Origin of the sequence: Veillonella sp. HPA0037, assembly GCF_000411535.1 — a bacterium.
In the GTDB taxonomy this organism is placed as follows: Bacteria; Bacillota; Negativicutes; order Veillonellales; family Veillonellaceae; genus Veillonella; species Veillonella atypica.
The window spans coordinates 1-57,671 of sequence record NZ_KE150483.1 but is presented as its reverse complement, the minus strand read 5'-3'; the positions used below and the strand labels follow the sequence as shown (position 1 = coordinate 57,671).

51 protein-coding genes and 1 tRNA gene (1 of these 52 running past the window's edge) are annotated in these 57,671 nt (G+C 38.2%); 8 read left to right on the top strand and 44 right to left on the bottom strand.

The window, feature by feature from the left end; translation table 11 throughout:
* The 21 genes from HMPREF1477_RS00255 to HMPREF1477_RS00160 all read right to left on the bottom strand — a co-directional run.
* Positions 1 to 906 carry the 5' portion of a thiolase family protein gene (locus HMPREF1477_RS00255; RefSeq protein WP_016475417.1) on the bottom strand. Its footprint begins 201 nt before the window's first position, so 906 of the gene's 1,107 nt are visible here — the first part of the coding sequence; its start codon is at positions 904 to 906; the stop codon falls past the left edge of the window.
* A gap of 58 nt (positions 907 to 964) precedes the next feature.
* Complete coding sequence (locus HMPREF1477_RS00250; RefSeq protein ID WP_005380793.1) at positions 965 to 1,477, bottom strand: biotin transporter BioY; 513 nt, start codon at positions 1,475 to 1,477, stop codon at positions 965 to 967.
* Between the two features lie 24 nt (positions 1,478 to 1,501).
* Positions 1,502 to 2,044 (bottom strand): hypothetical protein, encoded by a 543-nt coding sequence (locus HMPREF1477_RS00245; protein ID WP_016475416.1) that lies wholly within the window; start codon positions 2,042 to 2,044, stop codon positions 1,502 to 1,504.
* 178 nt (positions 2,045 to 2,222) lie between these two features.
* Positions 2,223 to 3,083, bottom strand: coding sequence for a UTP--glucose-1-phosphate uridylyltransferase GalU (gene galU / locus HMPREF1477_RS00240; protein ID WP_005380854.1), 861 nt, complete (start codon positions 3,081 to 3,083; stop codon positions 2,223 to 2,225).
* An 11-nt stretch (positions 3,084 to 3,094) separates the two neighbouring features.
* Complete coding sequence (locus tag HMPREF1477_RS00235; RefSeq protein WP_016475415.1) at positions 3,095 to 4,645, bottom strand: LptA/OstA family protein; 1,551 nt, start codon at positions 4,643 to 4,645, stop codon at positions 3,095 to 3,097.
* Positions 4,646 to 4,660: 15 nt separating this feature from the next.
* Entirely contained in the window at positions 4,661 to 5,791 is a 1,131-nt protein-coding gene (locus tag HMPREF1477_RS00230) for a hypothetical protein (protein WP_016475414.1), read from the bottom strand.
* A 114-nt stretch (positions 5,792 to 5,905) separates the two neighbouring features.
* A complete protein-coding gene (locus HMPREF1477_RS00225) occupies positions 5,906 to 6,352 on the bottom strand; it encodes a hypothetical protein (RefSeq protein ID WP_005376809.1) in 447 nt (148 codons plus the stop codon).
* A gap of 185 nt (positions 6,353 to 6,537) precedes the next feature.
* Complete coding sequence (hypE, locus tag HMPREF1477_RS00220) at positions 6,538 to 7,545, bottom strand: hydrogenase expression/formation protein HypE (protein WP_016475413.1); 1,008 nt, start codon at positions 7,543 to 7,545, stop codon at positions 6,538 to 6,540.
* The gene (gene hypD / locus HMPREF1477_RS00215) at positions 7,545 to 8,663 is read right to left on the bottom strand and encodes a hydrogenase formation protein HypD (RefSeq protein ID WP_016475412.1); all 1,119 of its coding nucleotides are present in this window, start codon (positions 8,661 to 8,663) and stop codon (positions 7,545 to 7,547) included. The genes hypE and hypD overlap by 1 nt, the downstream gene beginning before the upstream one ends.
* The gene (locus HMPREF1477_RS00210; protein WP_005376745.1) at positions 8,623 to 8,874 is read right to left on the bottom strand and encodes a HypC/HybG/HupF family hydrogenase formation chaperone; all 252 of its coding nucleotides are present in this window, start codon (positions 8,872 to 8,874) and stop codon (positions 8,623 to 8,625) included. The genes hypD and HMPREF1477_RS00210 overlap by 41 nt, the downstream gene beginning before the upstream one ends.
* A 114-nt stretch (positions 8,875 to 8,988) precedes the next feature.
* Positions 8,989 to 11,286 carry a carbamoyltransferase HypF gene (hypF, locus tag HMPREF1477_RS00205; RefSeq protein ID WP_016475411.1) on the bottom strand — a complete coding sequence of 766 codons (2,298 nt, stop codon included), beginning with the start codon at positions 11,284 to 11,286 and terminating at the stop codon, positions 8,989 to 8,991.
* A 38-nt stretch (positions 11,287 to 11,324) separates the two neighbouring features.
* A complete protein-coding gene (gene scfB / locus HMPREF1477_RS00200) occupies positions 11,325 to 12,734 on the bottom strand; it encodes a thioether cross-link-forming SCIFF peptide maturase (protein ID WP_016475410.1) in 1,410 nt (469 codons plus the stop codon).
* A gap of 167 nt (positions 12,735 to 12,901) precedes the next feature.
* Positions 12,902 to 13,045 carry a six-cysteine ranthipeptide SCIFF gene (gene scfA, locus HMPREF1477_RS09500; protein WP_004693318.1) on the bottom strand — a complete coding sequence of 48 codons (144 nt, stop codon included), beginning with the start codon at positions 13,043 to 13,045 and terminating at the stop codon, positions 12,902 to 12,904.
* 71 nt (positions 13,046 to 13,116) lie between these two features.
* Positions 13,117 to 13,794 carry an ECF transporter S component gene (locus HMPREF1477_RS00195; RefSeq protein WP_016475409.1) on the bottom strand — a complete coding sequence of 226 codons (678 nt, stop codon included), beginning with the start codon at positions 13,792 to 13,794 and terminating at the stop codon, positions 13,117 to 13,119.
* Between the two features lie 56 nt (positions 13,795 to 13,850).
* A complete protein-coding gene (locus tag HMPREF1477_RS00190) occupies positions 13,851 to 14,690 on the bottom strand; it encodes a hypothetical protein (RefSeq protein ID WP_016475408.1) in 840 nt (279 codons plus the stop codon).
* Positions 14,683 to 15,090 (bottom strand): hypothetical protein, encoded by a 408-nt coding sequence (locus tag HMPREF1477_RS00185; protein WP_005376838.1) that lies wholly within the window; start codon positions 15,088 to 15,090, stop codon positions 14,683 to 14,685. Before HMPREF1477_RS00185 ends, HMPREF1477_RS00190 begins: the two co-directional genes overlap by 8 nt.
* Positions 15,091 to 15,231: 141 nt before the next feature.
* Positions 15,232 to 17,367 (bottom strand): heavy metal translocating P-type ATPase, encoded by a 2,136-nt coding sequence (locus HMPREF1477_RS00180; protein ID WP_016475407.1) that lies wholly within the window; start codon positions 17,365 to 17,367, stop codon positions 15,232 to 15,234.
* A 15-nt stretch (positions 17,368 to 17,382) separates the two neighbouring features.
* Positions 17,383 to 17,643 (bottom strand): DUF6110 family protein, encoded by a 261-nt coding sequence (locus HMPREF1477_RS00175; protein WP_005376730.1) that lies wholly within the window; start codon positions 17,641 to 17,643, stop codon positions 17,383 to 17,385.
* Positions 17,644 to 17,745: 102 nt separating this feature from the next.
* The gene (locus HMPREF1477_RS00170) at positions 17,746 to 17,940 is read right to left on the bottom strand and encodes a FeoB-associated Cys-rich membrane protein (RefSeq protein WP_005380969.1); all 195 of its coding nucleotides are present in this window, start codon (positions 17,938 to 17,940) and stop codon (positions 17,746 to 17,748) included.
* Between the two features lie 232 nt (positions 17,941 to 18,172).
* Positions 18,173 to 20,542: a ferrous iron transport protein B gene (gene feoB, locus HMPREF1477_RS00165; protein ID WP_016475406.1), complete on the bottom strand. Its 2,370-nt coding sequence runs from the start codon at positions 20,540 to 20,542 to the stop codon at positions 18,173 to 18,175.
* Between the two features lie 9 nt (positions 20,543 to 20,551).
* A complete protein-coding gene (locus HMPREF1477_RS00160; protein ID WP_005376797.1) occupies positions 20,552 to 20,785 on the bottom strand; it encodes a FeoA family protein in 234 nt (77 codons plus the stop codon).
* A gap of 516 nt (positions 20,786 to 21,301) precedes the next feature.
* Here HMPREF1477_RS00160 and HMPREF1477_RS00155 point away from each other — a divergent pair.
* Positions 21,302 to 22,600, top strand: coding sequence for a DEAD/DEAH box helicase (locus HMPREF1477_RS00155; RefSeq protein WP_016475405.1), 1,299 nt, complete (start codon positions 21,302 to 21,304; stop codon positions 22,598 to 22,600).
* A 50-nt stretch (positions 22,601 to 22,650) separates the two neighbouring features.
* Here HMPREF1477_RS00155 and HMPREF1477_RS00150 read toward each other — a convergent pair whose 3' ends face one another.
* Positions 22,651 to 24,963 (bottom strand): DNA topoisomerase 3, encoded by a 2,313-nt coding sequence (locus HMPREF1477_RS00150; RefSeq protein WP_016475404.1) that lies wholly within the window; start codon positions 24,961 to 24,963, stop codon positions 22,651 to 22,653.
* 176 nt (positions 24,964 to 25,139) lie between these two features.
* Between HMPREF1477_RS00150 and HMPREF1477_RS00145 the strand changes: the two genes are divergently transcribed.
* Positions 25,140 to 26,735 carry a peptide chain release factor 3 gene (locus tag HMPREF1477_RS00145; RefSeq protein WP_016475403.1) on the top strand — a complete coding sequence of 532 codons (1,596 nt, stop codon included), beginning with the start codon at positions 25,140 to 25,142 and terminating at the stop codon, positions 26,733 to 26,735.
* A gap of 236 nt (positions 26,736 to 26,971) precedes the next feature.
* Positions 26,972 to 28,219 (top strand): sodium/glutamate symporter, encoded by a 1,248-nt coding sequence (locus HMPREF1477_RS00140; RefSeq protein WP_005378508.1) that lies wholly within the window; start codon positions 26,972 to 26,974, stop codon positions 28,217 to 28,219.
* A 74-nt stretch (positions 28,220 to 28,293) separates the two neighbouring features.
* Here HMPREF1477_RS00140 and rsmA read toward each other — a convergent pair whose 3' ends face one another.
* Together rsmA and rnmV are read right to left on the bottom strand one after the other, a co-directional pair.
* Positions 28,294 to 29,148, bottom strand: a complete 855-nt coding sequence (rsmA, locus tag HMPREF1477_RS00135; protein WP_009660889.1) for a 16S rRNA (adenine(1518)-N(6)/adenine(1519)-N(6))-dimethyltransferase RsmA — start codon at positions 29,146 to 29,148, stop codon at positions 28,294 to 28,296.
* A gap of 57 nt (positions 29,149 to 29,205) precedes the next feature.
* On the bottom strand, positions 29,206 to 29,736 hold the full coding sequence (gene rnmV / locus HMPREF1477_RS00130; RefSeq protein ID WP_005378514.1) for a ribonuclease M5: 531 nt from the start codon (positions 29,734 to 29,736) through the stop codon (positions 29,206 to 29,208).
* Positions 29,737 to 29,844: 108 nt separating this feature from the next.
* On the opposite strand from rnmV, the gene HMPREF1477_RS00125 reads away from it, so the two are divergent.
* The 3 genes from HMPREF1477_RS00125 to msrB all read left to right on the top strand — a co-directional run bounded on the left by HMPREF1477_RS00125 (position 29,845) and on the right by msrB (position 33,060).
* The gene (locus tag HMPREF1477_RS00125; RefSeq protein ID WP_005380952.1) at positions 29,845 to 30,780 is read left to right on the top strand and encodes a LysR family transcriptional regulator; all 936 of its coding nucleotides are present in this window, start codon (positions 29,845 to 29,847) and stop codon (positions 30,778 to 30,780) included.
* Positions 30,781 to 31,002: 222 nt separating this feature from the next.
* Positions 31,003 to 32,124, top strand: a complete 1,122-nt coding sequence (locus HMPREF1477_RS00120; protein WP_005378487.1) for a 5-methyltetrahydropteroyltriglutamate--homocysteine S-methyltransferase — start codon at positions 31,003 to 31,005, stop codon at positions 32,122 to 32,124.
* Positions 32,125 to 33,060 (top strand): peptide-methionine (R)-S-oxide reductase MsrB, encoded by a 936-nt coding sequence (msrB, locus tag HMPREF1477_RS00115; protein ID WP_016475402.1) that lies wholly within the window; start codon positions 32,125 to 32,127, stop codon positions 33,058 to 33,060.
* 119 nt (positions 33,061 to 33,179) lie between these two features.
* Here the strand turns inward: msrB and HMPREF1477_RS00110 are convergent, their stop codons facing one another.
* The 20 genes from HMPREF1477_RS00110 to HMPREF1477_RS00015 all read right to left on the bottom strand — a co-directional run bounded on the left by HMPREF1477_RS00110 (position 33,180) and on the right by HMPREF1477_RS00015 (position 56,938).
* Complete coding sequence (locus HMPREF1477_RS00110) at positions 33,180 to 34,151, bottom strand: 3D domain-containing protein (RefSeq protein WP_005378492.1); 972 nt, start codon at positions 34,149 to 34,151, stop codon at positions 33,180 to 33,182.
* 416 nt (positions 34,152 to 34,567) lie between these two features.
* The gene (gene ppk1 / locus HMPREF1477_RS00105; RefSeq protein WP_016475401.1) at positions 34,568 to 36,685 is read right to left on the bottom strand and encodes a polyphosphate kinase 1; all 2,118 of its coding nucleotides are present in this window, start codon (positions 36,683 to 36,685) and stop codon (positions 34,568 to 34,570) included.
* Between the two features lies 1 nt (position 36,686).
* The gene (locus HMPREF1477_RS00100) at positions 36,687 to 38,237 is read right to left on the bottom strand and encodes a Ppx/GppA phosphatase family protein (RefSeq protein WP_016475400.1); all 1,551 of its coding nucleotides are present in this window, start codon (positions 38,235 to 38,237) and stop codon (positions 36,687 to 36,689) included.
* Between the two features lie 9 nt (positions 38,238 to 38,246).
* Entirely contained in the window at positions 38,247 to 39,782 is a 1,536-nt protein-coding gene (locus HMPREF1477_RS00095; protein ID WP_016475399.1) for a Ppx/GppA phosphatase family protein, read from the bottom strand.
* Positions 39,783 to 39,933: 151 nt separating this feature from the next.
* Positions 39,934 to 40,704, bottom strand: a complete 771-nt coding sequence (locus tag HMPREF1477_RS00090) for a TatD family hydrolase (RefSeq protein ID WP_005380831.1) — start codon at positions 40,702 to 40,704, stop codon at positions 39,934 to 39,936.
* Positions 40,704 to 42,653 carry a methionine--tRNA ligase gene (metG, locus tag HMPREF1477_RS00085; RefSeq protein WP_005380905.1) on the bottom strand — a complete coding sequence of 650 codons (1,950 nt, stop codon included), beginning with the start codon at positions 42,651 to 42,653 and terminating at the stop codon, positions 40,704 to 40,706. The genes HMPREF1477_RS00090 and metG overlap by 1 nt, the downstream gene beginning before the upstream one ends.
* A gap of 34 nt (positions 42,654 to 42,687) precedes the next feature.
* Positions 42,688 to 43,533 (bottom strand): 16S rRNA (cytidine(1402)-2'-O)-methyltransferase, encoded by an 846-nt coding sequence (gene rsmI / locus HMPREF1477_RS00080; protein WP_005380853.1) that lies wholly within the window; start codon positions 43,531 to 43,533, stop codon positions 42,688 to 42,690.
* Complete coding sequence (locus HMPREF1477_RS00075) at positions 43,520 to 44,248, bottom strand: tRNA1(Val) (adenine(37)-N6)-methyltransferase (RefSeq protein WP_005382479.1); 729 nt, start codon at positions 44,246 to 44,248, stop codon at positions 43,520 to 43,522. Before HMPREF1477_RS00075 ends, rsmI begins: the two co-directional genes overlap by 14 nt.
* A complete protein-coding gene (locus HMPREF1477_RS00070) occupies positions 44,241 to 45,086 on the bottom strand; it encodes a stage 0 sporulation family protein (RefSeq protein ID WP_005378472.1) in 846 nt (281 codons plus the stop codon). The genes HMPREF1477_RS00075 and HMPREF1477_RS00070 overlap by 8 nt, the downstream gene beginning before the upstream one ends.
* Positions 45,087 to 46,127: a hypothetical protein gene (locus HMPREF1477_RS00065; protein WP_005382481.1), complete on the bottom strand. Its 1,041-nt coding sequence runs from the start codon at positions 46,125 to 46,127 to the stop codon at positions 45,087 to 45,089. It abuts the gene before it with no gap.
* An 89-nt stretch (positions 46,128 to 46,216) separates the two neighbouring features.
* Positions 46,217 to 46,903: a thymidylate kinase gene (locus tag HMPREF1477_RS00060; RefSeq protein ID WP_005380943.1), complete on the bottom strand. Its 687-nt coding sequence runs from the start codon at positions 46,901 to 46,903 to the stop codon at positions 46,217 to 46,219.
* Between the two features lie 2 nt (positions 46,904 to 46,905).
* Positions 46,906 to 48,387 (bottom strand): aminotransferase class I/II-fold pyridoxal phosphate-dependent enzyme, encoded by a 1,482-nt coding sequence (locus HMPREF1477_RS00055; RefSeq protein WP_005380983.1) that lies wholly within the window; start codon positions 48,385 to 48,387, stop codon positions 46,906 to 46,908.
* A gap of 58 nt (positions 48,388 to 48,445) precedes the next feature.
* Complete coding sequence (pth, locus tag HMPREF1477_RS00050) at positions 48,446 to 49,024, bottom strand: aminoacyl-tRNA hydrolase (RefSeq protein ID WP_005378490.1); 579 nt, start codon at positions 49,022 to 49,024, stop codon at positions 48,446 to 48,448.
* Between the two features lie 10 nt (positions 49,025 to 49,034).
* Entirely contained in the window at positions 49,035 to 49,988 is a 954-nt protein-coding gene (locus tag HMPREF1477_RS00045) for a ribose-phosphate pyrophosphokinase (RefSeq protein WP_005378517.1), read from the bottom strand.
* Positions 49,989 to 50,127: 139 nt separating this feature from the next.
* Entirely contained in the window at positions 50,128 to 51,501 is a 1,374-nt protein-coding gene (gene glmU / locus HMPREF1477_RS00040; RefSeq protein ID WP_005380926.1) for a bifunctional UDP-N-acetylglucosamine diphosphorylase/glucosamine-1-phosphate N-acetyltransferase GlmU, read from the bottom strand.
* Positions 51,502 to 51,510: 9 nt separating this feature from the next.
* Positions 51,511 to 52,335 carry a pur operon repressor gene (purR, locus tag HMPREF1477_RS00035; protein ID WP_005378496.1) on the bottom strand — a complete coding sequence of 275 codons (825 nt, stop codon included), beginning with the start codon at positions 52,333 to 52,335 and terminating at the stop codon, positions 51,511 to 51,513.
* 140 nt (positions 52,336 to 52,475) lie between these two features.
* Positions 52,476 to 53,081, bottom strand: coding sequence for a 3D domain-containing protein (locus tag HMPREF1477_RS00030; RefSeq protein ID WP_005378466.1), 606 nt, complete (start codon positions 53,079 to 53,081; stop codon positions 52,476 to 52,478).
* A gap of 24 nt (positions 53,082 to 53,105) precedes the next feature.
* The gene (gene nhaA, locus HMPREF1477_RS00025; protein ID WP_016475398.1) at positions 53,106 to 54,278 is read right to left on the bottom strand and encodes a Na+/H+ antiporter NhaA; all 1,173 of its coding nucleotides are present in this window, start codon (positions 54,276 to 54,278) and stop codon (positions 53,106 to 53,108) included.
* A 28-nt stretch (positions 54,279 to 54,306) separates the two neighbouring features.
* Complete coding sequence (nhaA, locus tag HMPREF1477_RS00020; RefSeq protein ID WP_005378504.1) at positions 54,307 to 55,461, bottom strand: Na+/H+ antiporter NhaA; 1,155 nt, start codon at positions 55,459 to 55,461, stop codon at positions 54,307 to 54,309.
* Between the two features lie 151 nt (positions 55,462 to 55,612).
* Positions 55,613 to 56,938, bottom strand: a complete 1,326-nt coding sequence (locus tag HMPREF1477_RS00015; RefSeq protein WP_016475397.1) for a PepSY domain-containing protein — start codon at positions 56,936 to 56,938, stop codon at positions 55,613 to 55,615.
* 136 nt (positions 56,939 to 57,074) lie between these two features.
* Here HMPREF1477_RS00015 and HMPREF1477_RS00010 point away from each other — a divergent pair.
* Both HMPREF1477_RS00010 and HMPREF1477_RS00005 read left to right on the top strand, forming a co-directional pair.
* Positions 57,075 to 57,148, top strand: a tRNA-Gly gene (locus HMPREF1477_RS00010).
* A gap of 100 nt (positions 57,149 to 57,248) precedes the next feature.
* Positions 57,249 to 57,458 carry a molybdopterin-binding protein gene (locus HMPREF1477_RS00005; protein WP_005378494.1) on the top strand — a complete coding sequence of 70 codons (210 nt, stop codon included), beginning with the start codon at positions 57,249 to 57,251 and terminating at the stop codon, positions 57,456 to 57,458.
* Positions 57,459 to 57,671: the final 213 nt, after the last annotated feature.

Here is a 57,671-nt window from a genome sequence, read left to right as displayed (position 1 = left end):
AAATAAAGCAGAAATGACAGCGAACGCTTCATTCCATTCAAATACATCAATTGCTGTTGGTGAAAGACCGGTAACATCTAATATTTTCTTTGTACTTAACAAAGCACCTTCTGGACTATATAGAGGCTCTCCCGCCCAAGGCATAGCATGCACAATCCTAAATGGTCCTTCTTGACTGCTCAATGTAACAAAGGCTGCACCATCATGAGTAAGGCATGCATTCCCAGCAGTTGTGATAGAATTAGGTCCTAATAAGGGCTTCATACGATTTAACAGTTTTTCATTCATAGATGGTCGTATCGATTCATCAATGCAGCGCTTTCCATCTATTTCAATGTCCAGTATATATGGTGAAAGTATTCCTTGTTCGCGAGCATGTTGTGCACATTGATGGCTCCTAATAATGAAAGGATTTAACTCCTCTACACCTACACAATGTTTTATCATGGTACGTTCAGCCCCTTCTAACATTGCTAAAGGCGATATTTCCTTTGGTGCAAATTGTGCCACCATATAATCACCACAGCGATCATCATGGTCTGCATATGTCCTTAGCGGTTGTAAAGATGAGCTTTCAATACCACCAGCAATGACTGTATCCATCATTCCTGATGCAATATGAGCATAGGCCATCTCAACGCTCATCATACCTGATGCGCATTGCATGTCTACTGTAACTGCTGGTATCGTATTAGGTAAATGACTATAAAGCCCCATCAATCTAGCAATATTCCCACCAGTACCAACTGCATTGCCACAAAAAATGGCATCCAACGAAGATTCTTTTTTTGAGTCAAATAGCTGATTTAATACCTTGGCGCCAAGTAATTCAGGGCGCATTGATTTATATTGTCCGTTAACGACACCAATGGGGGTGCGTAATCCATTATGAATGAAAACAGGCATAGCATTACTCCATATAAATAAGGAGGTGTACTAATAACACCTCCTACACATATCATCATTATATTTTAATTTTTGTAGCTAACCAAGAGGCAACTAAACATTTAACAATGTCACCAGGAATATATGGAAGCATCACAATAGGTAGAGATGCCCAGAATGGAGTACCTGTGACAATCATAAATCCAGCGACACCAAAAATATATACTACAGGGATTGTGATGGCTATAGAACGCCAGCTATAGGATAAGAAACTTCTAGATTTACCTTTACAGATACTTAACAATGTATACGCTACGGGCCAAGAGAAAATAAAACCGCCAGTAGGTCCGAGTAATTTACCCAATCCAGATGTACCGCCTACAAAGACTGGCAATCCTACGGTTCCAAGTAGTACATACACGATAAATACAATTAATGTATCTTTAGGGGATAGTAATAGACCCGTCAAAGTAGCAACTAATGTTAATGCTGTCACCATAGCAGGGCTAAATGGCAATGGAAATGAAATCCATGCTGATACACACAAAAGAGCTGTTAATAAAGCCATTTTTGTTAAACGTCTTGCTTCCATAATATACCTCATTCACATAAAATCTTAATTCGTTCTATGCTCATCATAGAGACGAGCCTTAAAAAGAATCATATCATCTAACGCGCCAACTAAGACATTACCTTCACGTTGGCTTTCAATAGAAACACAATCATTAGCAAGCATAGGAGATAAAAAACGAATAGACATGCCTACCTTTGTGTTACTATTTATCATATGCATCCAAAGATACTCAAGTATAAGTAACCCTGGCACAATATAAGGAACTTCACGATGAATACGATTGCGATCATTTACATCCTCTACAAATTGTATAATTTCATCCTTTGTAAATGTAATACGTTTAAGTGAATCATCAACTTTAGGAGTCTCACGAATTTGTAAAGGTCTTGTTAATTGTAATAAATTAACCCATAACGTACCACTTGTATTGGACATACAAACGGATATATGATTGCCTTTATACTCTACACCATGAAACACAATTTCATCTGTGCCTTGCGTATCAAAATAAGCCTTCGTAATAACGCAATTAGTAGGTAAATTTAACGTTTCTTCATCCGTTAAAAGAGCTAATAGATCTCGCATATTACTCCTTATAATTTAATCAGTATAATAATAGTTTTATACCATTACTATTAAATTATAATCAACGGAAACACTATAGTCAACCTAGTATGATATACGAGTTAACAACAAAAGCCACCATTGATAATCAATGGTGGCCTCAATTTTATATTTAAATACAAAGAATATATAAGCTATTTTATAACTTCAATCCTTTTAAATATTCCTTAAATGCTGCCCCTAATTCTTCATTCCGAAGCGCATATTCCACGGTAGCTTTCAAATAGCCTAATTTATCACCCGTATCATAGCGAACACCTTCATAGGCTAAAGCGTAAGTATCTGTTTTGGATGCAGCTAATGCATCTGTTAGTTGTACTTCATTACCAACACCTGGTTTTGTATTCTCTAAGATATCAAAAATATCAGGCGTTAAAATATATCGACCAAGAACAGCTAAATTGGACGGTGCCTTATCAACACTTGGTTTTTCTACTAAGCCATGAACGCGATACAAGTTATCAGCTAATGGTTCGCCTGACACAATACCATAGGAGCTTACCTTTTCATTCGGTACAAATTGAGCACCTAATATGATACCTGGATGTTGTTCATAACAATCCATCAACTGTTGTAAGCATGGTTTTTCTGGATTATAAACAATGTCATCACCTAATAATACAGCAAATGGCTCATCACCAATAAACGCTTTAGCACATAATACGGCATCACCTAAACCACGCGGTGATTTTTGACGAATAAAATGAATTTTAATATCCGCCAAATCTTTTACCATGGCTAATTGTTTATTTTTACCTTGCTTTTGTAATAGCTCTTCTAGCTCGACACTGCTATCAAAATGGTCTTCTATGGCGCGTTTGCTACGACCTGTTATGATAAGAATTTCTTCGATACCAGAATCGAGTGCTTCTTTTACAATATATTGAATCGCCGGTGTATCAACAATAGGCAACATTTCCTTTGGTTGTGCTTTCGTAGCTGGCAAAAAACGTGTACCGAAACCAGCTGCTGGAATGACAGCCTTACGAATAGACTTCATGTGTATGCTCCTTAGAAATCTTTACCAACGAATTTGATTTTCCATTGGTTATTGTTATTTTTATGAGAATCTTTATATGTTAAATACATATCAAAGGAGTGCAAATCACGATGGTATGTGTAATAGATAGAATCCACATCGCCACTCATCATATTTTGTTTAACACTCACCGAAATATCATCGAGACGTGTCAATTTAAAGGAACCACCATAGATGAGCTCCTTAGGAAGCTCTGTACTATCAAAGCGATATGGCGAGTTGTTATAGCTAATATTGCGTTGATTATACGATACCCACGCATTAACTCTAGGTCCTACAGCTGTACGGAATTGAGCGCCCCAGTACGGCATGCTACGTATCGACTTATCATAGCCATAATAATCGCGTTGATAACCGCCGAAGAATCGCAAAGTACCATCTTTCCAAAGGTTGATAGGATCATGAGATACTTCTACCTTATAGTCCTTATGGACCCCCTTTACAGATCCTTCCTTCCAATAACCAATGCTTGTTTCACCACGTGCAGTAAATGGAGATTTACCAATATGGTATGTATGTGTATCAAGACGTAATTCGCCGATTTTTTCTACCCATACAGTTTCATCATTATATTCATTGGATACTTTACTATACCCGATGGATGCAGTTCCCCAAGGTAAGAAATAGCGATATCCAATTTGAGGCTTAAATCCGGCTTTTGAATACCATTTGTAATCAAAATACGCTTCACCAGATTTACCCAATGGAATTTCTGCATTACCACGCAATCCAATGCCATCATCACTATTATAAATAGGACGAGGCATAATAGAAAATGCACTTACTTTACCTTGTTTATCTCCACGTATAGATTTTGTATAAGATTTCAAGCTAAAAAGTTTAAAATTCTTGATGTAAAAACTTGGATGTTGAATTACTACCTTATCGCCAGGATAGATTTTAATGTCTTCACCTTCAATACGGTAATCAGGTGTATGCTTAAATGCCATCGCATGCTTAGACGTAATCATACCCTTCTCTATGGAACCAGTTTGTCCATCATAAGATAAGTTTTGACCCTTCACATAATATGGATCAGACCAGCCTTGTGTATGACCTGCATCAAAATGTTGATCGCTAGTACGATAGGTCATAACATCACCAGTAAGGTCTTTTGTTTTACCACCATCTTCCAAATAGCGATATGGTCCATCTGCAGTCCTATACTCTGTAGTCTTAGTATTACCAGTAATGCGATTAGCTAATAATGTGCGATTACCTTGAGTAACCACTACATTACCAAAAGCATTTACATCGCCAGTACTACCGGAATATGTCATCTTATCTGCATCTACACGAGTTGGTAACTTTTCTGTCGGTGCAGTAATCGGTGAAGCACCACGACGAACAACACGAATATTGCTGCGTTCAGGTGTCGAAGGTTGTTGCAGTTCACCTGGATAGGATTCAGATATACTATCTAAACTATCTTGATATGTAATTGAGTATGAAGCAGCCCACGCTGGCTGGGCTAAACAAAGCAAGCATGCTGCCACGAGCCATTGTACTCTTTGTTTCCTCATGGTTACTAAACTCCTCTATTGATTACGTTTTACTACGACGATTGGTTGTGAAACATTTTCTGCTGTATCATTTGTATCTTCTACTTCATCTGAATCAGCAGTATTTGTATCTTCTTCGTCAGTGTTCACAGTTGAATCATCTGCTTCATCCACAGTGCTATCTACGGAATCATCATTCGCAGTCGGTACTGTCACGGCTTCAGCTAATTCATCATCACTATGAGCTAACCCATCACCACCAATAACAAGACCTTGAATAGATACAGAGTCTTGAGGTTGAATAAATACAGTGGAGCCTACTGGGTAATCAATATTTTTACCCTTAATGAAAGCACCACCTACTAAGCCAACAGGGCCAAGTAGAACTGCACCAGCCACAGAGGCACCAGCTGCTTTAATTTCGCCCTTTGTTTTTTCCTTAGCCTCATTACCTTGTACAGCAGTAAATTCTGTACCATCAATAGCAGGAACAGATTCAAAAGTTATATCTAATGCACCATTACGTCCAAAAGAGCGCGCTTTTTTCAAGGATGTAATCGTTGCAGAACCTACAGTACCAGCTGGCACCAACAATACATTGCCATCCATTACATTTTCAGCAACAGTGAATTTAATTGTATCTCCTTCATGACTTGTTTTTGTGGATACCGCATCATTTAGTGTTACCTTGAACACGTGATCAGAAGATAGTGTTCCTACTTGATTTGTAAGAGTTACATTACTACCATATACCTTGGTTTTCAAACTAATAATACGTTTTTGTAATGAACCTGTTGAAATTCTACCATTCACACTACGTTCCATCTTTTCAACACGTTCTACCAAAGAACCATCATTAATGCTGTTTTGGTATGTATATTCAAGTGCATCCATTTCTTCACGCAATGAAATATTAGTACCACTACCTTCAACGGAATCATATAAAGAATCTACACGTTTACTCAATGTAGCAGTATTGCCAGAAAATCCGTTGCCGTATACAGTTTCATCCAATTGATTAATACGATCCACAACGGCACCATCTTGAGGTGCACCATATACAGTGCTTTCTAATACTTGTGTTTTTTCCGTTACTGTACCAGGAGCAGCAAATGCGGTACCTGTCAACAAAGATGCCATCAAAAGTGTAAGTACTTGCTTCTTCATATAATCCTCCACAACTTATCCTCTATGGGACATATACGTTAAACAGCACAATAAGCACGGGCCTAAGACCGTGCTTATTTTCTGAGTACTTCTAAGGAAGTATCTCAGTGGCCATTAAATTTTTAAATCAATAAGTGCAGATACACCTACACCTTGAACACGGGAAGCGCCCACTGGATTTGTACTATCTACTGGTACTAAACCTTTAACACGAACCATGCCATTAAAGCTACCTTCAACTTGAGCAACAGCCTTAACTTGTTCGATACTAGATGCAGGTCCTGTTACTTGAGCAGCACCAATATATCCTTTTGTACCAATACTAATGATAGGTACAACCTTTGTAGTATATTCAGTACTCAAATTATTTTGTTTTAGTAATTTATTTAAGAAAGAATCAATTTGTGGACCAAATTTACTAACTAGAATGCCAACGCCACCAATTTTAGCAGCACCACCAAGGATACTACTTAAGCCGCCAGCTTGAGTGGTTAAAATGCCACCAAATGCAGTTGTAGTTAAACAAATTCCTAGAACAGCGGTCATAATTTTCTTTTTCATGATAAGCCTCCTAATAGATACTTATATTTTAACAAATTCTATACATAGTTTCTAGTGAAAGTATAAATACTTACACTTAAAGATAGTAAAATTATATAAAAATACAATGAGTTTATTATGAATTTTATGCAATTTAATTTTTAGCTATGTTTTAACCGCAAATCATACAATTATAACCAGAAGACTTAACAGATTCGAGGCACTTGATCTTCACCCAATAAATCTACTAGACGAACACCGCCAATCGATGTTTGTAGGCCTACTTTACCAATATTTTTATCCATGGTTACACCGATATGAGTCGCTTCACAGCCTTCTGGATAACTATGTAAAATATCTAGCACATCATTTGTTACAGACGGCTCTACAACGAAAATACATTTACCTTCATTTGCTAAGTATAAAGGATCGTAACCTAAAATATCACAAACGGAACGAACTTCATCATGAATGATAAACTTAGATTCCTCAACCTTTATCCCCACTTGACTTTGTTCGGCAATCTCTTTAAGAACAGTACCCACACCACCGCGCGTAGGATCACGCAATAGTGCAACCTGAGGCCCTACTGCATGTAAAACAGCATGAACCATATGGTTCAATGGAGCACAATCAGTCTTAACAGAGTCTGATAATTCTAGCCCAAATCGTTGTCCCATGACAGCTATAGAGTGATCACCAATAGATCCGGACAGAATAATATCCATATTAGGTTTTACGAAATTCGGACCTATATTTATGCCATCTGGAATCATACCAATGCCGGCTGTATTGATATAAATTTTATCAACTTCACCTTTTTTTACGACCTTCGTATCACCCGTCACAATTTGTACATTCGCAAGCTTTGCCATATCAGACATGGTGCTTAAAATTGTTTCTAATTCGTCGAAAGGAAGACCTTCTTCTAAAATCAAACCACAGCTAAGATATTGCGGAACAGCGCCATTCATAGCTAGGTCGTTAACTGTACCGCATACAGCTAATTTACCTATATTACCACCCGGGAAAAAAGTGGGCTGTACAACATACGAATCTGTTGTGAAAGCCATTCGCCCAGATGATACTGGAAATTGTGCCCCATCATGTAAGGGAGCTAACAAATCATTAGTAAAATATTTTAATATAAATCGTTCTGTCAATTCGTGGCTAAAACGGCCACCATTGCCATGAACTAAACGAACTCGTTCCATTAATCCTCCCAAGCTAATCCGCCACTAGAAAAGCCATACTTATACCATGCAGCACAACTACCTTCTACAGATACCATACAAGCACCTACTGCATGATCCGGTGTACAAGCTTTTCCAAAAAGCGGACATTCATTAGGTTTGATTAAACCTTGTAATACGCTCCCACATTGACAGCCTTTAGGATCAAGAGATGGTTTTTCTAACTGTATAGGTAACACCTTTTCTGCATCTAGAAATGCGTAATCATCATTAAGCTGTAACCCAGAATTTGGAATTATACCAATACCACGCCATGCATCATCACAAACATCGTATATTTCATTCATCATACGCACAGCCACAGGATTGCCTTCCTTCATAACAACAGAGTGATAGGTATTACCTACTTCAAAATGACCACTTTTCCGTTGTTCTAAAATATTGACGATAGCAGATAATATTTCTACTCCATCAAACCCAGCGATACAGGATGGTATTTTATACTCATCCGGTAAAAATTGATATGGTTTTTCGCCAATGATAACACTGACATGCCCAGGCAAGATAAAGCCATCAATTTGTCCTACTTGTCGGTCTAATAAGGCGCGTAATGCGGGTGGAACCAATTTATGAGACACCAAGAATAATACATTTTTTACACCAGCCTGTGCTACAGCTTTCACAGTGGCACCGATGACAGCAATCGTCGTTTCAAACCCTATAGCTAAAAATACTATATATTTATCAGGATGTTTTTTACTTAGTTCCAACACTTCTAACGGCGTATAGATAACATGAATATGAGCACCCTGTGTTTGAGCTTCACTAAGACTACTATAACTACCTGGTACCTTTAGCATATCCCCAAAGGTTGCAATAATAACATCATCACGTTTAGCATACTCTAGAGCTTTATCCATATACACTTGGTCCGTTACACACACAGGACATCCAGGACCACTGACTAATTCTATTCCCGATGGCAATAATTGTCGTAACCCTTCTCTAAAAATAGAGACTGTATGTGTACCACAAACTTCCATAAGTCGCACCCGTTCGCCAGGTGTATGTAGTTCGCTAATACGGCGTAATAAAGCATCAGCTGTTTTCTGTTTTTCCTGCAAAGTAAGCTTCTTCAAGTTCTTCCAACTCCCGGAAGGCATCTAAGGTTGCCTTCGCTTCTTCTTCATCTACAATTTGAACTGCAAAACCGGCATGTACTAATAACCAGTCTCCCACCTTTGCATCTGGCACGAGAAGCAAACTACAATCGCGCGTTGCACCTGTTAATTCTACTGTGCCAATGGCTTCATTAATAGAAATTAACTGTGCTGGTACTGCTAAACACATACGCCCTCCTTTTGTAAATATACTTATACATCTATTTATAACTATTAATCCAAATATTTTGATTAATTTAATTGTATCACAAAACTAAGAACTCTTATGTAACCAATGATACGTTTATATATTTTTTTGATGAGCAATCCACAATTGTCCCAACGATAAACCACCATCATTACATGGTACTTTTTTATTAATATATAATGTGCCATGGTGCCATTTATGTTGTAAGGAGGCTAATAATCTGCGATTTTGAAAAACGCCACCACCGATACATACATCATCGATGCCATAGCGTTCACACAAATCAGCTCCAACTTCACAAATAGCAATGGCCAGTGTTTTATGGAAGCTCGCCGCTAACGAGGATACACTTTCACCTTGAGAATAGCCATCCATAATCTGTTGAACTGCAGGCACGAGATCTAATACTTGCCCATCATAGTTAAAATCTAACAATCGACCTTCTTCATTTGCACATGCAGATTCTAATGCTATGGCGATCTGTGCATCAAAAGAATGTTCATTTCCTAAGCCCAACAAACAACCAATTACATCAAATAATCTACCTGCACTAGATGTCATCATCATCGACATGTCTGATTGCAATGCCTTATCTAGAATTTGCCAGCCTTTAGGCAATGTGGTTAACCATGTTTTGTATATATTAGGTAACTCTTCTCCATAATAATTCCGTAAGTACCATAAAGCTTGACGCCATGGTTCTTTTACCGCTTTTTCACCACCAGGCAAAGGCGCTACATGTATATGGGCAACACGCATATACTCTGCGCCATAACATAGCATAAATTCGCCGCCCCAAATCGTATCATCGTCACCATACCCAGTGCCATCAAAACAAATTCCAAGAACAGGATATTTTAAATCGTATTCAGCCATAACAGCTGCGATGTGACTATGATGATGTTGGACCTCTATAGCCGGAAGATTTAGCGTTTTACTTAATTGTCGACCATAATTAGAAGAGAAAAATGATGGATGCTTATCCATGACAATTGCTTTCGGCTTCACATCAAACAGCTGTTCATATCGTTCGATGGTCCACTCAAAAGTGTTATGAGTTGATTCACTTGCTAAATCACCTATATGAGGTCCTAGCAATACTTCCTGCTTTTTATTAATCGCAAATGTATTCTTTAAATCACTACCCATGGCGAGTATCGGTAGATCTGTAATCGACTCACAATGAATCGGTTCAGGAATATACCCGCGACTTCGACGAATTAAAATAGGTGTATCTTCCACCACTGATACAATCGAATCATCTACAGGTGCATAAATTTGACGATTATGTGTCAAAAAATAATCTGCTATAGTCTGCAATTCTAAAAAAGCTTTTTCATCATCATATATAACGGAATCACCGCTCGCATTACCACTTGTCATAACCCATTTCGCATCATGCGGTACTAACACATGATGGATAGGTGCATACGGTAACATAACACCAATTAAATGATTATTAGGGGCTACTAACTCACTTATAGACGCATGAAAATTATCATTTTTCTCTAATAAAACAATAGGCCTTGCCATAGCGCTTAATGCATCTAAGTCTCCATCGCTAACGACGGCAAAGTCTTCTACGATATCAATGGAACCTGCCATAATAGCAAACGGCTTATCCTTGCGATGCTTTCGCTCCCGTAATGTTTGTACTGCTTTATCATTAGTAGCATCACAAACCAAGTGATATCCACCAATTCCCTTTAATGCAATAATCGCACCATTTGATATCATTTCTATAGCAGTTTCAAAACACTCATCAACGATACAGAGATTACCATTCTTATCTAATAGTTGGTAGCTCGGTCCGCATTGTTCACAAGCATTTGGTTCCGCATGATACCTACGACCATTCACATCAACGTATTCCTCATGGCAAGCTTCACACATGGTGAAATCAGACATGGTAGTTCGTTCTCGATCATAGGGCATGGATTTAATAATGGAATATCGAGGTCCACAATTGGTACAGTTGATAAAAGGATAATCATACCTCCTACCAGATTCCTTCATTTCAGCCAAACAATCATCACAAGGTGATGTATCGGCACTAATAAACGTGTTGACAGTACCATCCACAGGAGACTGAGCGATAACAAATTCCTTATCATCATCATTTACAGAAGGATCGATCTTTGTAATGCTCACATGTGTGATACGGCATAATCGCGGTTGTTCTTCCTGAATCGTATCAACAAATAATTGCAATGTATCTATGTCGGATTGGGCCTCTACATATACACCGGAACTATCATTATATACAAATCCACTAATCCCTAATTGATGGGCCCACATAGAAACAAGGGGTCGAAATCCGACCCCTTGTACAATACCTGTAAATCGAATCCCCCAACGTTCAATAGTTTGTTTTTTATCCAATCTAGTGTCCATAGCGGCTCCTATTACAAAATATATCTTATTTAAAATGTCTATCCTAATGCTATAGGAATACTACCATCGATGCCGGCTTGTTCGAGTTCAGCTTGAATCATGATAGCACATTCAATTCGTTTCTTTTGTAGACGACAGCCAAACTCATAAGGCGTTTGTAAATCTCCACCCAATGTAATGTTATTGGCATGACAGCCACCAGAGCAGAAGAATTTAGCCCAACATTCTGCACAGGTAGGTTTTGTAAACACATGTGTGTTACGGAAATCCTTTGGAATTTCAGTATTTTTTAAACCTTCATATACATTACCAAGTATATAACCATCTTTGCCTACAAATTGGTGACATGGATAAATATCTCCATTTGGCACGACAGCCATATATTCATGACCAGCCCCACAGCCACGCAAACGTTTTGCCATACAAGGTCCACGGTACAAGTCCATACGGAAGTGGAAGAAATTAAATTTCTCACCCCACCCGTCCTTTTGACGTTGCAAATATATATCTGCTAATTTTTCATATTCTTTCTCAAGCATTGGCCAATCTTCTTCGCGAAGTACATAATCGCCTTCTTCACCAACTACAGGCTCCATAGATAAGTGTTCAAAGCCTAAATCAGACATAGCCAATACATCTTTAGTAAAATCAAGATTCTTATGCGTATATGTACCGCGTACATAATATTCTAAACCATGACGTTGCTTTACAGCATTTACAAGATTTTTAGCAATATACTCATAAGAGTTAGCTCCACTGCCAGCGACTGGGCGCATAGCATTATGCACATCTTCTCGGCCATCTAGAGACAAGACCAAGCTCATTTTATGTTCGTTTACATAATCGATTTTCTCTTGAGACAATAACATACCATTAGTAGTCAACGTCAATTTAAAGATTTTATTATATTTTGGCGCCTCTTGCTCAATATATTCTACAGTTTGTTTCACCACGTCCCAATTAAGAAGGGGCTCACCACCGAAGAAATCGATTTCGCAATGTTGACGAGTGCCACTCATTTTAATGAGAAAATCAACAGCACGTTTAGCTACATCAAAGCTCATCAATTCGCGTTTTACACCGCCGTAATCGCCTTGACTTGCAAAGCAATATTTACATGCTAAATTACAGTCATGGGCAATATTAAGACACAATGCTTTAACGATTGGTTTTTCCCCAACTACGAGCTTGAATTCGGTGCTCATAGGAGCAAAGAGTTGTTCTGCAGCGATGAGCTCATCTAATTCATCCATGATTTCATTTAATTCTACAGGATCCTGAGAGCTATCTAACGCTGCATGGACTGCATCACGATTGGTGCCGTCATATATATCTAATACTTTATCAATGAGTTCATCAATAACGTGAATGATACCGCTATTTACATCTAAACAATAGTAGTTATCTTTCATCCGAAACTTATGGATCATTGGTTTTAATTCTAACATGGTACCTCCAAATTATGTGTATGTGAAAGCACTAAACTATATAGAACTTTCTAGATAATTGTACCACATTTTTTGTCTATCGTGCTGAAAGTCTTCATAAATATATACCATAAATAGTATGTATATATTACATACATAAAAAAAGAGAGCCATCGGCTCTCTTTTTATTATTTTTGTTTGCAAACTTGGTTGCCTACTGTACAGCTTGTTTTGCAAGCGGATTGGCAAGAAGTTTGGCATTCACCACAACCGCCAGTTTTAGCAGTTTTTTGTAAAGATTCAGTGTTGATTGTACGAATACGTTTAGCCATGATTATCCTCCTCAATACTTATTGTATTACTGTTATTTTATCATAGATATTCAAACTATGTAAAATATAAATTATTTTTGTACATCCTTACGCAATGCTTTTCGCAACGCCAATGCAATCGGTGTTACGATAACGCCTGCAAAGATGGCCTCTGGAATACCATGAGTAACAGACAATACTAAAATAGTTCCCATAACTTGATCAGATGAAAGATGCATTGCCTGTGCGAACATATCCGCGTATATCACATAGATTAGCCCCATTACCATACATGTATGGAATATAGTGCCCATAAATGCAGAAACTATCAAGCGCGGACCTTGTGGTACCTTCCATAATGCTTTGTATACCAAAACAGCCAATACAGGGAATATAATCCGAGGTAATACTGATACTAACGGATTAATAAACAGTGGTGACAAAATATTTGGTGCCGTAAAATTTTGCCAGAAGCTATAGACACCAAAAATCAATCCTACGAACGCACCAACCTTAGGCCCTTCAACTAAGGCACCAATTAATGCTGGGACATGTAATGTAGTGACATTCAATGGTCCTAACGCCATAATACCATAGCCAGAAAGACCTAGAATAATGGTAATGGCCGCTAATAGACCCACAATGGTTAATTCGCGCAATGTTAAGCCCGATTTTGTAACGGTTTCCTTACTCTGTTTACGCTCCGATTGTGTCGCTTGTCGTTCTTGGATTGATACCTGTTGGTTACCATCCTTCACATTTTCATTCATAAAAATCCTCCTCCGCTCTCATTCTCTTAGGATATGAGTCGAAACTAGAAATAAAATTAACCTTTGCTCTTAGTAAGAGCTTTTATTACACCTATCTCTACTAATTTACCAATTAATACAGATACGATAATAAACACAAATTCCAGTAATCCTGGTGTAAAGAATACAAGTGGATTGCCTTGATAGATTGGAAATACCGTAGGTGCTATTGCTTTCACAAATTCCGGAATATACCCACCATATAATATATGGCCATTCATAGCTAATAGCATAGCAGCTGTGACGACAATACGCAATAATCTCGTCCCTTTATATTCACCATTTCGAGGGTACATATAGAATGCAAAGACTAACATCGAAATGATGATGAATAGGAATTCCCCCACTAAAGCATTCAAACTAATGGTAGGGCCAAAATAAGCTACCATGATAGGATCCGTTAAATTGATGTAAAAAATAGAACCTAAATAGATAAATGGAATTGGTAAAATATACACGGCCATATCTAAAGCTTCATCAACCGCTCCCCATCTATGGCGACGTTTGAAGAAAAATGTCATCAATAAAGCTACCAACTCAAGCAAAATCTGTGTAAAAAAATATACACATAAAAAGACTAGTACTATAAGCGCTTGATTTTCCAATGTTACATTGAACGGCGTAGTGAATAGATTAATAACCGTAAAAATGGCCCAACTGTATACATGGTACCCCATATGAAGTGGCAATTCACTAAATTGTCCTTGTCGCATCCGTTGTAAGAGAACAGGTACCAATAAAGATAAAACGGGGAATGTGAGATATGGAGATCCCAAACCGGTTTGATGTAATACAGCAGTCACTACACTTACAAAAAAGGCACTAACTAAAGTAAATACAATAAATTGCTTATTCATGTGAACCTCCCAACAATTGAGAAATTAAATAAGCTATGATAAGAACAATAGTAACCTGACCATACATACCGACAAGGAAGATAATATCACGCCCAACGGATGGCAAACCCCAAAGCCAATTTAAATCCAACCCAAGAAACATTAGCTTATAGGTAGCAAACTGAATAACGGCCCAACCCAGCACATATATAATGCGGTTAATCCGTTTATTTTCAGCGCCAAATGTACTAGCTTTAAACGATAAATAGGCCCAAGGAATACACAAGGATAGCAATAAATACCATACCAATGCCACTGTAGCACTAGATCCATTATGAATCATATAAGAAATAACAGGAATGGCCACGATAAATATATTCATATATAGTGATCGTTTACAAATATCTAATATAGTGTTCATATACGTTCTCCTAAGATAATTAATCACTTGATATTGTACACTACACACCAGTAAAATGCCACAAAAAAAGACCTCTTATAGAAATTTTCTATAAGAGGCCTTTTAATAAAATCCATGTGCGAAACACGGAACAATCAGGTATTATGCAACAGTAGATTCTGCAGTAATATCAATTGTATGTTTGTCTTCAGGTTTTTCTTCTTTCAACAATGGAGTCATGCTTTCAATACCAATACCCAATGTGAATAGGTTATGTAACCAAGCAGTTTGACTTGGAGGCATGAAACCAAGTACGCCACCACCTACAAGAGCACCATTGAAACCAACAATGCCATTGTAATTGGACTTGATGCGTTTCATCAAGGCCATAGAAATGCGGCGTAAATCTACAAGAGCTTGTAGATTATCAGAAGAAATCGTAACATTCGCAATTTTTTGTGCAATAGGAGCACCTTCATTCATTGCGATGCCTACATGTGCTTCAGAAATAGCTGGGGAATCATTGATACCATCCCCTACCATCATGACAGTATAACCTTCAGCTTTTGCTTGTTTTACATAAGCTGCTTTATCCTCTGGCAATACCTCTGCATGCACTTCATCGATACCGAGTTCATCAGCTACGCGTTGCGCATTGCGTTTGGAGTCACCAGTCATCATGACAATCTTTTTAATGCCTAAAGCATGTAAATCAGCAATAACTTGTTTAGATTCATCGCGTACAGGGTCTTTAATACAAATAACCGCTGCTAGTGTACCTCCAATAGCGAGGTAAATATGAGAAGATGAATTTGGTAAATTATTGAACTTTTCTTGTTCATCTGCAGGAATCTTTGTTTTTTCATCATCAAAGATGTAGTGAGCACTACCAATGCGTACACGGTAGCGGCCAACTTTAGATGCAATACCATGAGCTACAACGTATTCTACGTCGGAGTGCATTTCCTTGTGAGGCAAGGAATGATCCTTAGCAGCGCGTACAATTGCTTTTGCCATGGAATGAGGGAAATGTTCCTCAATACATGCAGCCAATTTTAACATTTCATCTGCATCATGACCATTAAATGGAATGATTTGTTCAAACTCAGGTTCTGCTTTTGTAAGAGTACCTGTTTTATCGAATACAATCATATCTGCTTGTGCAATTTGTTCTAAGAATTTACCACCTTTAACAGTGATACCGCGTTTAGATGCTTCTTGCATAGCGGAAAGTACTGCTAATGGAATGGATAATTTAAGAGCACAAGAGAAGTCAACCATTACGAAAGACAATGCTTTCATCACATTACGAGTCAACAAATATGTCAAACCAGCACCAATAAAGCTTATTGGAACTAATTTATCAGCCATGCGGTATGCTTGTTGTTCCATACCGGATTTCATTTGTTCAGACTCTTCAATGAGGTTAACGATTTTTTCGTAACGAGAAGATTTAGATGTGCTACGTACTTCTACAATAGCTTTACCGTCTTCAACAACAGTACCTGCATATACAGAACTGTCTTGATCGCGACGAACCGCTTCTGGTTCACCAGTCATGGAACTTTCATTTACAAGAACAACACCATCGATTACAGTGCCATCCAATGGAATTACTTCACCTTGACGGATAATGATTTTATCGCCTTCCACAACTTCGTTAACAGGCTTGCTCACTTCAATGTCATCAACTAAAACCCATACTTTATCAACATTCAAAGACATGCTTTGAGCAAGATTCAATACAGATTTACGGTGAGTCCATTCTTCTAAGATATCGCCAATACCTAATAGGTACATAACAGCACCAGCTGTAGGATAATCTTTTTGAAGTAAAGCTGCACCAATAGCAACACCGTCGAGAACCTCTACGGTTAACTTACGTTGCCACAATGTTTTAATCGCTTTGCCGATAAATTTAATACCGTCAAACCATGCCCATGCTGCCGCAATCGGTGCAGGTAACACTGCTTTTTTACCTAAGTAAATAGCAGTGCGATTAATCATCATTTCACGATATTTTTTATTTACCAAGCGCGGAGAGTATTCATTCAAAGCAGGAGCTTCGGACAAATCTAAATCGCGTAGACCTAACACCGCATCACGTACAGATTCAGAATCGCCAGTATGTTTAATGACGATCTGACTGCTACGTGTATAGAAGGTTACGTCTAAAATTGCATCATTAAGTAATAATGTATCCTCTACATAAGCAGCTTCAGCTTCTGTAAAGCGATGACCTGTTACCTTAATATGCAAGCGATTTCTGAGTTTTCGTACAACAGAAAATTGTAACATAGTTAAATCCTTCTATTATTTATTTTCTTCAAAGATTTCTTCGTTGCGTGCTTCGTTGATTTCTTGAGCTTCTGCCAATACATCAGATGCGGAAGCTTGTACTTTTTCAGCAGTTTCCAATACAGTTTCTTTAGCGCGAAGGCCAGCTGCTACGATACCAGCATATACTTTTTTAGCGTCTTTAGAAGTCAACACTTTAAGACCTACAGTACCCAATGCAAGACCTGCTGCGAATAAGTTAGCGTTTTTAAGATTGTTTTGATTGAAGTTGAACATGATAATATCCCTTTCTACTAAATATATAAAAATTTACTTACTATATTTGAAAAGAGGAGCCATTATAGAGACCCCTCTTTCAAATTCAGAATTCGTATTAGCTTACTTAGCGGTACGTTTAATACCAAGCGCCTTGTTCGAACCATCACAGCTGCAGTTACCACCGCAACTAGAAGATTTTTTGGAGCCACCGCTACCACAGCCGCAGCCACCCTTACCAGACACTTGTTTATAAATTTTTGTACCAAGATAAGCCAATGCTAATATCACTATGAGTCCTATAATTAGGTTATCCATTATAATTCCTTCTTTCTCAATATCCACCAAATTTTCATAAATTGATATATGATAAATGAGTTAAAAGCAATATATTTGGATATTTCCCTTTTCTCATTATCATTTAACCACAAATAATGATAATTGGCAAGAGCTATTTTAAATTTTTTCTATAATTAAATTACATTATGTCAATACAATTTAGTTCTAGGTATCTAAGGAATGTAAACCATAGTGATTAACTACGCTTTAATTAGAAGCCTAGTGCCAAACCAATATTGTAGAAAATAAAGCATGCAATCCATGCGAAAGCATTTTCATAACAGAACATGAATAACATCCATTTCCAAGAACCAGTTTCGCGTTTAATAACTGCTAGCGCTGCGATACATGGCGGGTAAATCAAGATGAATAGCATTAATGTTAATGCAATCAATGGTGTAAAGTGTGGATCATTTTGTAAGTAATCAGTCAATGCTTGAGGATGATCTGTATCGCCACCTACTGCATAGATAGTACCCAATGTAGATACAACAACTTCTTTAGCCGCTAAACCAGCCACAAGAGATACACCGATTTTCCAGTCAAAGCCTAATGGTTTAAGAACTGGGTTGATTGCTTTACCGAACATAGCAGCATAGGATTGTTCCAATTTTTCAGAATTTTTTTCTTCGTCAATTTTTTGATTTTCATCATCTAAATTAGCGCTATTTTTATACATAGCCCATGCTACTGGGAATAATTGTTCATTTTGTTCTTTAATGTCATTGAACAATTCAGGTGCTTCAGAATCATCTTCTACTTCGATTTCAGGAGCAGCTTCTCCAGCATCCTCTGCTTGTGTAGTAGCATCTGCTACAGTAGATTTCATATTATCTACGATTTCATTAACTTGGTCTTTTTGTTCATCTGTAGCGATACCAAAATGAGCCAAAGTTTCTGCATCTTTCATTTCATATGTTTGAGCTACTTGATCATGCAATGCATCATAATCTTTGGAGTATTCTACATCCATTGGATATGTTGTGATGAACCATACGAGGATGGAAGCAGCAAGGATGAAAGTACCTGCTTTTTTAAGGTACATAATACCACGTTCAAACATATGAGTTAATGTAGCTTTTAAAGTTGGTAAATGATATGGAGGCAATTCCATTACGAATGGTTCTGCTTCGCCAGCAAATAAATATTTGCGGAAAATTTTAGCAAATACGATACCAAATACAATACCTAATGCATACACAGCAAATACTACAGTACCAGCCCATTCAGGAGGGAAAAATGCTGCTGCAAACAAAGTATAAACAGGTAAGCGTGCAGAACAACTCATGAATGGAGTAATTAAGATTGTTACCATACGATCTTTGTAGTTATCAAGGATACGTGCACCCATTACGGATGGTACGGAACAACCAAAACCTAATAATAAAGGAATAAACGATTTACCATGTAAACCACAAGCGTGCATTACACGGTCAATAACGAAGGCAGCACGTGCCATATACCCTGTATCTTCCAAGAAAGAGATACCAAGGAATAATAATAGAATTAATGGTACGAAGGATAATACAGCACCTACACCGGCGATGATACCATCAGAAATAAGTGATTGTAACTGACCTTCTGGAATAACTGTTACAACCCATGCTTGTAATGCAGTAAAGCCATCTTCAATCCAACCTTGAGGAATAGCACCTACAGTATTTACAAAGTTAAATAGTAACCACATTACAACCATAAAAATTGGCAAACCAAGAATACGGTGAGTTAAAATTTTATCATAACGGTCAGAACGCGTTTCTAATTGTGTAGGAGCCTGTGTTAAACATGTATTATATACTTCTACTGCGAAGCGGTGACGATATTCTTGGAATACTACATCAAGATCGACTTGATCTTTAATTTCTTCACGAATCGCTTTCGCTTTTTCAATAACAGCTTCTGTATTTTCAAAGCGCATAACTTTGCCAATAACGTCCGCATCTTTTTCTAACAACTTAACAGCAACCCAACGAAGTGGATATGTAACAGTACCAGCTTGTTTTAGTTCTTCTACAAGTTCACTAATTTTGCCTTCTAAGAAATCACCATAGTTAATTGTTACACCAGGAGCTTTTTGAGAAGCAGCTACACTAACTGTTGCTTCTAACAACTCTTTTGTACCAATGTTTGTACGACCTACTGTGCTAACAATTGTAGCCCCTGTCATTTCTGCCATTTTTTTTAGGTCGTATTTGATGCCCATATCTTCAGCAACATCAGACATGTTTAGAGCAATAACCATTGGCTTTTCAAGTTCCAATAATTGTGCAGCTAAATATAAGTTACGTTCCAAATTAGATGCATCAAGAACATTAACAATTACATCTGGGTTATCATTTACGATAACATTACGCGCTACTAACTCATCCAAGGAACGTGCAGTTAAGCTATATGTACCTGGTAAGTCAATAAACAATAACTCATGGCCATCAAATTTCTTATAGCCTTCCTTTTTTTCTACTGTAACGCCGGCATAGTTACCAACGTGTTGCTTCGCCCCTGTGATATTGTTAAACATTGTAGTTTTACCACAGTTAGGGTTACCTGCTAAGGCAATGCGAATTTGCCCTTTTTCTGCCATGTGAACCTCCTATTGAACCTCTACATCAATCATGCCAGCTTCGCTATTACGAAGTGCTAATTCAAAGTTTTTTACTTTGATTTCCACCGGATCCCCCAAAGGGGCAAACTTCATAACATGGATTTTTGTACCATGTACAAGACCCATGTCAATTAGACGATGCTTAACGTTGCCACTGCCATGTAGTGTAACAATAAGACCAGACTCACCTGGTTTCATGTCTTTTAACTTTTTGATAGCCATACGACACCTCCTAATTATTGTACCTAACAACCTCATATTAAACACACCAAATAATAATGCGTATTAATATCTTAAATTATTATATCATGAGAATTCATAATTTCAACAATAATTATCATTTTGTTATTCAAGATATTTATACTTATTATTAAATATGATTATACCTATTTTGAAAACATACCAAACACACTTATAAAATAAGGGTCTATCCATTTTAATATTATATACACAATAAGATTTCTCATTACTGAAAATGATAATTAAGGTTATCTTGTTATCAATTAATTATATATTCATTCTCATTTTCACACTTGCACTTTAAGAATTTCCTGTCATTATTAAAACTTCTAATCTCAATTTCTCCCACCAAATTCTCATTTTCTGAATTTTATTCATTTAATTGGATGTTATTCAACACTCATTATCTCCCCAGAATATTCCATAATGATATAAATTTGCTCCACTCTAATAGATTAGGTATAATTAATATAATATGTATTAAAGAAAGGACGACACATGAAATCTTTTAAATCCTTAGGCGTTTGCGACGAACTTATTAGCACCTTACAAAAACAAGGCATCAAGGAACCAACGCCGATTCAAGAACAATCGATTCCTATCGTCTTCAAAGGCAATGATATTATTGCAAAGGCACAAACAGGAACAGGCAAAACACTAGCCTTCTTATTGCCTATATTGCAACGCATTCACACTGATGTACATCAAGAACAAGTACTGATTATCGCACCAACACGGGAACTCATTAAACAAATTTCCGACGAAGCAAAGATGCTAGGCGCTGTGTTGGATGTCGATATTCTTCCGCTCATCGGTGGTAAAACGATTGAATCCCAATTACAACAACTTGGTAGACGTCCTCACGTCATCCTAGGTACACCAGGTCGTTTATTGGACCACGCTAAGCGCGGCTCTCTCCATCTCGATTCAATCCGTCGCGTAGTATTAGATGAAGCAGATCAAATGCTTCACATGGGATTTTTACCAGACATAGAAAACCTAATCGGTCAAACAGATGCGAATCGACAATTGTTACTCTTCTCTGCTACAATTCCGGACAAGATACGTAACCTAGCAAAAGCATATATGACAAAACCGGTATCTGTAACAGCGGAGGGTAAACACATTACACTAGACTCAATTGACCAACGCGTATACATGATGAATCCAGAGGATAAAACACCTCGCCTCATCAAGATGATCCAAGAAGATAATCCATATTTGGCAATCGTGTTCTGTAACAAACGAGAAGGCGCCATTCGACTATCCTATGAGTTGACAGCTGCAGGTCTCAACATTGCTGAAATGCACGGCGACCTAACACAGGGCCGACGCACACAAATACTTCGAGACTTTGCCAAGGCAAAAACACAAGTTTTGGTGGCTACCGATATTGCAGCGCGCGGCATCGATATTGAGGGCATCACTCATATATACAACTATGATGTACCTCATGATGTAGATTACTACATCCATCGTATCGGTCGTACAGGTCGTGCAGGTAATTCTGGTATAGCCGTTACATTTGCTACGCCAGCCGATGAATCTTGGTTACGACGCATAGAACGTGCGATTCAAGCAACCTTAACAAAATACACAAAAGATGGGCAAATCAAAACTAAAGGTAATGCCAGCACTGCGCCAAAACGCAAAAAAGCAACATCAAAACCTAAAATCACAAGTTCCTATCAATCTACAAAAGCAAAAGCCCATAAGGCTCGAGGCCATAAGGGTTCCAACACTCGTCAACGCCGTACCTCTACATCACAAACAGGTCGACGTGGCAAACGGAGATAACACAAAAATGCGTGTAGCATATCATAAGCTACACGCATTTTTTAGTGTCATTATTTATTTTGATTTGCATAGATACTCGGTACACCCTCTACATCCATGCACTGCGTCTTGCAAGCCGAACGATTACTACAAACCCATGTAGTACGTCCTCTCATCTGTTGCTTTACAAAATATCCCTTTTTGCATCGAGGGCATATATATTGCTTTGACTCTTCCGGAACCTCCAGATTTGAACCCTCGTTTTGACCACCACCTACAGGTTGAGTATATCGACAAGACGGATAATTAGTACAACCTAAAAAGGCGCCAAACTTACCACTCCGCTGTTGTAAACGCCCCTTCTTACAGGATGGACACTCGGGTAAATCCTTCAGATTTACTTGATTGGCATCCATAGGCCGTCTTGCATTTTGATTTGAAATGGTACGGACCACATTTGGCATCATTTGATCACGACTTACCTGTTTATCAAAACCAAGTTTATCAATTAAGTGTTGTAAAAATTGAATCTGATCTTTCAGGAATGACTCCAGTGTATCCTCACCCTCACTCATAAGAGCAAGACGTTCCTCCCAAATGGCTGTTTCATCAGGATATAATAATTCATCAGGCAATGCATCTACCAAAAGATATCCCGTATCGGTAGGAGATAACACCTGTTTCTTACCAGATGTCTTCATAAACCCACGACTGATTAATTCATCAATAATATTTGCCCGCGTCGCTTCCGTTCCGATACCGGATACGGCCTTCAATTGTTTCTTCAACTCTTCATTCTTAACAAACTTATGAATTTCCTTCATCGCTTGTAATAATGTAGAAGGCGTAAATCGAGATGGCGGTTTTGTTTGTTTTGACTCTACAGCTGAATCCGTATATTGAACTGAGTCATTCTTTTTAACCGACGGCAAATGATCTGCTTCTTCGATAGCATCCTTTTTAGGCCCCGATTCTGCACCTCGTTCATCGGTTAAGTCCGGTTCCTCACCATCTGCGTTAGTCTTAGACTTTTGACGCTTATATAAGGACTTCCAGCCTTCTTCAATAACAACGCGACCATTGGCAACGAATTCTTCCTCGCATTGACCAACTACAATCCTTGTTTGCTCATATACATGTTCTCCATAAAATTGAGCAATATAGGCCTGACTGATGAGAAAGTAAATATTACGTTCTGCTTGAGTTAGGCTGTTTACATTACAAGCAACTGTGGTTGGAATGATGGCATGATGGGCAGTAATCTTTTTTTCATTCCATGCACGACTCTTAATATTTCTATCCGCATTTTGTGCCCATTGTGAAAGTTTTTCATCCCCCGATTGCGCTAAATTGCTGAGAATAGCCATGCGATCACCATATTGATTAGGTGGCAAGTATTCACAATCAGAACGAGGATAAGTGGTCAATTTTTTCTCGTATAATTTCTGTGCCGTATCAAGTACAGTTTGAGGGTCATAAGAGTATGCCTTCCCTGCCAACACTTGTAATGATGATAGTGATAATGGCAACCGTTGTAAATCTTTCTTCTTGGATTTTGTAACAGATTTTACCATGCCATCAGGGCTTGATGCTAGCTGTTGCACTAAGCTTTCAGCAACCCCTTTATTAATGAGACGCCCATCTGAATCTAATCCTTTTTGTTCATCCTTAGGTTGCCACGTTGCCCAAAAGGTACCATTCTCATGGGTGTATAAAATTTTAACGGTAAAATAATCAACCGGTTTAAAATCGGCTAATGCTCGCTCACGACGCACCACGAGTGCTAGCGTTGGTGTTTTTACACGACCTATAGGCAATGTTACCTTATTGCCTTTATACCGTTCAGATAATGTATAGGCCCTCGATAAATTCATCCCAATCAACCAATCGGCACGCGCTCTAGCTAATGCAGATTGATATAGATTGTGAAAGTCCTGATTATCACGCAAATCACCCAATGCCGATTTTACAGATTTCTCATCCAAAGCATTTAGTAAAATCCGTTGCACCGGTTTTGTATTGCCTACAAAATACAAAACCTCATCGACTAACAACTGACCTTCTCTATCCGGGTCACCTGCGTTGACGATGATATCAGCTTTTCCAATCAGCTCTTTTACAGTTTCAAACTGTTGACGACTGCTATCAGTTATGAGTAATTTCCACTCAGTAGGTACAATTGGTAAGTCTTGAGGACGCCAACGAATATATTTATCGTCATAGTCACCAGGCTCGGCTTGATGTAATACATGCCCTACAACCCATGTAACAACATCATCACCTTGGATAAAATAACCATTGCGTTTTTGTATATTCTTATTTACCGGCAAACATTTACTGATTTCTCGAGCCATAGATGGCTTTTCTGCAATAAATAACCGCATGGTCCCCTCCTTAACGTACATATGGCGACAATCCCCGTAGTCACTCTTTGAAATCTCATTATACTACAATTTAGTGGTCATAACTACCAAAATCATGTATAATTTTAAAGATATGAATGATGTGAAAATTGTACAATACAATTAAACTTTCACAAGCGAAACAACAGAGGTGAATTATGACATTTTTAGAAGAAGTACAACGTCGTCGTACGTTTGCTATCATATCTCACCCGGATGCGGGTAAAACGACACTAACAGAAAAATTACTTTTATACGGTGGCGCCATTCACTTAGCGGGGTCCGTTAAATCTCGTAAAACGGCAAAACACGCTGTATCTGACTGGATGGAAATTGAAAAACAACGTGGTATCTCTGTAACGAGTTCTGTATTGCAATTCGACTACGATGGATGTCGCGTAAACATCCTCGATACACCTGGTCACCAGGACTTTTCCGAAGATACCTATCGTACATTGATGGCCGCCGATAGCGCAGTCATGCTTATCGACGTAGCAAAAGGCGTGGAAGCACAAACTAAAAAACTATTTGCCGTTTCTAAAGAACGAGGTATTCCAATCTTTACATTCGTAAATAAAATTGACCATTTTGGTCGTAGTCCATTCGATTTGATGGAAGAAATCGAAAACGTTCTCGGCATCCGTACATGCCCTATGAACTGGCCTATTGGTATCAATGGCGAATACAAGGGCGTATACGATAGAGAACATGAAACGATCGAGCTCTTTGCTAAGGATGAAACACATGGTCAAGAAAAGTTAGCCTCTGAAAAAGGTGCATTAACTGACCCTCGCATGAAAGAATTATTAGGTGACGATGTATATCAAGCATTGCTTGATGATATCGAATTATTAGACGTTGCAGGCGATCCATTCGATTTTGATAAGGTGCGCGCCGGCGAATTGACACCGATGTTCTTCGGCTCCGCCATGACAAACTTTGGGGTAAAACCATTCTTAGAAAAATTCTTAGAACTCGCTCCATCCCCTGCGCCACGTCAAGCAATCGAAGAGGTTGTACAACCTACAAGCGAAGACTTCTCGGCATTAGTATTTAAAATTCAAGCCAATATGGACCCTAATCATCATGACCGTATCGTATTTATGCGTATCTGCTCTGGTAAATTCGAAAAAGGCATGTCCGTATTGCATCGCCAATCAAATAAGACGATTCGCTTATCACAACCACAACAATTCTTGGCTACAGAACGCACCATTGTAGAAGATGCGTACCCTGGTGATATTATCGGGGTCTTCGACGCTGGCACAATGGGTGTAGGTGATACACTGTGTGCACAAAAGCATAAAATTACATTTGGCGACTTTCCTGTCTTCCCACCTGAATTCTTTGCTCGTGTATCTCCAAAAGATACGATGAAACGCAAACAATTCCAAAAAGGCATGACACAACTTGCCCAAGAAGGGGCTGTTCAAATCTTTGAACAATCAGGTGCTCTCGACTCCTTCGTAGTTGGCGCTGTTGGTATGCTTCAATTTGAAGTATTGGAATACCGCCTAAAAAATGAATACGGTGTCGATTTATTAAATCATACATTGCCATACAGTGTGGCACGCTGGATTGACGGAGACGTAGATACATCTACACTAAAAGGTCTAGATAATGCGATGATCGTAAAGGATAACCGTGACCGCACCGTTGTACTCATCGCCAACGAATGGCAAATGGGTTGGGTACAAGAACGTAATCCAGATGTTACATTCTTAACAACACCAAAATTACATAATGAGATTTAATTAAATCTTAGTTCACTATATAAATGGCGATGGCCCTTTCTATCGAGCCTTCGCCATTTTAGTCTCACATTCATACAATCAAAAATTTTTCTATTCTCATTAGAGGAATTTATAACGAAAGTGTAGAATATATAATCTATACATATTTTGTATACATGATAAATTCTATAGTATTTAATTGGTTGTTCATGATACAATGTAATAAATTATTTTTATTTGTTAAAAGGAGTGATTTTATGCCACTGATTGACCTAAAGTTAGTCAACGATGTATGGACACTAAACCTGTCCATGATTCAAACTGTGGGCCTCGCTGTAATTACCTTATTCATAGGTACTTGGATTAATAAACATTCCAAGTTTTTACAACGCATGTGTATGCCAGCACCAGCTGTAGGGGCTCTACCATTTGCATTTTTAACTGCTATTCTTTCTTATTATCATATTTTGGATATTAAATTTGAAGGTTCCTTGCAAACCTTTTTAATGCTTGCCTTCTTTACTACCATCGGTTTGATGGCGTCCTTAAAGGTATTAAAAAAGGGCGGTATTTTCATTATCTTCTTCTTCCTTGCTTGTGCCGTGTGGATTGTAGTTCAAAATACTGCAGGTATCGCCATTGCAAAAGCATTGGGTATTGAACCAATTATCGGTATCATGGCTGGTTCCGTATCCATGATTGGTGGTCTCGGTACGGCAGGTGCCTTCGGTCCATACTATGAACAATTACTTGGTATTCCAGGTACTGCATCTGCAGCCGTAGCAGCAGCTACATTTGGTATGGTAGCTGGTACGATTTTAGGTGCTCCAGTAGGAGAACGCATCATCAAAATGCATAAGGTAAAAACACCTTACGACAACCCTGAAACTATGGATGATGACAACATCGATTATATCGAAGATCACGTTGAAGGCGGCGGAAAGCAATTCAACTCTCAAGATTTGTTAACGATTTGTATGTGGATTGGCCTAGCTCTTGGCATTGGTACCATCGTAAGTGCAGGTTTATCTATCTTAACTCCATTACCTGCATACATTGGCTCTATGATTTGTGCAGCCATCATTCGTAACTTTGGTGACTTTACAAAATCCTACAAGATTAACGATGCTGCCCTTGATGCTGTATCTAATGTAGCATTGTCCCTATTCGTTACAATGGCAATCAATAGCTTGAAACTTGTACAATTAATCGACCTTGCATTACCACTTATTACAATCTTAGTTGCACAAATGGCGCTTATCTGTGTATTCGCATACATTATTTACTTCCTATTTGGTCGCAACTACGATTCCGTTATGCTCGGTGCAGGTGCTATCGGTTTCGGCTTAGGTGCTACGCCAAACGCATTGGTTAATATGTTATCCTTAGCAAGTAAACACGGCCCATCCCCTCGTGCATGGCTCGTTGTATCCTTGGTAGGTGCATTCTTAATCGACTTTGCTAATGCCTTTATTATTACAACAATGGCTGGCATTCTATACTAAAATGAAAGGACCCATTCGGGTCCTTTTTTATTCCAAAAGGTCCTAAGGATAATCCTTAGGACCTTTTAATTATATTATTTAATTAAGGCCGCCCACGCATTGGCTACATCGGCAAATTCTTGGAGGGTAAATGTCTCTCCTCTTCGTTGACCATCAATATTAGCTTTTGCTAATAGCTCTTCGATTCTATCCTTGGATAGACCTGTAGTCTTCATCGTATTAGCAAAGGTTTTGCGTCGTTGCGCAAAACCGGCTTTCACAACGCGGAAGAATAGTTTTTCATCAACCACATCCACAGGAGGTTTATCACGCAATACACAGCGAATGACAGAACTCGTTACAGCTGGCGCTGGCAAGAAAGATTTTGGCGGAACATCTAACACGATATCGGGCTTAGTATAATACTGAACAGCCACCGATAGAGCACCGTAGTCCTTCGTACCTGGTTTTGCCACCATCCGTAAAGCTACTTCCTTTTGTACCATTACAACAAGGCGCTCTATAGGCAATCTACTTTCCAAAAGAGACATAATAATAGGCGTTGTAATGTAATATGGCAAATTAGCAACAACCTTGAACGGTTCATGATGCATAATGGACGGTACATCCAATTTCAACACATCCCCATGAACAATAGTCACGTTACTATATTGAGCTAGTGTCGTATCTAAAACCTCTAATAAACGCGTATCGAGCTCAATAGCCGTTACATTAGCACCACTTTGTGCTAAGCCTTGTGTAAGCGTGCCAATACCAGGACCAATTTCTAAAACAGGCTCTCCTTCTTGTAAATCCGCAGCTTTTACAATTTCATCAACAATGCCACGCTTAATCAGAAAATTCTGGCCCAACTTTTTGCTCATTTTAATATCAAAACGTTTACAGATATAATGAACTACTTCTGGACTCGCAATGATAGATTCAATCATGAATACTCCTATTCTAAATTTTGTTACGAATTTAATACTATGTTTGTTGAAAGTATATTAACATCTTGAAACGGCTTGTTCATATTCATCACGACTGATGCCATAATGATTGAGTCGATATAAAAACTGTTTGCCATTTCCATATCCTATACCCAAAGCAGCACCAACGGCAGCTCGTTTATCAGCACTATTAGGAAATCCAGAAAGGCCATGTCGTACAAGATCTGCCATCGTAAATTCCTCGCTAGATACCAATGATTCTGTATGAAGTACAGATAAAGCCTTTATAATAGACTCTGGCGAAGCTTGTTCGATGCCAATATCATCATTTGCATAGGCCTCATCGCGAGGAACAAAGGCATGTTGTGCATTAGGAAATTTCTTTGTTAATACGCGACGTATACGTTCGCCAGCCGTATCTGGATCGGTAAGAATAATAATGCCCCGCTTCTCATAGGCTACGCGAATCTGTTCAATAACGCCCTTGCGCAAGGTAAATCCTTCCGTAGCAATACAATCAGCGTCAATAGCTTGATGTATACGTTGTATATCCGATTTTCCTTCTACTACAATAACCTCTTTTAACATAGGACCTCCTTATATCTATTATATTATTGTAACATATATAGCATTGCTTAAATAGGTGTAATAGTTTAGTATAATATTATATAAAACTATAAAAATAAGGAGATAATTGTGACATTACAACAATTGCGATATGTAACGACAATTGCCAATATCGGCAGTATTAGTGAGGCTGCAAAACGTTTATTCGTATCCCAGCCAAGCTTGACAAAAGCCATAAAAGAATTAGAAAAGGAGATGGGCATTACCATCTTCGATCGCACCAATAAGGGCATTACTGTATCTAAGGAGGGCGAGCGTTTTTTAGGATATGCACGCCAAGTATTGGAACAAGCTACGCTGTTAGAAGAACAATATAAGAGTAATAAAGGTGGAAAAAAACAATTTTCCGTATCTACACAACATTACTCCTTTGCAGTAAATGCTTTTATCGATCTTATCAATCAAAGCGATGTAGACTCTTATGATTTCTCGTTACGGGAAACACAAACCTATGAAATCATTGATGACGTAGCGCATATGAAAAGCGAAATCGGTCTTTTATATTACAATGATTTTAATCGACCTGTTCTAGAAAAATTGATTCATACTAACGAATTAACCTTTACAGAGCTATTCACGGCTAGCCCTCATATTTTTATCGGCAAACAACATCCATTAGCTACTAAAAAAATGGTCTCCATGAATGAATTGGAACCATATCCTTATGTATCATTTGAACAAGGCGACCATAATTCGTTCTATTTTTCCGAAGAAATTTTTAGTACTGTTGTGCGCCCAAAACATATACGCGTCCGTGATAGGGCCTCCCTCTTTAGTCTATTAATCGGCCTCAATGGATACACCGTATCAAGCGGCGTTATCGATAAGGAGTTCAATGGTGAAAGTATCATTTCCGTGCCCCTAGCAGAAGAAGGCATCATGCATATCGGCTACATTACTAACAATAAAATGCAGCGCAGTCGTTTAGGACAAGGATATATTAATGCCTTAGAGCAATATGTAAACAATTATGGCAAACATATTCAATTGCCTACCGAAAAATAAATCTTTCGATTCTACAAATCAAAATAACAAACTAAATCAGTACATCCTCTATACAGAAGGATGTACTTTTTCTTTATAACTAATGCCATACTATATGGTTGCCTCCATAACTCTAATCTATACCAAACATTAACATATAGATATTTTTAAATATAGTTAGACTTAGCTATAATAAACCTATCGAAATTATCGGTTATACCGTTTATTATAGGAGGTTTTATTATGTCTAACCATTTAGCACCATTTCATTTTGATATTGTAGGTTCTTTCCTACGTCCAGCAGAATTAAAAGAAGCACGTCAAGCTTTCACAGACGGCAAAATCACTCGCGAAGATTTAACAGCAGTCGAAGATCGCCTTATTACAGACCTTATCAAAAAACAAAAAGCAGCAGGTCTACCTGTGATTACAGATGGCGAGTTCCGCCGCGCATATTGGCATTTGGATTTCATGTGGGGATTCAATGGTGTAAAAGAAATTGAACTTGAACATGGCTACAAATTCCACGGTCAAGAAACAGCACCTGGTTCTCTTGCACTTACAGGTAAAATTACAGGCACTAATCACCCATTCGTAGAACATTTTAAATTCGTAAAACAATTCGAAGATGAACATACAACAGCTCGTCAAACCATCCCTGCCCCATCTCAATTCTTAGCAGAATTATTTCGCGAGGATAATGGTACTGTAACGCGTTCCTTCTACCCTGATTTAGAAGAGTTAATCCAAGACATCGCAGCAGCCTATCGTCAAGTTATAAAAGATTTATACGATGCAGGTTGTCGCAATATTCAATTTGATGATTGTACATGGGGTATGTGCTGCGACCATGGCTATTGGACTGGCCGTCAAAAAGATAAAAGTGTAACCATCGAAGGAGAAACAGCAAAATACTTACGCGTAAATAACTTGGCCCTTGAAGGTCGTCCTCAGGATCTAGCTTTTACAACACATGTATGCCGCGGTAATTACAACTCTACTTGGGCTGCTAGCGGCGGCTATGAACCAGTGGCACCAATTCTATTTGCCAAAGAAAACGTAGATGCATATTACTTAGAATTCGACGACGAACGGTCCGGTGGCTTTGAACCATTGCGTGAAGTATCACCTAATAAAAAGGTTGTATTAGGCCTCATTACAACAAAACGTCCACAACTAGAAGATAAAGAGGTGATTAAGGCTCGCATTAAGGAAGCTACAAAATACATTCCTCTAGAAAGACTTTGCCTATCCCCTCAATGCGGATTTGCATCCTGCGAAATCGGCAATCAATTAACCGAAGAAGAACAATGGGCTAAATTGGCATTAGTTAAAGAAATCGCACACGAAGTATGGGGTGATTAAATGATAGAGCGCACAATATACTTAGGTGGTGGTTGTTTCTGGGGATTACAAGGTTATATTCGCCAAATTCCTGGTATAGTATCGACTGAGGTGGGCTATGCCAACGGCCCTACTACCAACCCAAGTTATGAAGATGTATGTCATGACAGTGGCCATGTAGAAGCACTAAAAGTAATCTATGATACCGATATATTATCATTAGATCATTTAATTCAGTATTTCTTGCGTGCTATCGATCCATTTAGTATCAATAAACAAGGCGGAGATGAAGGAATTCAGTATCGGACAGGTATATACTATACAGATAGTGCTGATAAAGCAATTATCGAGACTACATTAGCTCGTGCTCAATCCTTTGAAAACAAGCCCTTCGCCATCGAAGTATTACCACTTGATAACTATTACTCTGCAGAGGAATATCATCAAGATTATTTAGACAAAAACCCTAATGGTTATTGTCATATTCCTCTCGGCCTATCCCAAGAGCCACTTATAGACGATAGTGCCTATAACAAACCGACCGAAAAAAACTTGCAAACTTTATCACCGCAAGAGTTTGAAGTGACTCAAAATGCTGCTACAGATGCACCATTTAGTCATGAATTGACTGATGAGTTTAAATCTGGTCTCTATGTAGATATCACAACGGGTGAACCACTATTCGGATCATCGCGTAAATTCGAATCACACTGTGGTTGGCCAAGTTTTACAAAACCCATAGCAAAAGATGTTATTCGGTATTACAAAGATGACTCCCATGGTATGCAGCGTGTTGAAGTACGCAGTCGAATTGGTAATGCCCACCTAGGTCATGTCTTTGAAGATGGCCCTAATGGATCGTTACGGTATTGCATCAATGGATCAGCTCTCAAATTTATACCAAAAAATGAATTATTAGGAACAAAGTATGAATACCTAATTCCTTATATAGACTAATATCTATACAAGAAAAGGACGATACATTTCCTCATTGGAAACTATCGTCCTTTTCTCATTAGGGTAATTATACAAAAAGGAGATATCACTTGGATATCTCCTTTTATTATTAATATGAATTAATCGAGTACGTAAACTGTTACATCACGTCGACCAAAGTCCATGGCTTCGCCATAGGAATCCATAACAAGGTCAATACGATTCCCCACAATAGCACCGCCTGTATCAGCTGCTACGGCCTCACCATAACCTGGAATAAATAAGCGAGTACCTAATGGGATAACATCAGGGTCAACAGCAACTACACCACGTACTGCAGGAATACCTGTAGCAGTGATACCAGCCCCATCACCATCACCTGCTAAGTAAGCAGATGCTTCCATAACGATGGAACGAGATGCGCGACCAGATACATTACGGGATGTCGTTACCTCACGTGTACCTTCTTTAATAATTGTAGGTACCATATTTGTCATTACAGACTTAGACAATTCATTTGTTCTAATAGCTGTGCCATTATTATATAATGTCTCAACTTGAACGCGTTCAGTGCCCGGTTGACCAACTTGAACAACTTCTTCTTCACCTTGAGCCATTGTGTCATCTTTTTGACGAATCACTTGAACTGGGATTTCTTGATCCACAGTATTCACTGCACGGCTTGTAACGCGTACAATATTCACAGTACTACCAGCTTGAATAGCGCCACTAGCTGCAGTCGTATAATTAGGAGCTTTGAAACCTAATTCTTCCGCTAGGTCCTCAGCTGTAGTTTGTGTAGTATAAACAGTTCTAGTTTTTCCATTCACTGTAACAGATACTGGGAACGCTCTTACTACTGTAAGTGTTGTGCCCTCTTGTACAGAATTAGAATCACTAACTACTTTATCTTTCGGATTTAATTTAATACCTGCGTTACGCACGATACCTTCATTCGAATTTAAATGTGTTTTAACAGTATGAGCTGCACCATCAGCCATGACTGTAACAGTTTTATCGTTGTAAGAAAAACCAGTCAAGGTTATTGCAGTTACCATCAATCCAGCAACCACAGACGATATATATCGCTTGTGCGTCTTTTGAATTCTCATTACGAAATACCTCCTGTAACAATCATATTCTACTACAGTTAGATATAACCTGTCAAACTCGCAAGGTTAACAATTGCCGACAAACCTTTGTAATATATGGTTTTTCTTATTTTTAATCTTTTGTTTTTTTACATTTTGTCCACTGCACAAGAACACATCTATATTTTTCGATAACATACTACATAAGCAAAATTGTAGAGGTATATCAGATGTCACTACAATATATAGTATACGATGTATATATTATTCTATCTATGAATATTTATGAGTTTTTCTATTGTTACCACAAAATATATTAAAGTTCTAAATTTTCATTTACATTTCATATTACAAAAAATAAAACGGCTGAAATATACGTAGATTGGGGATTTACAATCTATATTTATACATCAATATAATGCCCTTTTAGAACTTCATCATTCTTTCATTTTAAACATCGGTTTAAATCGCTCTATAACCGTCATTTGATCCCTATTATCTTGTGTATTAGCAGCCTCCATTAATTCTTCTTGTGCAGATAACGGCCCCTCAATATTAGAAACTTTATAATAAGAACCATCGGCTCTCATGAGATGTGCTTTTAATGTATCCGCTAAATACAAATCTAGAATACCTTTAATTCGTGCCTTATGACGTTTGTCCTCAATGGGAATCATCAATTCAACCCGCTCATTTAAATTGCGAGGCATCCAGTCGGCACTAGATAGAAAGATCTTTTCATTGCCTCCATTTCGAAAATAGAATAATCTATGATGCTCTAAGAAACGTCCTACTATGGAACGTACCGTAATATTATCACTAACACCTGCAATACCAGGTCTAAGAGTACAAATCCCCCGTACAATCAAATCAATACGCACTCCATTAGCAGAGGCCTCATATAATTTGGCAATGACTTTTTTATCCAGTAATGAATTCATCTTTGCAATAATATATGCATCTTCACCACGTTTAGCACATTGAATCTCTTCATCTATAAGATCCATAATTCTCTCTCTCAAATTTAATGGTGCTACAATAAACTTATTCCAAATTGGTGGGTCCGAATAACCTGAAATTAGATTGAAGAAGCGAGATGCATCATCACCATATTCATCATTGCATGTAAAAATGCCACAATCCGTATATATACGAGCCGTTTTACCATTGTAATTCCCTGTTGCCAAATGCACATAACGGCGTATACCATCTTCTTCACGGCGAACTACCATTGTAATCTTAGAATGGGTTTTTAACCCCTTTAACCCATAAATAACATGACAACCCGCCTTTTCTAATCTACGAGCCATAGTAATATTATGCTCTTCATCAAAACGGGCCTTTACTTCCATCAAAACAGTAACTTGCTTACCATTATCCGCTGCTTTTATAAGAGACGCAATAATGGGTGACTCTCCACTAACGCGATACAAGGTTTGTTTTATAGCCAAGACATTTGAATCTACCGCAGCTTGTGCTACAAATTGTTCAACCACACTAAAGGATTCAAAAGGATGATGTACAAATATATCTCTATTACGAATCACATCGAGTAAATTTTCTCCTTCGAATCCAATTAAATCGCTTGGTATTTTAGGCTCAAATGGTTTATAGCGCAGATTATCATACCCAGGGTAATTTGAAAAATCGAAATACATACGACAATCTAAATGACCATCTATATGGTATACATCTTTTTCTTCAAGCTCTACACTTGCCAATACGGTACGCAACAATTCAGGAGAACCAGCTCCAACAACCTCTAAGCGAACCGCATCACCACGGCGTCTACGCCGTAAAGAAGCTTCTACCTCTGTCAATAAATCCTTTGCGTCTTCTTCATCGATTTCCAAATCTGCATCACGAGTCAATCGGAAAATCATAGACTCTTCAATACCATAACCTTGGAAGAATTGAATCGCATAATAACTTATAACATCCTCTAAATACACAAATCGATGTACCTTATTTGAGGAGGATGGTACCTCGATAATTCGATCTAATACTGACGGTATTGGCAAAATTGCAATCTTATAATCCTTTGTGCCATCTGGTTGAACTTGAAAGATGCGAACAATAGCATTAATCGTATTATTTGCCAAAAAAGGAAATGGATGTCCTGAGTCAACGGCCAATGGAGTGACCACAGGATAGATTTGTTCCTCAAAATAATGACGTAACCAGGCCTTTGTCTTTACATCTAACTCTTCAGGATGAAAAAAACTAAACCCTTTTTCCTTTAAATCTGCTAAAACGCGATGTAAATATGTATATTGTAACGAAACTAAACGTTGTACAGATTCATCGATAGCTTTGAGCTGTGCCTTGGCATCCATATGAGCAGCATCATATTTAACAATACCATTCATAGCTTGATGACGTAATCCCGCTACGCGTATCATAAAAAATTCGTCTAAATTAGAACTGGCAATAGCGATAAAGCGTAAACGCTCCATTAAGGGATTGCTCGTATCCATCGCTTCTAATACAACCCGTTGGTTAAACTTTAACCAGGATAATTCACGGTTAAAATAGTACTTTGGACTTGTAAACAACTTATACACCCCCTATGGTCAAGGAAATTTCCATACCAAATATTTCGCTAAAATAGATAGAATCTCGATTAAACGTCCACCATTCAAGAGAAATATTTTCCTTTGTCCGTACGTGAACAATTAATTCTTTATCCTTCTCTTCTAATCGTATCTCGTCTATTTTTTGATTACTTCCCGCATCTAATGAACAGGCTACACGGACGATAGCAACAAGCTTTGTAACCTGTATTTTTTGTAATTCTGTTAGCACTCTAAAGCAATCATCATCATCTGAAGGTGTCCCTTTATAGTGGTAATAAACTACATTCGCAACTACTTGTTTTTCTTCCTCTGAAAGTCCAAATATATCGGTTCCCATGACGATATGATACGCATGCTCACCATGATTTCTAAGGCTTACAAATTTACCAACAGAACACAAAATTGCCGCTATGCGACACAAATATCCCCACCGCTCTGGCAAGCCTTTATGACGCAATGCATTACAAAAGGCTAAACTAAAACGTTCAACCTCCCTATCATGTATAGAATCCGTGTGATAACGAGCCGCTATAGCACGTGCTAAGTCAGCATTTTGCTCACGTAACTGATACATATACGGATGATTTTCAGATTCTACACCGTAAAACCAACTAATACCTTGTGAAAAAGAATAACTACTAAATATTAAAGACTCTGGTTGAATGGCATTAATGATCTCTGCAAACAAAATCATTGTAGGCATAAGAATATTAGCTTTAAATTCCGGTATCTTATACCGATTCATTAATTTGGTAGCCGTAATACCATCAAAGGAGTCCACTAGCTCTTTAAATTGCTGTGGGTTAATTGTTGTAATAGGTTCACTATCACTATATCCCATCAATTGTAAGATTAAACGTGCTTCATCACCGGAAAATATGACATTCTTAATATTAAATAATTGCAATTCTTCTCGCAATGGACTAATCATACGATGCAAATATTCTGTAATAGCAGTGCTAAACGATATAGAAGCCCTTTGATTTCTGTTAAAAGACTCCATAACACGGAGAGAACCACTATGCATATTTTGTTGGAATAACAAAGATGCTCCTCTCCAAGCTGTTAGACCAACCCCTCCAGATGTAACATCTGCAAAGAGACAAGCTGTATCCTCATCTGTCGCCTTATGATGGTACATCATTTCGTAATATACAAGAGCGTACTTAAAATATACCTCTTTAGGCATATCTATCACTTCAACACGCATGCCAGTTTGTATAAAAATCTGATCCAGTATAGCTCTTCTATTAGTGGCCTCCCGAATTACGGTAGTGCCATATAAACGGCATCTAGACACACCATAATCAGCCATTAATTGTTTATAGCCCTTAAGAATGTCACAAATCTCTTCAATCGTTTTAAAGCTAAGACGTGAAGTTTGAAATAATTCTTCTCCAAAGGTCACTTCTCGAGCTGCATAATCGATGACACGTACATCATCAATACTTTTGTATTCTAATATTGTAATGCTCATGCTACTAGACCCAACATGTAAAATAGCATATCTGAGCACTTTTGATAATGTCATACCTACCTCCTACTGAGGGGACCACTCAATTTCTAACTGACGTTTAAATTCCTTTTTAAAAGGCTTCACTAATTTTTCAACAGCCCCTTTTGTTATATCAATATCTAGATGCTTTGGATACTGTATAATCAAACGCACCTCATCTGGACTAATTCGACTATCTAAATTCATAACCAGCTGTTCATGACTTTCATCAAGAGCCTCAGCAATAGCTAGAATAATTGACAACTTTTGCCCTATCGAACGCTGCTCATCATCCAGTAGTTTACCGTACAAGAAGTTTTTATATTCCTTAGGTGTTAAACCATGCGAATTCATAACGAGAAACGCACTAAAAGCCTGTTCAATATGTGTCATTCCGTATAGATTACTGTTAACCAGCATATAGCAACCATGTCGAGCATGACTATAATAATTCACACGTTTGCCAATATCATGCAATAATGATGCTACTTGCAAACAACGGCGCAGCGCATTATCGCCCTTATGCAAGGACCACCATTGTTCAAATAATGTATCAGCTAATCTGCAAATATATTTAGCATGAACGAGCTCATGACGTGTCATCTCCAATAAAACATTTTCTGCAGAGTGAATCAATATATCTGGAATAATAGGATTACCACCTAAATAGTTATGCCCATAATAATCATAAAATAAACCTTCTCGAAGGCCAGAACCACCTACAACTAAGGTTTTACAATTCACATAATTAAATAATTCATAGACGATACTCATTCCCGCAATTATGATATCAGCTCGCTCGGATGAAAGACCATTTATTTTTTTGCGTTGCCCTAACGGTTTAGATCTAACCTCATCCAATAATTCTGTAAAACGATGGTATGGAATCTCATAATTATGTAATTTAGTAATAGGATATGATAATTTACGTTGATCCATTTTGGCTATATTTCGTGCAGTACCACCAATACCTAACAGAGGCATTTTAGTGTTCTTAAGCCAAGGCTGTTCCTCTATGACCTTTCTAATGGCCTTAATCATTTTATTGTATTCTTTGTCTGTAAACTCATCGCCCTTCTGATAGGTTCCGGTTAATGTTAAAGCACCAATAGGTAAGCTAACAGACTGTTCAATTTGACGATTTCTTACTAATGTAATTTCAGTACTGGCTCCGCCTAAGTCAAAAATAACAAAATCCTTGAGACCAATCGTATTAATAACACCCAAAAAGCCTAAACGAGCCTCTTCTTCTCCTGAAATACATTCTAAATCAAGCCCGGTCTCACGTTTCACGGTTTCAATAAATTCATCACCATTTTTAGCTAATCGAACAGCTGCTGTAGCAACAGCTTTAATAGAATTTACTTCAAGCGCTTTTGCCATATGTACATAAGACTGTAGCGATACTAAGGCACGATTCATAGCAGGTTCTGTCAGTTTATGATTGCCCCACATATTTTCGCTTAAGCGAATGGAATTTTTTTCCTGATAAATTAAGCGATAACTACCTGTATCTGATATTTCATAAATAACGAATCGAACGGAATTCGATCCTAAGTCAATAAATGCAATGCGTTCCATCTTATCATCCTTTATAAGCCCAAATCGATATAGACTATATATGTTAGTATACCATAGAAAAACGCGATCCTTTCTACGAAAGAATCGCGTCCTACCAAGGATATATGTATAAACCATAATTAGTCCACATATATCCTATAACTAGCAGTATTTATTTTATTCCAAATACACGTTTGCCATTTTCATAAGCAATCGAAGCAAACTCATCTACATCCATACCGCGTAAGGATGCAATTTCCTGAGCCACAAATTGTGTTTTACTCGGATCATTACGACGGCCTCTAAATGGAGGTGGTGTTAAATACGGAGAATCCGTTTCAATAAGAATACGGTCAAGTGGCACTTGTTTAGCAACCTCTTTTAACTTCGTAGACTTTGGAAATACAACAGGTCCAGCAAAGGATATATAGAATCCCAATTTAATAGCCTCTTTAGCCATCTCCCAACTACCGGAATAACAATGGAAAATCCCCCAATTGTCCTTGCCTTCGTTGCTCAATATATCCATGATATCACCATGGGCATCACGGTCATGGATGATAATAGGCAAATCTACCTCTCGAGCCAACTCGAGTTGACGTATAAACACCTTCTTTTGCGTTGGTCTATCAGAAAAATCATAATAATAATCTAGGCCGATTTCACCGATAGCACGCACTTTATCATTGCGTAATGCTAACTCTTTAAAGTATTCATAATCATCATCGGTAAAATCTTTCGCTTCGTGAGGGTGTGTGCCTACAGCCGCATATAAACGGTCATCTGTTTCAGCCAATGCAACACCAGATTCAACAGTTTGTCTATCAACACCAGGAATCATAATGTATTCAACGCCTGCATCGAAACAAGATTGTAACATATCAGCTCTATCGTTATCAAAACGATTATCGTTAATATGTGCATGTGTATCAAAGAGTTTCATTATTTTACAATGCTCCCTGCTGGTAATGATTCAATATTGGTAACTTCTAAATGTTCTTCCCAATCAGAAGCGGATAAAATCATACCATAAGATTCTATGCCCATCATCTTTTTAGGGCTCAAGTTTGCTAAGTAAATTACCTTTTTACCAACCATAGATTCTGGCTCGTAATATTGAGATATACCACTTAATACGGTGCGTTCTTCAAGGCCAATATCCAATACAAATTTCAATAATTTTTTAGACTTAGGTACCTTTTCACAACTTACAACCTTAGCTACACGAAGATCCAATTTTTCAAAATCATCATAGCTAATGTTTTCTTTTAAAGGTGGAATATTCGATGTATCAACAGATTCTGTAGTTTTTTCTTCTACAGCAGTGATGTCTACCATTTCTGGAACTTCAAAACGTGGATAAATCGGTTCACCTTTTACGACCTTCGTACCAGTTTGGATGCCGCCCCATGTGCGCACATCATCTAATTGGACATGCTCAAAACCACCTAGTCCCAATTGGTCCCAAATTTTTGGAGCCCCTACTGGAATAACAGGACTTACGAGAACAGCGATGATACGTAAACTTTCAGCAAGATGATACATAACGGATTGCAAACGACGTACATCTGTCTCATCAGAGCTTTTAGCCAAGACCCAAGGCATAGTTTCATCGATGTATTTATTCATGCGGCTGATGAAAGCCCATACTGTTTTAAGGGCCTTATTTAATTCCATAGCTTCCATTTGGGCTTCAAAATCTGCAACCGTTTGTTCTGCCAAGGAAGAAATTTCTTTATCTAAATCATCTACATCATTAGTTTTTGTGATGATGCCACCATGATATTTTTCAATCATCGCAATAGTACGATTTAAAAGATTACCTAAATCATTAGATAAATCCGCATTAATTTTGGTTACAAAGTTAGGCAATGTGAAGTTTCCATCATGGCCTAATGTAATTTCACTTAACAAATAATATCGCAAAGAATCCGCACCATATGTATCAATCAATGGATTTGGATCAATAACATTACCTAGAGATTTACTCATCTTGGTACCATCTACAATCATCCATCCGTGGCCAAATACCTTTTTAGGCAATGGCAACTCAAGGCTCATGAGCATCATAGGCCAAATAATAGTGTGGAAACGAACAATTTCCTTACCCACCAAATGAAGATCTGCTGGCCAGAATTTCTTATATAGTTCACCATCCCCATCGAAAGGAGATAATGCGCTAATATAGTTTACTAATGCATCGAACCAAACATACACAACGTGTTTAGGGTCGAAAGGAACCTTAATCCCCCAGTCAAAAGAGGTACGAGATACAGCCAAATCCTCAAGCCCTTGTTTTACGAATTGAATCATTTCATTGCGACGAGATTCAGGTTGAATAAAATCAGGATTTTCTTCGATAAATTTCAACCATTGGTCTGTATATTTACCAAGTTTAAAGAAATAGCTTTCCTCTTTAACGCGCTCTACAGGACGTCCACAATCTGGACAGGTATGATTTTCACCAAGTTTTTGTTCAGTCCAGAAGGATTCGCAAGGTGTACAATACCAACCTTCGTATTCTGCTTTGTAAATATCGCCTTTTTCGTAAGCTTTCGTAAATAATTCTTGAACTACCTTTTCATGACGTGCATCGGTAGTGCGAATAAAGTCATCATTGGAAATATGCATTTTTTCCCATAATGCTTTAAATCCATTAACAATATTAGTCGTATATTCTAATGGTGTAATACCTTGTGCCTCAGCAGCACGTTGAATTTTTTGACCATGTTCATCAGAGCCAGTTAAAAATCGTACATCATAACCAGCTAAACGTTTAAAACGAGCAATTGTATCAGCTACAGATGTACAATATGTATGACCTATGTGCAATTTAGCACTAGGATAATAAATTGGAGTTGTAATATAAAATGTCTTCTTTGTATCGCCCATCATAATCTCCTTCTATTCATCACTTGTGAAAGTGTTATCGCTCTACAATATTATAAACCTCACGGCGAGAAACGCCAAAGCGTTTTGCTACTTCGCGAATAGCTTCCTTCTTTGGTACTCCTGTTTCTACTAATTCGGCTACGGCTGCTTCATAGGATATAGGTTGTTCTTCCATATCATCAGTCGGTTCACCCGTCTCACAACCACCTATCACTAAGACAAATTCGCCCTTATAGATAATTTGATTTAGGTTCTCACAAATAGAAGCTAAATCACTGCGTAAAAAGGTTTCAAACTTTTTAGTTACCTCGCGAGCAATCGTAATCGGTCGATTGCCAAAGGCCTCATACATATCACAGAGAACCTCTTGTAAACGATGAGGTGCCTCATAAAATATTAGCGTTCCTCGTTGTTTCGCCATAAGCTGAAGAGCATCATTGCGATGTTTCCCACGCTTTGGTAAAAAACCGAAGAATGTAAATTGTTTAGTATCTAAATCAGATGCAATAAGCGCCGTTAATGCTGCATTAGCCCCCGGTAAGGGTACAACGGATATAGCTTGTGCAATGGCCTTCGATGCAAGATCTGCACCAGGGTCAGATATAGCAGGCATGCCCGCATCACTAACACAAGCAATATTCTTACCCTCTAATAACATCTCTATAATAACAGTTCCTTTTTCTTCCTTATTATGTTCATGATAAGAAATCAAAGGCTTACTAATTTCAAAATGCTTTAACAATATACCGGTGTGCCGTGTATCTTCGGCTGCAATAGCATCAACCTCTCCCAGTATCCGTACAGCACGATACGTCATATCCTCTAGATTGCCAATGGGCGTAGGCACTAAATACAAGGTGCCCTTGTTATTTTCGTTCATACCAACGAGACACCTCCTCCGTGTACACATTAGGTTGGCTATATACGATTAATGGCGGCTCAACGATTAACCCTTGTTCACCGCCCTTTATAGCCTCAATCAAAACGATTTTAGCCGGTTTATGAATCATACCATGAACCATGCGTATTCGTTTAACAGTAAATCCAACCGCTGTTAATGCATGTATGAGCTCTGATAAACGAGGTGCACTATATACCATCCATAAACGCCCCTTATTTTTGATTAATCGAGAAGCCGCTGTACATACATCATCAATAGAAGTACAACCATCATGTAATGCCAAGCTAAGATGATGATTATTAGGCACTTCACCTCGTCGATGGTCAAAATAAGGAGGATTCACTAGAACACCATCAAAAGGTTTGGAACCAAATTGCTGATAATTCATAGTGCGATAATCACCTTGAACTATGGATACAACATTGGATTTATGATTATATAGAACACTGCGTTCAGCCATGTTAGCCATTACATCATTAATCTCAACACCTGTAATATGACCAGCACCTAGAGATGTACCTATTAACGGTAATACCCCTGTACCTGTGCCTAAGTCTATATATCGATGACGCTGATTAAATCGGCAAAAATGAACCAATGCAATAGCATCAAAGGAAAAGCGAAATTGATCTTGCCGCTGATATATCTTTAAATCATCGATAATCAAATCATCGAGTTGCTCTTGATTATTCATCTGGCAATGCCACATCAGACCATTTTAAATCGATGGTTCGACCTGCCTCCAACTGAACCTTAACGGTATGTTTATGATGATTTACCTTAAGAACCTTGCCGATACCTTCATCAGTTACGACCTCTTTACCGATACCTGGTGGCTCTACGTCGCGAGGCGAAGGAGTTCTATCCTTCTTCACATAAAGGTCTCCACCCTTTTTATATAAATCGTCTTCATAGTTTAAACAGCACATAAGTCGACCACATACACCAGAAATCTTGGTCGGATTCAAGCTTAAATTTTGATCCTTAGCCATGCGAATCGATACCGGTGAGAAATCACCTAAAAAGTTAGAACAACATAAAGGTCTGCCACAGGCACCTATGCCATTTAACACTTTAGCTTCATCACGGACACCTACTTGACGTAACTCAATACGCGTTCTAAAAACAGTGGCTAAATCTTTTACAAGTTCACGGAAATCTATGCGCCCATCGGCAGTAAAGAAGAATACAATTTTATTCATATCAAATGTGTATTCTACATTAATTAGCTTCATCGGCAATTTGCGCTTCGCAATCTTTTCTAAGCATATCGCAAAGGCTTTTTCTTCTCGTTCCTCATTTTTTTCTAATTGTTGTAAATCCTTAGGTGTAGCCTTTCTCATTACTTCTTTAACAGGCATCACCAAAGAATCCTTTGCCACCTCTTTTGGTCCAATTACAACCGTACCATATTCAACGCCACGCGCTGTCTCTACAATGACGCCATCATCGATTGTTAGAGTTTCTTCGCCAGGTAAGAAATAGTAAATCTTACCAGCCTTTTTAAATCGTACGCCAACGATGGTTACCATCTAAACCTCCTCACGAGCATCGTGAAGGGCGATACTAAGACCGTCCATCACGAGAGCGATTTTTATGTGTAACCGCAGTGCCTGTTCCGCGCGCAATGTTTCATGAGCTACAGTTGCTAAAGCGGCCATTGGCCAATGCGGTAATAATTCTAATAATACTGTTCTATGCATGGGTACTTGTAGTTGCTCTATGGTTGCACCACATTTAAGGGCCATCATATCGCGACTTAACAATCGTAACCAATGCATTAAATCCAATGCATCATCACGGGTCAATGACTCACACCATATGGCAATCTTTGAAAACCATCGGGAATCAGAGCCTAATGTTCGCATCCATTGTATGGCTAATTCCAACATGGCTATCGTTCCCTGTTGTACTAATGCTTCCACAACAGCAGGGTTACCATGGCCCATCGAAATAGCTTCATCTATGTTTCCTGTAATACCACGTTGCTGCAATGCGTAGCGAATACTTTCATCCGAAACGGATTGAAAGCCCACACCCATACACCGTGAAATAATTGTTGGCAACACAAGATTAATCTTGTTCGTAATAATAATGAAGTACACCTGTGCCGGTGGTTCTTCAATCGTTTTTAACATGGCATTCGCCATAATAGCATTGGCCATGTGAAAGTCTTCAATGATAACGACGCGGTTTCCAAGACCAGCAACAGATAGATGATCTTGCAATAGGGAATACCATTGTTCTACTTTTAAGGTTGATTTCATAGGACGAATCCAAAATGCATCTCCCTTATCCATATAAATAGGTAAACCTTCCGCTTCTATTTTCTTTTCACTTTCACCATTGGCAAGGCGTGCATTTTTTACCTCGTCTAGATATTCAGCCCCATTATGGCCTGGAAATACCTGCCGTCCTAAAATCAACGATGCTAACCCTATAGCCATATCAAGTTTACCAAGTCCAGCCTCTCCATAGAACAACAAGCTATGTGGTAATGTTTGCCGTTTTACCAATTCAGTTAGGTGGTTTTTAATCGTATCTTGACCGATTACATTATCAAAATATGTCATAATCCCTCCTATCCTGTCCAATATTACTATTATATAGGAAAATGGCGACTTTTTAAAGAGTCGCCATGTCCTAAGATATGTGATTTTATCTATCTCAATATCCTTTTTACCACATCGTATATGTCATTATGTATAGATTCTATACTGCGCATTGTAAAAGTTCCAGATTTATCTTGTTGGGCACAGGAAATACGATGCCATTGATAACGTTCAACTAATTCATCATAGGCATTGTGAACAGCTTGCAAATACACTCTATTTCCTTCGTGTATATCCCCTGTCTCTCCCCCTGTTTTACCAGTTCGCTCAGACATCAAAGATTCCGTCACGACTAATGGAACATCAAGCAAACATACCGCATCAGGACGAGGTAAACCAAACTTAACAAATTCAAAGTCTTCCAACCATTCTAAAAATTGAACACGTTTATCCGCATCCGTATATTTCACCATTTGATGAACCATATTTGACGTCGTATACCGGTCAGCAATAATGATGCCACCATCATTATAAAATGACTGCCAATCCATTCTAAAGGATGCAAAACGATCGATAGCATACATAGAACTTGCTACATAGGGATTAACCGAGTCTACATCTGTGCCAAATTGGCCCGATAAATACATCTTAATCGGCATCGATGCATCACTATCATAATTTGGAAAGCTAACACTGCGCACACGATGACCTTCTGCTTGTAATCGTTCTACCAAGCACTTTGTTTGTGTAGCTTTGCCACTGCCATCGCCACCTTCTAGTATGATTAAAGTCCCCATCTCTACTCCTCTACAACTTGTATCGTTTCTAAATTCATATCGGCTGCACCATTTGGCATATACCCCAATACACGCCGTTGTTGTATATATTGTAACACAGATTCTGTAATCTCTTCACCTACGGCTATACAAGGAATTCCCGGTGGATAATAAGCAATGGTTTCACCGCAAATATGATGTAACGCCGCCTCAAACATACAGGATTTACGATCCTTATAAAGGGCTTCCCTCGGTGTCATACGTACAACAGGAGTAGGCAGAATGGTAGCTGACTGAATAGTCTCAGTACGTTCCTCTATTTGTTCACCAGCACGATTTGTTAAGGATGACTTACTACAAATCTCATCGCTTATAGCCTGTACAGCCTTTACAAGAGTCATGATAGATTCTTCTGTATCACCTATCGTGATGAGTACTAACACATGATGCGCCTGCACAAGTTCAACTTCGATATGGTGAGCACGTAATCGTTTTTCGAAATCCACACCGGTAAGCCCCAATTCCTTGGCATCAATCAACACCTTTGTTACATCATAGTTAGGTCTATCTACATCCTTGCTTGACATGATAGAAATGCCCTTTATGGCTTCCAATGCACGTCGTAGTTGTAAACTTAATGACACAGCATGATTTACCAAATTTCTACCTTCCGTAGCCAACTGATGGCGCGCCATATCAAGGGAAGCTAAAAATATATAATTAGGACTCGTACTTTGTAACATCTGATGCATTTGTGTAATGCGGCGTTTATTAATTAAATCGCCTTGCCCTAATAGCCAAGAGGTTTGCGTCAAAGAACCTACCGATTTATGCGTGCTTTGTGCCACTAAGTCTGCACCTGACGCAATGGCTTCAACAGGTAAATTTTCTGAAAATGGTAAATGAGGTCCGTGCGCTTCATCAACAAGAACAATCATCCCTCGTTTGTGTGCTTCTTGTACGATGTTTACAATATCTACACCTACACCATAATAGTTTGGATACACTAAGAGAATCGCCTTAGCCTCTGGATGAGCATCCATGGTTTTAATAGCATCCTCCACTGATACACCTAGAGGGATACCCCACCGATCATCAAATTGGCAATCCATATAAACAGGCTTTGCACCAGATAACACTAATCCACTAATAACGGAACGATGTGCTTCTCGAGGAATGATAATCGTTTCATCAGGACCTACTGTCCCCATAATCATCGCTTCAATTAAAGCGGTTGTGCCATTAATAGAGAACCAGCAATCATCAGCTCCATATAATTCAGCAGTTAAGTCTTGCGCCTCTTTTAACTCTCCTTCAGGTTCATGTAGATCATCTAGAGCATACATAACCCCTAAATCATATGGCAGTGCTGCTCCCATCCATTCCTTTAGTAACTGAGGCGCTTCAACACCAATCTTATGACCAGGTGTATGAAAAGGCACAAAATGTTGTTCCTTATATGATTCTAAAGCCTCTACAAAAGGCATTTTTTCTTGATTGCTCATATATACCTCGTAAAAAGGGCATGAATCTCAATGAGACTCATGCCCTTATGCATGTTATTTATCGCTGTGGACGACGCTTAGGATTAAACTGATTCATCCCTTTGTCTATGCCCACCTCTAAGGTGCCTAATACAGCTTTTACTGTGTCTTTGATACCTTTTTGTACTTTCTCTTGATTTTCTTCACTAAATGGTGCTAACACGTGATCAATGACGGTCCATTGTGGTAATGGACGACCAATACCTACGCGAAAACGCGGAAAATTTTCTGTTCCTATATGGGAGATTAAAGATTTAATCCCATTATGCCCACCAGAACTACCATTTGGTCGAATACGTAATTTGCCTACCGGTAAATCCATATCATCATAAATGCAATACACATCAGATGGATCAATCTTATAGTACCGCATCAATGGACCTACAGACTCACCACTTGCATTCATAAATGTTTGAGGCTTTACAAGCAATACCTTCTCACCAGCTACATTAATACTGCACACCTCTGCCTTTTGTTCTTCCCTCCAAGGAGTGTGAGAAACGCTATCTGCAATGGCATCGATGACCATAAATCCAATATTATGTTTTGTCGCTTCATATTGCTTGCCTGGATTACCAAGGCCTACTACTAACTTCAAGAATCACCTATTATTTATCAAATAAATTACTTACTGAAACTTCATGAAAGATACGCATAATTGCTTCGCCCAATAATGGCGCTACAGATAGTTGCGTTACATTGTCTAATTTGCAATTTTCTGGTAATGGCATTGTGTTTGTTACGATAAGCTCTTTAATGTTGGAGTTTGCAATGCGTTCACTTGCTGGATCTGTTAATACAGCATGGGTAACAGCAGCCATAACAGATTTAGCACCAAATTCTTTTAATGCTTTAGCACCTTCTACAAGAGAACCTGCTGTATCTACAATATCATCAACGATGATACAGTTTTTGCCTTTTACATCACCAATGAGGTTCATAACTTTAGCTACGCCTGGTTCAGGACGTTTTTTCTCGATGATTGCAATTGGTGCACCAATGCGGTCAGCCAAATCACGAGCTCTTGTAACACCGCCAAGATCTGGTGATACTACAATAACATCTTCAAGATTTTTTTCATTAATGTATTTAGCTAAAATAGATGCACCATATAAATGATCTACTGGCACATCAAAGAAGCCTTGAATTTGACCTGCATGCAAGTCAATTGTTACAAGACGTGTAATACCAGAAGTTTGCATCAAGTTTGCTACTAATTTTGCAGTAATTGGTTCACGACCACGAGTTTTGCGGTCTTGGCGAGCATAACCGTAGTAAGGAACTACAGCTGTAATATGACGAGCAGAAGCACGTTTTAACGCATCAGCCATAACCATTAATTCCATTAAATTATCGTTTACAGGATAGCTAGTTGGTTGAATGATAAATACATCTTTGCCACGTACGCTTTCATCAATCATAATTTGTACTTCGCCATTATTAAAGCGACCTACAAACGCTTCACCTAAAGGCAAACCTAAATAATCACAAATTTCCTTTGCCAACTCTGGATTTGCGTTACCTGTGAAAATCTTAAGTTTTTTGCCGTCTTCAAATGCCATTTTGATACCCTTTCATTTCTCCGTAATCTTAGTTAGTTACTCAATGTATATGTAACGAAATATTACAGATATACAACCTTATTGCCTTATTATTGTATACTATTTTTCCTATCTTGTGTGAAAAATTTTTGATAAATTCCTATTTCTTTTTGAAAGTATCGTCTGTAACCCAATTTTCTTTCACAATTTGCTTGCTACGACCTACTGCTAATGCCTTATCTGGAACATTTTTAGTAATCGTAGAACCTGCTCCTACATAGCTATAATTACCAATTGTAACAGGTGCTACCAAATTGCTGTTACAGCCTACAAATGCACCGTTGCCGATAGTTGTACGATGCTTGATTTTTCCGTCATAATTTACCGTAATCGTACCGCAACCAATATTGACACCAGAACCTACATCGCTATCGCCAATATAGGATAGATGAGGGAATTTGGTGCCTTCCCCAACATTGGAATTTTTAACCTCAACGAAATTACCAATATGAACCTTGTTGCCAATAACCGTATTAGGACGCAAATGAACATATGGACCAATATCTACGCCATCTTTTACTTCGCAGTCATGACCATAGGTAAAATGAATTACTGTATTATTGCCAACAGTTACATTCGTCAAGCGTGTATGAGGTCCAATTTCACAATTTTCACCAATCACCGTATTGCCTTCTAAAACGGTACCAGGATGTAGAATTGTATCAGCCCCCACAGTAACCTCTGGTGCTACATAGGTATTGTCAGGATCAATAATCGTTACACCAGCGGTCATTAATTCTACATTTTTACGATGTTTTAAAATAGATTCTGCTTCAGCCAATTGCAAGCGAGAGTTTACCCCTAACGATTCTTCAAAATTTTCAGTCATATAAGCGCTTACTTTATCGCCGCCATTTACGAGAATACCAACCACATCTGTAATATACAGTTCACCTTGTGCATTATCGTCGGATAATAGGCCGAGACAAGGCCATAGTTTTTTACTATCAAAAGCATACATACCAGTATTAACTTCTTGTACAGCTAACTCTTCTGGTTTGCCATCCTTTTGTTCTACAATGCGTACCACATGACCGTCTTCGTTACGAATGATACGACCATAACCTGTTGGATCTGGCATATGGGCCGTTAAAATTGTAGCCGCTGCTCCAGATGCAGTATGTTCTTTTAAAAGAGCTTCTAAACTTTCCTTAGTTACGAGTGGCGTATCCCCACACAACAATAAAATAGTGCCATCAAAAGATCCTAATACAGGTTCTGCCATTTTTACTGCATGACCTGTACCATTTTGCTCTTCTTGACGTACAAATTCAGCACGACCTTCTAGATAGTCTTGTACTGCATTACCACCAAAGCCAACGATAACAACATCCTTATCGGTTCCAAGAGATTGAACAGTTTCTAGAACGCGTTCAACCATGGCTTTACCGCCAACTTTATGAAGTACCTTTGGCAATTTGGACTTCATTCGTGTACCCTTACCAGCTGCTAAAATAAGACTTGCAATATTCATAGTAAACTCCTATCTATCAATCGTATCAAATACAGGTTCGATGTGAATTTCATTTGTACTTTCATCAATGCCATGGAACGTAAATAGTGATTCATAATCATTGATTAACTTAGGATTTGGTTCAGCAGTAGCCACTAGAACACCTGTTCCCACCACTTTACCATTCATCTCATGTACAAGCTCGGTCAGGCCTTTAGCCGTACCGCCAGCCTTCATGAAATCATCAATAATTAGCACCTTCGCATTTTGTGGAATAGCGCGTTTAGTTAATGTCATCGTTTGAATTCGACCAGATGAACCCGTTACATAGTTAATACTAATGGCAGATCCTTCTGTAACCTTACTATCACGACGCGCGATGACAAGTGGCTTGTTGAAAGCCCTAGCCACCATAACCGCCAAAGGAATCCCTTTTGTTTCTACCGTCAAAATATAATCTGGATTGCGATCTACAAAGCGAGTCATAATAATTTCGCCTAACCGAGTCATCACATGCCAATCATACAAAATATCCGACATATAAATAAATCCACCGGGAATAATACGATCTGGTTCACGCAAACGTTGCTGCACATCGCGTAGGATTTCATTGGCCTGCTCGCCTTTTCGATGAGGTATGAATCGAACACCGCCAGCTACCCCCGCTACCGTTTCTAGAGTGCCCAACTGAAAATGTTCCATCGATTGACGGACACAGGTTAAATCTTCACTTACTGTAGATTTCGCCATTCCGAAAAAATCACAAAAATAATTAAGAGATATAAGTTTTTGTGGAGAATCGACTAATAATTTAGTCATTGCCACCATTCTTTCAACACGTCGAACTTTATTCATAAGCCTTCCTTTGCTGAATACTCGATTTATATTGATATCTATATTATACCATGAATTTCCGAATATTCGCATTGAGAAAAAATATATAATTCGGAAAAAGCTCTAGTCATAGACTAGAGCTTTCAACAGTTTATATATAGTTATAAAATATATACTTTTACAGTTTGACGACCAAATCGCAAAGCTTCTGCGCGAGAATTAAAGGCTAGGTCAATACGACTACCTTTAATAGCTCCGCCAACATCATCAGCCACGGCATAGCCATAACCTTCAATAAACATCTTTGTACCTAATGGTATAATCCGTGGATCTACCGAAGCAATACCTTTTTTTAAGCGACTGCCAGTTGCCGTATAATTACTATTCCCTGGGTCCTGAGCACTATATGCACTAGCATGCATCGTCATAACGCGTACATACTTATTGGGAACCCCATTATGACTACGCGAGATGGCGGAATCGCCAAAACGAGTTTCTTCCTTTTCTAAAGCACTCATCGTAGCCGCACCTACACGCCCATCTACAGCGAGGCCTTTAGCCTTTTGAAACTTACGTACTGCTAATTCAGTGTTACGCCCAAAAATACCATCTGCTGAATCATTAAGATATCCTTGATGCACTAACATGGTTTGAATTTTCTGTACATGATGACCTCGTTGTCCCTTATCAACTGACGTCGCCTGTGCGAAGGCCATCATATTAGTCATACATAGCACAGTACATAGTATTAAAATTCTCTTAATCACGTACATTCCCCTTTATTGCTTAACTTAGCAATTATGATATACCCCAATATGACATTCTTTTCGTTTAGCCCCTACAATTCGTAAGTAGCCATAACCAATGATAGCAGAAATGATGGAACCAATCAATACGCCACCTTTAGCCATCTCTTGAGCATGACCTGGATCAAAAGCTAGAACGGAAACAAATATACTCATAGTAAAACCAATACCACATACAATGGATGTACCATAAATAAATTTCCAGTTAGCTTCTGCTGGCATAGGTACAATACCTAACTTAATCATGCCAAACATAGCACCAAAGATACCGATTTGTTTCCCTAAAACAAGACCTAGGGCAACGCCTAAAACAACTGGATGTGTTAAATCTGCTACACCAAATCCACCAAGACTTACACCGGCATTAAAGAAAGCAAAAATAGGAACAATAACAAAGCTTACCCAGTTAGATAAATAATGTTCCCAATGTTGCATTGGTCTCACATATTTACGACCAATCTTACCCCGTTCAGGAATTGTCATCGCCAAGATTACGCCTGCCATTGTAGCATGTAAACCAGAACGAAGAATACAGTACCATAAAATGATCCCAAGAATGATATAAGACAAAGATCTAACGTAACCAGACCGATTACAATAAATCAATAACCCCGTTACAACTACAGCAGCAAATAAATAGAAAAGATTAAGATTTGCTGCGTAGAATATAGCAATAACAATGATGGCAATTAAGTCATCAATAACAGCTAAGGCTGTCAAAAATACTTTCATAGAGTTAGGAACTCTTGAGCCTAATGCAGTTATTACACCTATAGCAAAAGCAATATCTGTCGCAGTAGGAATAGCCCATCCATGAACGTAAACTTCACTAAATCCAGCAATAAGATAGTAAATAATAGCAGGTACTAATACACCAAATAATGCAGCAATACCTGGCATGATACGCTTAGCATTCGTATTTAGTTCACCACTTACCAATTCACGTTTTACTTCTAATCCAACAAAGAGGAAAAAAATCGCCATTAATGCATCATTAACCCACTCCATCGTTGTTAATGGACCTAGTTTTAAATTAACCAGAGACATATATTGTGTTGCCAATGGAGAATTCGCTACGATTAAGGCAATAAGTGTAGCTCCTAGTAAAACGGCAGTAGCCGAACCAGGAGAACGTAAAAGTACAAATATCCGTTCCATATGATTCCTTCCTAATATGATAAGTTTATTATTTGTTCTTAATAGATCTTATTTTATAAGCCACAATTAAAACTATAGCACCTAATAAACCAGAAATAATAGAGCCTATAAAGATACCAATTTTAGACATTTCTTGAGTTACACCAGGTGGAAATGCCAATGTAGCCACAAACAAGCTCATAGTAAACCCAATACCACAGACAATGGCTGTACCATAAACCTCGGGCCAGGTTGTATTCGTTGGCATCTTAATTATCTTAGATTGTACTAATACGTAAACAGCGGAGAATATACCAAGCTGTTTTCCCAAGATAAGGCCTAATGAAACACCTAAAACAACAGGGTGGAACAAATGATCTACAGAAACATCTGAGAAGGATACACCAGCATTTAAGAAGCTAAATAGAGGAATAATCAAAAAATTAACCCAATTTTTCAATTTATCCGCCCATGCGTGCATAGGATAAACAGTTTCTCCATCCAACTTACCCATTGCAGGAATAGTCATAGCTAACACAACACCAGCGATAGTAGCATGAACACCAGATTTTAAAACAAAATACCAAAGAACGGCACCGAGTACACCATATAAAACTGGTCTCACATAGCCTTGTTTATTGGTATACCACAACGCTCCCGTCACAATAGCAGCAACGATTAAATGAGGAAAATCTACACCACCACCATAAAATATGGCAATCACTATGATAGCAATTAAATCATCGATAACAGCCAATGCCGACAGGAATGCCTTCATCGCTTGTGATACGCGTTTACCAAGCATCATAATGACACCAATTGCAAAGGCAATATCGGTAGCAGTAGGTATTCCCCAACCATGCGTATATTCTGGTACAGATCCAGCAATTAAGAAGTAAACTAACGCAGGTGTTACCACCCCGGCAAATGCAGCTAAAACTGGTAACAATCTCTTTGAGTTGGTGTTTAGCTCACCGGAAATCATTTCAGTCTTAATTTCAATCCCTACATATAGGAAAAATAAAGCCATAAGACCGTCATTTACCCACTCCAATACATCCATTGGACCTAAATAAATATGCATGAGAGAAAAATACTGTTCAGCTATTGGCGAGTTTGCAGTTATAACACCAAGAATCGCAGCAAGTAATAGCATAATACCGCCAGATGATTCAGACTGAATAAATGCTTTAATATATTTCATAGTAACTTCCACTTTCTCAATCATAATATAAATACAGGTTTTAACACATAAAAAACCTAGTTGATTTATATTATTATATCATTTTAGTTCGAAATCAATCAATAAACTAATGATGAAGCACGCTGATTAGATACAGGAAGAATATAATAACTTAATGATTAAATCCTCTAATTAAAGAAATAAAAAATACAACTAGAGGAATAGTTAAACAAATAGCTGCTATAGTATTTGTAACTGGATTGGACCAAAGTGGCATAATAAATCCTAGTAATACTAAGGTACCACAACAGATTGGTGTACGCCAAACATGTTTTATCTCAGCCGATACTTTAGATTCTGTAGCACTAGCTCTGCCAAATTTCTTTTTAATAGTCAGAATAATACCAGCCACAATGCCTACAATAAGAACAATATCCCAGATGGCCCATAATATTTTAAGAGCCATCGTATCATGATTATGAATATGGAGATTAATCATTGTAGTCATGCCCGTAAAATACCAGGGGATATTTTTTGTAGAATACATATCTTTAGTAGAATCAGTATATAAATTAGCATAGACTGGTTGGCCCAAGAACATAGCTGGATCATCATCATTTTCAGCACCTAAATAAAATGCATAATGATGATTATTAAATTTAGATGGATAATCCATAGATATAAGCTGACGATCAGGATATGCTTTCATAATGCGAGAGATAGCTTCAGATGGTTGTAAAATGTCAGATTGACCACCTGAAAGTTCTTGCTTTGCAGTGTGTAGTACATCTGCATTATAGCTGTCATTAGCAATAAAAAATCCACCTATCCATACACCTGTAATACATAAGATAAATCCCCATACAGTAGCAACCATAGCAAATTCTCGGTGTAATGTACTTAATTTCATATAGTTAGACAATACAGTGGATTTGGCAAAGCTTTTACGAAATGGACCGTATAAAAAAATACCAGAAATAATAGATAACCCACATACTAAAGATAAAATTGTTACAATATAAATTCCTGTTTTACCAAGGTCTAATCGTGTATGTAGTTGATGAAGTGTATGTAATACACTTCGAACCCAAGGATGTGCAGGCGTTTCATGATGCGTAGTAATAAGCCCCTTTGTTTCAGGATTATATAATACATAATCCCCTCCCATCCCCATACGCGCTGGAGGTGCTACAGTTGCGGAAGAATCAATAATGCGATACCGTAAAATATGTGCAGCCCCCATAGCTGGAGAAATATTTAAAATATCCTTAGACGGATATTTTTCTTTCACTAATAGGGCACCTTCATCAGCATAATTAAAAATAGATATTTCTTGTTGGCTCATCGCCATTGATGACGAGGAATGATGTGACCCTCCTTGAGCCCATGCATTTAATTCAGTTCGGAACATAAGGACAAGACCTGTAATACAGAACATTAAGAAAAATAGCACAGAAACTATAGATAACCATTTATGAATTTTATAAATTTTTGACATACATATGCCTCCTTCCTCATTATGTTATACATTAATTATTATATCAATACAATACAGCAACCACTATGGGTATAGAGTATATAAACAAGCTCCACTTGAATGTATATATTATAGTATGATACAATATGTACATCATGCGGGCGTAGTTCATCGGTAGAATGCGAGCTTCCCAAGCTTGAGAGGAGGGTTCGATTCCCTTCGCCCGCTCCATACATAATATTCCGTGATGTGATATGCGTCATGGTTATTTTTTTGTATAAAGATATAATAAAAACAGATTTGTATTGTATATTTTTATAAGGAGTATTCCATGAAATTAAGCGCAAGAAATCAATTAAAAGGTACAATCATTGAAATTCAAGAAGGTGCTGTAAACGCAATTGTAAAAATTAATGTAGGTAACGATAACATTCTTACAGCTGATATTACAATTCAATCCGTTAAAGACTTAGGCTTAGCAGTTGGCAAAGAAGTTGTGGCTGTTATTAAATCCACTAGCGTAATGGTTGGTGTAGAATAATAAGAAAGAGTCGCTTCGGCGGCTCTTTTTTTATTAAAATATTTTTAAGTGCCCTGGTCGGACTCTACATGTAAGTATATATAATAAAAAAGGCTAATCATTTGGTTAGCCTTTTTTAGCTTAATCAGCGACTTCCTATCACTCCTCACTGTGGATTTCTCATCGCTGCTTTGCAGCTGGAGAAATCTTACGTTCGGATGAAGGTGATGTGTG

What these genes read in the sequence shown, in the direction of transcription:
- HMPREF1477_RS00250 (WP_005380793.1), bottom strand. Translation starts at nt 1,477, where the DNA reads ATGGAAGCAAGACGTTTAACAAAAATGGCTTTATTAACAGCTCTTTTG.
- HMPREF1477_RS00245 (WP_016475416.1), bottom strand. Translation starts at nt 2,044, where the DNA reads ATGCGAGATCTATTAGCTCTTTTAACGGATGAAGAAACGTTAAATTTA.
- galU (WP_005380854.1), bottom strand. Translation starts at nt 3,083, where the DNA reads ATGAAGTCTATTCGTAAGGCTGTCATTCCAGCAGCTGGTTTCGGTACA.
- HMPREF1477_RS00235 (WP_016475415.1), bottom strand. Translation starts at nt 4,645, where the DNA reads ATGAGGAAACAAAGAGTACAATGGCTCGTGGCAGCATGCTTGCTTTGT.
- HMPREF1477_RS00230 (WP_016475414.1), bottom strand. Translation starts at nt 5,791, where the DNA reads ATGAAGAAGCAAGTACTTACACTTTTGATGGCATCTTTGTTGACAGGT.
- HMPREF1477_RS00225 (WP_005376809.1), bottom strand. Translation starts at nt 6,352, where the DNA reads ATGAAAAAGAAAATTATGACCGCTGTTCTAGGAATTTGTTTAACTACA.
- hypE (WP_016475413.1), bottom strand. Translation starts at nt 7,545, where the DNA reads ATGGAACGAGTTCGTTTAGTTCATGGCAATGGTGGCCGTTTTAGCCAC.
- HMPREF1477_RS00210 (WP_005376745.1), bottom strand. Translation starts at nt 8,874, where the DNA reads ATGTGTTTAGCAGTACCAGCACAGTTAATTTCTATTAATGAAGCCATT.
- hypF (WP_016475411.1), bottom strand. Translation starts at nt 11,286, where the DNA reads ATGGACACTAGATTGGATAAAAAACAAACTATTGAACGTTGGGGGATT.
- scfB (WP_016475410.1), bottom strand. Translation starts at nt 12,734, where the DNA reads ATGTTAGAATTAAAACCAATGATCCATAAGTTTCGGATGAAAGATAAC.
- scfA (WP_004693318.1), bottom strand. Translation starts at nt 13,045, where the DNA reads ATGGCTAAACGTATTCGTACAATCAACACTGAATCTTTACAAAAAACT.
- HMPREF1477_RS00195 (WP_016475409.1), bottom strand. Translation starts at nt 13,794, where the DNA reads ATGAATGAAAATGTGAAGGATGGTAACCAACAGGTATCAATCCAAGAA.
- HMPREF1477_RS00190 (WP_016475408.1), bottom strand. Translation starts at nt 14,690, where the DNA reads ATGAATAAGCAATTTATTGTATTTACTTTAGTTAGTGCCTTTTTTGTA.
- HMPREF1477_RS00185 (WP_005376838.1), bottom strand. Translation starts at nt 15,090, where the DNA reads ATGAACACTATATTAGATATTTGTAAACGATCACTATATATGAATATA.
- HMPREF1477_RS00180 (WP_016475407.1), bottom strand. Translation starts at nt 17,367, where the DNA reads ATGTTACAATTTTCTGTTGTACGAAAACTCAGAAATCGCTTGCATATT.
- HMPREF1477_RS00175 (WP_005376730.1), bottom strand. Translation starts at nt 17,643, where the DNA reads ATGTTCAACTTCAATCAAAACAATCTTAAAAACGCTAACTTATTCGCA.
- HMPREF1477_RS00170 (WP_005380969.1), bottom strand. Translation starts at nt 17,940, where the DNA reads ATGGATAACCTAATTATAGGACTCATAGTGATATTAGCATTGGCTTAT.
- feoB (WP_016475406.1), bottom strand. Translation starts at nt 20,542, where the DNA reads ATGGCAGAAAAAGGGCAAATTCGCATTGCCTTAGCAGGTAACCCTAAC.
- HMPREF1477_RS00160 (WP_005376797.1), bottom strand. Translation starts at nt 20,785, where the DNA reads ATGGCTATCAAAAAGTTAAAAGACATGAAACCAGGTGAGTCTGGTCTT.
- HMPREF1477_RS00155 (WP_016475405.1), top strand. Translation starts at nt 21,302, where the DNA reads ATGAAATCTTTTAAATCCTTAGGCGTTTGCGACGAACTTATTAGCACC.
- HMPREF1477_RS00150 (WP_016475404.1), bottom strand. Translation starts at nt 24,963, where the DNA reads ATGCGGTTATTTATTGCAGAAAAGCCATCTATGGCTCGAGAAATCAGT.
- HMPREF1477_RS00145 (WP_016475403.1), top strand. Translation starts at nt 25,140, where the DNA reads ATGACATTTTTAGAAGAAGTACAACGTCGTCGTACGTTTGCTATCATA.
- HMPREF1477_RS00140 (WP_005378508.1), top strand. Translation starts at nt 26,972, where the DNA reads ATGCCACTGATTGACCTAAAGTTAGTCAACGATGTATGGACACTAAAC.
- rsmA (WP_009660889.1), bottom strand. Translation starts at nt 29,148, where the DNA reads ATGATTGAATCTATCATTGCGAGTCCAGAAGTAGTTCATTATATCTGT.
- rnmV (WP_005378514.1), bottom strand. Translation starts at nt 29,736, where the DNA reads ATGTTAAAAGAGGTTATTGTAGTAGAAGGAAAATCGGATATACAACGT.
- HMPREF1477_RS00120 (WP_005378487.1), top strand. Translation starts at nt 31,003, where the DNA reads ATGTCTAACCATTTAGCACCATTTCATTTTGATATTGTAGGTTCTTTC.
- msrB (WP_016475402.1), top strand. Translation starts at nt 32,125, where the DNA reads ATGATAGAGCGCACAATATACTTAGGTGGTGGTTGTTTCTGGGGATTA.
- HMPREF1477_RS00110 (WP_005378492.1), bottom strand. Translation starts at nt 34,151, where the DNA reads ATGAGAATTCAAAAGACGCACAAGCGATATATATCGTCTGTGGTTGCT.
- HMPREF1477_RS00100 (WP_016475400.1), bottom strand. Translation starts at nt 38,237, where the DNA reads ATGACATTATCAAAAGTGCTCAGATATGCTATTTTACATGTTGGGTCT.
- HMPREF1477_RS00095 (WP_016475399.1), bottom strand. Translation starts at nt 39,782, where the DNA reads ATGGAACGCATTGCATTTATTGACTTAGGATCGAATTCCGTTCGATTC.
- HMPREF1477_RS00090 (WP_005380831.1), bottom strand. Translation starts at nt 40,704, where the DNA reads ATGAAACTCTTTGATACACATGCACATATTAACGATAATCGTTTTGAT.
- metG (WP_005380905.1), bottom strand. Translation starts at nt 42,653, where the DNA reads ATGGGCGATACAAAGAAGACATTTTATATTACAACTCCAATTTATTAT.
- rsmI (WP_005380853.1), bottom strand. Translation starts at nt 43,533, where the DNA reads ATGAACGAAAATAACAAGGGCACCTTGTATTTAGTGCCTACGCCCATT.
- HMPREF1477_RS00075 (WP_005382479.1), bottom strand. Translation starts at nt 44,248, where the DNA reads ATGAATAATCAAGAGCAACTCGATGATTTGATTATCGATGATTTAAAG.
- HMPREF1477_RS00070 (WP_005378472.1), bottom strand. Translation starts at nt 45,086, where the DNA reads ATGGTAACCATCGTTGGCGTACGATTTAAAAAGGCTGGTAAGATTTAC.
- HMPREF1477_RS00065 (WP_005382481.1), bottom strand. Translation starts at nt 46,127, where the DNA reads ATGACATATTTTGATAATGTAATCGGTCAAGATACGATTAAAAACCAC.
- HMPREF1477_RS00060 (WP_005380943.1), bottom strand. Translation starts at nt 46,903, where the DNA reads ATGGGGACTTTAATCATACTAGAAGGTGGCGATGGCAGTGGCAAAGCT.
- HMPREF1477_RS00055 (WP_005380983.1), bottom strand. Translation starts at nt 48,387, where the DNA reads ATGAGCAATCAAGAAAAAATGCCTTTTGTAGAGGCTTTAGAATCATAT.
- HMPREF1477_RS00045 (WP_005378517.1), bottom strand. Translation starts at nt 49,988, where the DNA reads ATGGCATTTGAAGACGGCAAAAAACTTAAGATTTTCACAGGTAACGCA.
- glmU (WP_005380926.1), bottom strand. Translation starts at nt 51,501, where the DNA reads ATGAATATTGCAAGTCTTATTTTAGCAGCTGGTAAGGGTACACGAATG.
- purR (WP_005378496.1), bottom strand. Translation starts at nt 52,335, where the DNA reads ATGAATAAAGTTCGACGTGTTGAAAGAATGGTGGCAATGACTAAATTA.
- nhaA (WP_016475398.1), bottom strand. Translation starts at nt 54,278, where the DNA reads ATGGAACGGATATTTGTACTTTTACGTTCTCCTGGTTCGGCTACTGCC.
- nhaA (WP_005378504.1), bottom strand. Translation starts at nt 55,461, where the DNA reads ATGAAATATATTAAAGCATTTATTCAGTCTGAATCATCTGGCGGTATT.
- HMPREF1477_RS00015 (WP_016475397.1), bottom strand. Translation starts at nt 56,938, where the DNA reads ATGTCAAAAATTTATAAAATTCATAAATGGTTATCTATAGTTTCTGTG.
- HMPREF1477_RS00005 (WP_005378494.1), top strand. Translation starts at nt 57,249, where the DNA reads ATGAAATTAAGCGCAAGAAATCAATTAAAAGGTACAATCATTGAAATT.